37 protein-coding genes, 2 tRNA genes and 1 other annotated feature (1 of these 40 running past the window's edge) are annotated in these 57,671 nt (G+C 64.9%); of the genes, 17 read left to right on the top strand and 22 right to left on the bottom strand.

Features of this window, described 5'->3' with window-relative positions:
* Nucleotides 1-317, bottom strand: the start of a protein-coding gene (locus IP83_RS11270; protein ID WP_054122319.1) for an IlvD/Edd family dehydratase. Its footprint begins 1,489 nt before the window's first position; 317 of the gene's 1,806 nt are visible here — the first part of the coding sequence; the start codon lies at nucleotides 315-317; its stop codon lies off the left edge, out of view.
* Nucleotides 318-603: 286 nt separating this feature from the next.
* Here IP83_RS11270 and IP83_RS11265 point away from each other — a divergent pair, with 286 nt between their 5' ends.
* The gene (locus tag IP83_RS11265) at nucleotides 604-1,533 is read left to right on the top strand and encodes a Gfo/Idh/MocA family protein (protein ID WP_054122318.1); all 930 of its coding nucleotides are present in this window, start codon (nucleotides 604-606) and stop codon (nucleotides 1,531-1,533) included.
* A gap of 3 nt (nucleotides 1,534-1,536) precedes the next feature.
* Here the strand turns inward: IP83_RS11265 and IP83_RS11260 are convergent, their stop codons facing one another.
* Entirely contained in the window at nucleotides 1,537-3,489 is a 1,953-nt protein-coding gene (locus IP83_RS11260) for a beta-galactosidase (protein ID WP_054122317.1), read from the bottom strand.
* A gap of 120 nt (nucleotides 3,490-3,609) precedes the next feature.
* Between IP83_RS11260 and IP83_RS11255 the strand changes: the two genes are divergently transcribed.
* The gene (locus tag IP83_RS11255; RefSeq protein WP_054122316.1) at nucleotides 3,610-5,718 is read left to right on the top strand and encodes an alpha-galactosidase; all 2,109 of its coding nucleotides are present in this window, start codon (nucleotides 3,610-3,612) and stop codon (nucleotides 5,716-5,718) included.
* On the opposite strand, the gene IP83_RS11250 is transcribed toward IP83_RS11255, so the two are convergent.
* On the bottom strand, nucleotides 5,715-6,347 hold the full coding sequence (locus IP83_RS11250; RefSeq protein ID WP_054122315.1) for a 2-dehydro-3-deoxy-6-phosphogalactonate aldolase: 633 nt from the start codon (nucleotides 6,345-6,347) through the stop codon (nucleotides 5,715-5,717). The two genes, IP83_RS11255 and IP83_RS11250, sit on opposite strands and share 4 nt — an antisense overlap.
* On the bottom strand, nucleotides 6,344-7,234 hold the full coding sequence (locus IP83_RS11245; protein ID WP_054122314.1) for a 2-dehydro-3-deoxygalactonokinase: 891 nt from the start codon (nucleotides 7,232-7,234) through the stop codon (nucleotides 6,344-6,346). The genes IP83_RS11250 and IP83_RS11245 overlap by 4 nt, the downstream gene beginning before the upstream one ends.
* 152 nt (nucleotides 7,235-7,386) lie before the next feature.
* On the opposite strand from IP83_RS11245, the gene IP83_RS11240 reads away from it, so the two are divergent.
* Nucleotides 7,387-8,094, top strand: coding sequence for a FadR/GntR family transcriptional regulator (locus IP83_RS11240; protein ID WP_054122325.1), 708 nt, complete (start codon nucleotides 7,387-7,389; stop codon nucleotides 8,092-8,094).
* Here IP83_RS11240 and IP83_RS11235 read toward each other — a convergent pair.
* The 3 genes from IP83_RS11235 to IP83_RS11225 form a co-directional block, all read right to left on the bottom strand.
* A complete protein-coding gene (locus tag IP83_RS11235; RefSeq protein WP_054122313.1) occupies nucleotides 8,091-9,590 on the bottom strand; it encodes an SLC5 family protein in 1,500 nt (499 codons plus the stop codon). The genes IP83_RS11240 and IP83_RS11235 overlap by 4 nt on opposite strands.
* A 163-nt stretch (nucleotides 9,591-9,753) precedes the next feature.
* Nucleotides 9,754-10,500: a SapC family protein gene (locus IP83_RS11230; protein WP_054122312.1), complete on the bottom strand. Its 747-nt coding sequence runs from the start codon at nucleotides 10,498-10,500 to the stop codon at nucleotides 9,754-9,756.
* Nucleotides 10,497-12,047 (bottom strand): tryptophan halogenase family protein, encoded by a 1,551-nt coding sequence (locus IP83_RS11225; RefSeq protein WP_054122311.1) that lies wholly within the window; start codon nucleotides 12,045-12,047, stop codon nucleotides 10,497-10,499. The genes IP83_RS11230 and IP83_RS11225 overlap by 4 nt, the downstream gene beginning before the upstream one ends.
* Nucleotides 12,048-12,324: 277 nt before the next feature.
* Here IP83_RS11225 and IP83_RS11220 point away from each other — a divergent pair, with 277 nt between their 5' ends.
* Together IP83_RS11220 and IP83_RS11215 are read left to right on the top strand one after the other, a co-directional pair.
* Nucleotides 12,325-15,087: a TonB-dependent receptor gene (locus IP83_RS11220; RefSeq protein ID WP_197274343.1), complete on the top strand. Its 2,763-nt coding sequence runs from the start codon at nucleotides 12,325-12,327 to the stop codon at nucleotides 15,085-15,087.
* Between the two features lie 95 nt (nucleotides 15,088-15,182).
* Nucleotides 15,183-16,514: a dienelactone hydrolase family protein gene (locus IP83_RS11215; RefSeq protein ID WP_054122309.1), complete on the top strand. Its 1,332-nt coding sequence runs from the start codon at nucleotides 15,183-15,185 to the stop codon at nucleotides 16,512-16,514.
* Here the strand turns inward: IP83_RS11215 and IP83_RS11210 are convergent, their stop codons facing one another.
* Nucleotides 16,515-17,375 (bottom strand): PhzF family phenazine biosynthesis protein, encoded by an 861-nt coding sequence (locus IP83_RS11210; protein WP_054122308.1) that lies wholly within the window; start codon nucleotides 17,373-17,375, stop codon nucleotides 16,515-16,517. It abuts the gene before it with no gap.
* A 114-nt stretch (nucleotides 17,376-17,489) separates the two neighbouring features.
* On the bottom strand, nucleotides 17,490-18,740 hold the full coding sequence (locus IP83_RS11205; protein WP_054122307.1) for a carbohydrate porin: 1,251 nt from the start codon (nucleotides 18,738-18,740) through the stop codon (nucleotides 17,490-17,492).
* 401 nt (nucleotides 18,741-19,141) lie between these two features.
* On the opposite strand from IP83_RS11205, the gene katG reads away from it, so the two are divergent.
* A complete protein-coding gene (katG, locus tag IP83_RS11200) occupies nucleotides 19,142-21,373 on the top strand; it encodes a catalase/peroxidase HPI (protein ID WP_054122306.1) in 2,232 nt (743 codons plus the stop codon).
* A 54-nt stretch (nucleotides 21,374-21,427) separates the two neighbouring features.
* On the opposite strand, the gene acs is transcribed toward katG, so the two are convergent.
* The 4 genes from acs to IP83_RS11180 all read right to left on the bottom strand — a co-directional run bounded on the left by acs (nucleotide 21,428) and on the right by IP83_RS11180 (nucleotide 26,767).
* Nucleotides 21,428-23,368 carry an acetate--CoA ligase gene (gene acs / locus IP83_RS11195; protein ID WP_054122305.1) on the bottom strand — a complete coding sequence of 647 codons (1,941 nt, stop codon included), beginning with the start codon at nucleotides 23,366-23,368 and terminating at the stop codon, nucleotides 21,428-21,430.
* An 85-nt stretch (nucleotides 23,369-23,453) separates the two neighbouring features.
* Nucleotides 23,454-24,785, bottom strand: coding sequence for an FAD-binding oxidoreductase (locus tag IP83_RS11190; RefSeq protein WP_054122304.1), 1,332 nt, complete (start codon nucleotides 24,783-24,785; stop codon nucleotides 23,454-23,456).
* 1 nt (nucleotide 24,786) lies between these two features.
* The gene (locus IP83_RS11185; RefSeq protein ID WP_054122303.1) at nucleotides 24,787-26,070 is read right to left on the bottom strand and encodes an aminotransferase class III-fold pyridoxal phosphate-dependent enzyme; all 1,284 of its coding nucleotides are present in this window, start codon (nucleotides 26,068-26,070) and stop codon (nucleotides 24,787-24,789) included.
* Nucleotides 26,071-26,089: 19 nt separating this feature from the next.
* Nucleotides 26,090-26,767 carry a TetR/AcrR family transcriptional regulator gene (locus IP83_RS11180; RefSeq protein ID WP_054122302.1) on the bottom strand — a complete coding sequence of 226 codons (678 nt, stop codon included), beginning with the start codon at nucleotides 26,765-26,767 and terminating at the stop codon, nucleotides 26,090-26,092.
* Nucleotides 26,768-26,934: 167 nt separating this feature from the next.
* Between IP83_RS11180 and IP83_RS11175 the strand changes: the two genes are divergently transcribed.
* Nucleotides 26,935-29,205, top strand: a complete 2,271-nt coding sequence (locus IP83_RS11175; RefSeq protein ID WP_054122324.1) for a TonB-dependent receptor — start codon at nucleotides 26,935-26,937, stop codon at nucleotides 29,203-29,205.
* Nucleotides 29,206-29,241: 36 nt separating this feature from the next.
* A complete protein-coding gene (locus IP83_RS11170) occupies nucleotides 29,242-30,981 on the top strand; it encodes an NAD(P)/FAD-dependent oxidoreductase (protein ID WP_054122301.1) in 1,740 nt (579 codons plus the stop codon).
* On the opposite strand, the gene IP83_RS11165 is transcribed toward IP83_RS11170, so the two are convergent.
* The gene (locus IP83_RS11165; RefSeq protein ID WP_054122300.1) at nucleotides 30,966-32,138 is read right to left on the bottom strand and encodes a hypothetical protein; all 1,173 of its coding nucleotides are present in this window, start codon (nucleotides 32,136-32,138) and stop codon (nucleotides 30,966-30,968) included. The two genes, IP83_RS11170 and IP83_RS11165, sit on opposite strands and share 16 nt — an antisense overlap.
* 407 nt (nucleotides 32,139-32,545) lie before the next feature.
* Between IP83_RS11165 and IP83_RS11160 the strand changes: the two genes are divergently transcribed.
* Both IP83_RS11160 and IP83_RS11150 read left to right on the top strand, forming a co-directional pair.
* The gene (locus IP83_RS11160; RefSeq protein ID WP_156309679.1) at nucleotides 32,546-36,352 is read left to right on the top strand and encodes an ankyrin repeat domain-containing protein; all 3,807 of its coding nucleotides are present in this window, start codon (nucleotides 32,546-32,548) and stop codon (nucleotides 36,350-36,352) included.
* Between the two features lie 274 nt (nucleotides 36,353-36,626).
* Nucleotides 36,627-37,855 (top strand): IS3 family transposase gene (locus tag IP83_RS11150; RefSeq protein ID WP_156309678.1). Its coding sequence is split into 2 segments (ribosomal slippage): nucleotides 36,627-36,915 and nucleotides 36,915-37,855, totalling 1,230 coding nucleotides; the frame shifts between segments, so codons are not numbered across the junction.
* Nucleotides 36,908-37,024, top strand: a sequence feature (AL1L pseudoknot). (Overlaps the previous gene by 117 nt.)
* 520 nt (nucleotides 37,856-38,375) lie before the next feature.
* Here IP83_RS11150 and IP83_RS11145 read toward each other — a convergent pair.
* Nucleotides 38,376-38,452: transfer RNA gene (locus IP83_RS11145), tRNA-Pro, on the bottom strand.
* 166 nt (nucleotides 38,453-38,618) lie between these two features.
* On the opposite strand from IP83_RS11145, the gene IP83_RS20225 reads away from it, so the two are divergent.
* Complete coding sequence (locus IP83_RS20225; protein ID WP_072384765.1) at nucleotides 38,619-38,819, top strand: hypothetical protein; 201 nt, start codon at nucleotides 38,619-38,621, stop codon at nucleotides 38,817-38,819.
* An 81-nt stretch (nucleotides 38,820-38,900) separates the two neighbouring features.
* Nucleotides 38,901-40,304 (top strand): succinylglutamate-semialdehyde dehydrogenase, encoded by a 1,404-nt coding sequence (gene astD / locus IP83_RS11140; RefSeq protein ID WP_054122296.1) that lies wholly within the window; start codon nucleotides 38,901-38,903, stop codon nucleotides 40,302-40,304.
* Nucleotide 40,305: 1 nt separating this feature from the next.
* Here astD and IP83_RS11135 read toward each other — a convergent pair.
* The 3 genes from IP83_RS11135 to IP83_RS11125 all read right to left on the bottom strand — a co-directional run bounded on the left by IP83_RS11135 (nucleotide 40,306) and on the right by IP83_RS11125 (nucleotide 43,206).
* Nucleotides 40,306-40,381: transfer RNA gene (locus IP83_RS11135), tRNA-Ile, on the bottom strand.
* A 55-nt stretch (nucleotides 40,382-40,436) separates the two neighbouring features.
* The gene (locus tag IP83_RS11130; RefSeq protein ID WP_054122295.1) at nucleotides 40,437-41,438 is read right to left on the bottom strand and encodes a polysaccharide deacetylase family protein; all 1,002 of its coding nucleotides are present in this window, start codon (nucleotides 41,436-41,438) and stop codon (nucleotides 40,437-40,439) included.
* A gap of 16 nt (nucleotides 41,439-41,454) precedes the next feature.
* Entirely contained in the window at nucleotides 41,455-43,206 is a 1,752-nt protein-coding gene (locus IP83_RS11125; protein ID WP_054122294.1) for a histidine kinase dimerization/phospho-acceptor domain-containing protein, read from the bottom strand.
* 290 nt (nucleotides 43,207-43,496) lie between these two features.
* Here IP83_RS11125 and IP83_RS11120 point away from each other — a divergent pair, with 290 nt between their 5' ends.
* The 3 genes from IP83_RS11120 (at nucleotide 43,497) to IP83_RS20910 (ending at nucleotide 52,054) form a co-directional block, all read left to right on the top strand.
* Complete coding sequence (locus IP83_RS11120; protein ID WP_054122293.1) at nucleotides 43,497-43,964, top strand: Lrp/AsnC family transcriptional regulator; 468 nt, start codon at nucleotides 43,497-43,499, stop codon at nucleotides 43,962-43,964.
* A gap of 125 nt (nucleotides 43,965-44,089) precedes the next feature.
* Nucleotides 44,090-47,461: a S41 family peptidase gene (locus tag IP83_RS11115; protein ID WP_054122292.1), complete on the top strand. Its 3,372-nt coding sequence runs from the start codon at nucleotides 44,090-44,092 to the stop codon at nucleotides 47,459-47,461.
* A 243-nt stretch (nucleotides 47,462-47,704) separates the two neighbouring features.
* On the top strand, nucleotides 47,705-52,054 hold the full coding sequence (locus IP83_RS20910; protein ID WP_054122291.1) for an S-layer family protein: 4,350 nt from the start codon (nucleotides 47,705-47,707) through the stop codon (nucleotides 52,052-52,054).
* A gap of 2 nt (nucleotides 52,055-52,056) precedes the next feature.
* Here IP83_RS20910 and IP83_RS11105 read toward each other — a convergent pair whose 3' ends face one another.
* Both IP83_RS11105 and IP83_RS11100 read right to left on the bottom strand, forming a co-directional pair.
* Nucleotides 52,057-52,299: a transcriptional regulator gene (locus IP83_RS11105; RefSeq protein WP_054122290.1), complete on the bottom strand. Its 243-nt coding sequence runs from the start codon at nucleotides 52,297-52,299 to the stop codon at nucleotides 52,057-52,059.
* The gene (locus tag IP83_RS11100) at nucleotides 52,296-52,589 is read right to left on the bottom strand and encodes a chorismate mutase (RefSeq protein ID WP_054122289.1); all 294 of its coding nucleotides are present in this window, start codon (nucleotides 52,587-52,589) and stop codon (nucleotides 52,296-52,298) included. Before IP83_RS11100 ends, IP83_RS11105 begins: the two co-directional genes overlap by 4 nt.
* 102 nt (nucleotides 52,590-52,691) lie before the next feature.
* Here IP83_RS11100 and IP83_RS11095 point away from each other — a divergent pair, with 102 nt between their 5' ends.
* Entirely contained in the window at nucleotides 52,692-53,705 is a 1,014-nt protein-coding gene (locus IP83_RS11095; protein ID WP_054122288.1) for a polyprenyl synthetase family protein, read from the top strand.
* Nucleotides 53,706-53,747: 42 nt separating this feature from the next.
* Here IP83_RS11095 and IP83_RS11090 read toward each other — a convergent pair whose 3' ends face one another.
* Together IP83_RS11090 and IP83_RS20220 are read right to left on the bottom strand one after the other, a co-directional pair.
* Nucleotides 53,748-54,764 (bottom strand): aldo/keto reductase, encoded by a 1,017-nt coding sequence (locus IP83_RS11090; protein WP_054122287.1) that lies wholly within the window; start codon nucleotides 54,762-54,764, stop codon nucleotides 53,748-53,750.
* 123 nt (nucleotides 54,765-54,887) lie between these two features.
* Nucleotides 54,888-55,031 (bottom strand): hypothetical protein, encoded by a 144-nt coding sequence (locus tag IP83_RS20220; protein ID WP_156309677.1) that lies wholly within the window; start codon nucleotides 55,029-55,031, stop codon nucleotides 54,888-54,890.
* Nucleotides 55,032-55,087: 56 nt separating this feature from the next.
* Between IP83_RS20220 and hrpB the strand changes: the two genes are divergently transcribed.
* The gene (gene hrpB, locus IP83_RS11085) at nucleotides 55,088-57,598 is read left to right on the top strand and encodes an ATP-dependent helicase HrpB (RefSeq protein ID WP_054122286.1); all 2,511 of its coding nucleotides are present in this window, start codon (nucleotides 55,088-55,090) and stop codon (nucleotides 57,596-57,598) included.
* Nucleotides 57,599-57,671: the final 73 nt, after the last annotated feature.

The following is a 57,671-nucleotide window of genomic DNA, read 5'->3' as shown; positions in this document are numbered from 1 at the left end:
TCGAGGGCTGCGGTGGGGCGCTTGCCGGTCTCCTGGATGGGGTGGATCGGAAACTCGATGGGAATGCCGCCTGCGTCACGGATCCCGTCGCGGATGCGTTCGGCCAGCACGAGATGGTGGCGGTTGCAGGGCGCGAGATCGCTGCCGGTCTGGGCAATGCCGATGATCGGCCGATCGGATTGCAGCTCCGCCACGGAGAGCCCGAAGCTGAGATAGCGCTCGAGATAGAGCGCGGTCATATCGGGGTTGCTTGGATTGTCGAACCATGCGCGCGACCGCAGGCGGGGAGCGCTGGATCCGTTGTTCTGTTCTGTCATGCGAAATCTACCCCAACTCGGTTTTGTTCAGCCTGCGAGCTTGGCAAAGGCTCCACCAGCCTCGACCGAGCTCACCTCGGGAATGCCCGTGCCCGGCGATCATTCCCATTGTTCCACACCATGCGCCTGCCCAACGGTCCGGCAAAGGGCGGTCTCCTGCCGCCATGATCCGGAACCGAGTTTTCGCCGCTTCAGCAATGATGACGCAACATCATCCGCTGTGCGATAGCCAATTTCTTCATTATAGCATATATATCAGATAAAATATTCCCAACAGGAGATACCCATGGGTGAACGCATCAGGCTGGCGCTGGTCGGCATCGGCAAGATCGCTCGCGATCAGCATCTTCCGGCCATTGCCGCCGACGCGGGATTCGAGCTTGCCGCAGCAGTGAGCCGCAATGGACGCGTCGAGGGCGTGCCGAATTTCACCGATATTGCGGCGCTGATCGAGAGCGGTCTGCCGGTCGACGCGGTCTCGCTGTGCACGCCGCCGGTGGGGCGGCACCGGATTGCGGCGCAGGCGCTGGCGGCGGGCAAGCATGTCATGCTGGAAAAGCCGCCGGGTGCAACTCTGACGGAAGTGCATCAGTTGCAGGTGCAGGCGCGCGGGGCCGGTCGCAGCCTGTTTGCGACGTGGCATTCGCGCCATGGGGCGGGCGTTGCCGGAGCGGCGGCATGGCTGGCGGACAAGCAGATCCGGCGGGTGGACATTGTCTGGCACGAGGACATTCGCGTCTGGCACCCGGGGCAGGAATGGATTCTGGCCGCAGGCGGGCTTGGCGTGTTCGATCCCGGTATCAACATGCTGTCGATCCTGACGGCGATCCTTCCCGGTCCTCTGCGGCTGGCGGGCGCACGGCTCATCTTTCCAACCGGGCGAGATGCGCCGATTGCCGCCAGCCTTGAAATGATTCACGACGAGACCGCACCTGTTATCGCCGATCTCGATTTCCATGCGACCGGGACACCGCGCTGGGACATCGTGATCGAAGCAGACCGCGGCACGCTCCTGCTGAAGGATGGCGGCGCGCGGCTGTGGATCGACGGGGCGGAGCAGGTTGGCGACGCGATCGGCGAATATCCGGCGCTTTATCGGCGCTTTGCGCAGCTGGTTGCTGCTGGGGAAAGCGATTGCGACCTGCGCCCGATGACGCTGGTGGCTGATGCGTTCCTGCTGGGCGAACGGACCGAAACCGATCCGTTCGCCTTCTGAGGTTCAGGCCGAGCGCCAGATCGAGAGGTCTCGCGGGCCGACGGTGCGGGCGCCGAGCAGGAATTCCGCGCCTTCAGGGGCAGGTGCTTCGGTGGGTTCCGCGCCGTAATTGATCGCGAACGTGAGGTCGCCCCGGCGGCGGATGCGCAGCATGCCGGTGAGCGGCGTGGTTTGGAGCCCGGCTTCGGCGGCCATCGCGGCGACCACGGCATCGAGCGCGGCATCTTCGACGAGCGTCGCGAGGTAGTGGACCTTGCCGTGGCGGACCATCGCAGGGCTGCCGTCCTCATAGCGGCCGAGGACGGTGCAGTCGCCGGGATCAATTGATTCGCGCCAGATGCCGCTGACGTAGGACGCATTGCCGATGGCGATCGAGCCGGGGCAATCGGGGCGCAGAGTTTCGACCGCCAGCACGCGGATCGGCACCAGCGGACGCAGGCGGCCGGGAGCGAGGCCTTCCGGGATGGTGACGTCATGGGTCTTCGCACCCGAGCGCGGGCCGATCAGCACGAGGCCGTCTGCGGCCTGCAGGCGTGCAGCGGCTTCCGGGGTCGGCAGGGCGAGCGCGGGGACGAGAACCATGGCGTAACCGCTGAGGTCCGCGCCGGGGGCGACGAAATCGACATCGAGGCCGAGACGGCGGGTCGCGCCGTACCAGGCGGTGAGGATCTTCTGGTAATCGTAGCCGCGGCCCTGCTGCTCGATCTGGCCGAGCCAATCGGATTCGTGGTCGATCACAATGGCGACCGGCGCCTTGGTGGGAGCGGGCAGTTCGATCCGGCTCAGTTCGGCGTGGAGCTGCTCGACTTCGGGCCAAGCTTCCGCATGCGTGCAATCGGGGCGGAGCAGACCGGCGTGCATCTGCTCCTGCGCATAGGGCGCCTGCCGCCAGCGGAAGAAACTGACCACCGCCGCGCCATGGGCGAAGGCTTCCCACGACCACAGGCGGACCATGCCGGGGGCGGGGCGAGGGTTGTGGTTGGCCCAGTTCACCGGGCCGGGCTGCTGCTCCATGATCCAGAACGGACGGCCGGTGAGGCCGCGCGTCTGATCGAACAGGATACCCTGAAAGTCCGGGTGGCCGGTGCGCATGAGCGGGGCGAAATCGGCAGGCGAGGACTTGGCGAGCGCGAGATCGGCGCGGCCGAGCGGGTAGTTGTCGTAAGCCGCGAAATCGAGATCGGCGGCGAGCGCGTGGTTGTCGACGCCGGTTTCGGGCATCGGGATGAAGTTGTGGGTCACCCAGCGGCCCGGCGAATGGGCGCGGATGATCGCGATCATGTCGGCGTGGAAGCGCACGACCATGTCGGAGGAGTAGCGGCGCCAGGCCATGCGGTGCGCCGGGCTGGTTTCGGTGACGGCACCGACCGGCATCTCGATCTCTTCGAAGCTGCGGTATTCCATCGACCAGAATACGTTGCCCCACGCCGCATTCAGCGCGGCGATGTCGGCGTACTGCTCGCGGCACCACGTGCGGAAACCGGCGTGCGCGGCGGGGGAGGCGCTGATCGCGGTGTTGTGGCAGCACAGCTCGTTGTCGGTCTGCCAGCCGGCGACATAGGGGTTCTCACCATAGCGCTCGGCAACGGCGGTGCTGATGCGCATGGCTTCGCGGTGCCAGACGGGGCTGGAGAAATCGGTGTGGCGGCGCGAGCCGAAGCCGCGGGTGCGGCCGGTTTCGGGATCGACCGGGAGAATCTCGGGATACATGTCGATCAGCCACTTCGGCGGCGTGGCCGTGGGCGTGCACATCACGACCTTCAGCCCGGCATTGCCCAGCGTTTCGATCGCGCGGTCGAGCCAGTCCCATTCGAAGCGACCGGGATCGGGCTCGATCCGGCTCCAGGCGAACTCGGCGATGCGGACATAGGTGAGGCCGAGCGCGGCCATGCGCCGGGCGTCATCCTCCCACCATGCTTCGGGCCAGTGTTCGGGATAGTAGCAGACGCCAAGCATGCTGTTTCCTTCGGGATCGTCAGGGATTCGAATTAAGGGTTGCAGGGCGGCGCTGGTCGGCGGTAACCCGGCACGGCTCAATTATCATATAAATCCATCTTTGCCACCGAAAGGTCGTCCATGGCTGCCCCCCTTTCCGCCGCCTATCGCCTTGATGGCGCAAACGTCTCGCTGGTGGTGGAGATCATCGCCGAGGTTCCGGCGGTGCGCTATTGGGGGCCGCGGCTGCCGGATGACCTTGATCCGGCAGAGCTCTCCGCGCTGGCAGCGCGGGCGGAGGCAAATGCTTCGCCGGCTTATGAGGCGCCGCTCGCGCTGACGCCGCAGGCGGGGCAGGGCTTTCCGGGGAGGCCGGGGCTGACCGCGCATCGTGGCGGGCTGGACTGGGCGAGCTATGCATTGCTGGTGGACGTGGAGCAGGCGGCGGACCGCTTGGTCTTCACAAGCCGTGACGATGCGCATGGGCTGGAGTTGGTGCACGATCTTCAGCTTTCCGGCGATGTGCTCGCGGCAACGACGCGGTTGACGAACATCGGGGCAGAGGCGCTGCAAGTCGATCACCTCGCCGCGCCGGTCATTCCGCTGCCGGGCTTTGTCGGGCAGATCATCGGTTTCGAAGGCCGCTGGTCGGGTGAGTTTCAGCTGCGGCGTCAAGACCTTGGCATGGGCACATGGCTGCACGAGAATCGGCGCGGGCGGACGAGTCATGATGCGTTTCCCGGGCTGCTGGCGACCGAACGCGACGCAAATGAGACGCGCGGGCTGGCCTTTGGCTTCCACCTTGGTTGGAGCGGGAACCACCGGCTTTCGGTCGAAACGCTGGCTGATGGACGGCGTTCGGTGGCAATGGAAGCGCTTTTTATGCCGGGCGAGATTTCGCTGGCGCCGGGTGAGAGCCTGACTACGCCGGCGATCTTTGCGACGGTTTCGGATGCCGGTTTGGGCGCTGTTTCGCGGCATTATCATGCCTTCTTGCGCGCGCGGCCCGAGCACCAGCGTCTGCGCGCGAAGCCGCGGCCGGTGCACTACAACAGCTGGGAAGCGGTTTACTTCGATCACGATCCGCAGGTCTTGATGGCGCTGGCCGAGAAGGCGGCGGCGGTCGGTGTCGAGCGGTTCGTGCTCGATGATGGCTGGTTTGGCAGCCGCCGGAGCGACCGCGCGGGGCTGGGAGACTGGCAGGTGAGCCCTGATGTCTATCCGCAAGGGCTGGGGCCGCTGATCGACAAGGTGCGCGCGCTCGGTATGGAGTTCGGGCTGTGGGTCGAGCCGGAAATGGTCAATCCGGACAGCGACTTGTTTCGCGCGCATCCCGAATGGGTGCTGGGGACGCCGCCTGCGCCGCAGATCCCGTTCCGGCATCAGCTGGTGCTCGATTTCGGGCGGCCAGAGGTGCGCGAGCGGATGTACGCGGACGTGGCGACGCTGCTGGAGGAATATCCGATCGCCTACCTCAAGTGGGACATGAACCGCGATCTCAGCCAGCCCGGCGGAGCGGATGGGCGCGCGGGGGCAACGGCGCATGTGCTGGGGCTCTATGAAGTACTGGATCGGCTGCGCGCGAGTTATCCGGCTGTCGAGATCGAAAGCTGCGCATCGGGCGGTGGGCGTGCGGACTTCGGCATTCTGGCGCGGACGGACCGGGTGTGGACAAGCGACAGCAACGATGCGCTCGACCGGCTTTCGATCCAGCGCGGGTTTTCGCATTTCTTCCCGGCGGAACTGATGGGCGCGCATGTCGGGCCGACGCGCTGCCATATCACCGGGCGGGTGCTGTCGATGCCGCTGCGGGTGGCGACGGCGCTGTTCGGGCATATGGGGATTGAGGCTGATCTGCGCGCGCTGGATGCCGAGGAAACCGCCGACCTTGCTGCCGGGGTGGCGCTGCACAAGGCGCACCGCGATCTGATCCACACCGGTGCGCTGCACCGGATCGATGCGGCGGAGGGCGTGAATGCCTTTGCCGTGATGGCGGAGGACGGCGGCGAGGCGCTCGTTTCCTACACGATGCTGACCGAGCAGCGCGGCTATTTCGCTGAGCCGCTACGTTTGGCGGGGCTAAATCCCGCGGCGGAATATGACCTCAAGGCGGTCTGGCCGCTGCGCCTGAAAGCGGAATGGCCGCTCAAGCAGGGCGGGCGGTTTCGGGGCGCCGCGCTGATGCAGGCCGGGTTCCACCCGCCGCGCCTCCATCCGGGCACGGCGGTGATCCTGCACCTGAAGCGCTAGAGCGCCTTGTAGGCCGCGATAAAGGCCGCGGCGCGCTTGGCAAGGGCCTCGGGCGTGATTCCGGGGCTGTAGAGCGCCGAGCCGATGCCGAACCCGGCAGCACCGACGGCGTGCCAGGGCGCCATCGTTGTCGGCGAAATGCCGCCGACGGGGAGCACGGCGGTGCCTGTGGGCAGGACCGTGCGGATGGCCTTGAGCACGGCAGGGCTGGCGGCTTCGGCAGGGAACAGCTTGAGCGCGCGGGCGCCCGCTTCGAGCGCGGCAAAGGCCTCGCTGGGGGTCTGGAAGCCGGGGACGGCGATCAGACCGCGTGCGGCAGCGGCGGAAATGACCGCGGTGTTGGTGTTGGGCGAGACGATCAGGGTCCCGCCGACCTCCGCAACCGCTTCGACCGCAGCGACATCGAGCACGGTGCCCGCGCCGACCAGCGCGCGGCCTTCAAGGCGCTTCGCGAGGCGCGCGATGCTTTCGAGCGGACAGGGAGAGTTGAGCGGGACTTCGATCAGGGTGAACCCGGCTTCGACGAGCACATCGCCGATATCGTCCGCCGTTTCGGGCGTCAGGCCGCGCAGGATCGCGACAAGCGGCATCGCGGCAAAGGCGTCGTTGAAGGCATCGGCAGTGGTCATGCAAGCAAGCTCCAGATCTGGGTAATTCCGGCGAGGAAGGCGGCGTGGCTGTCGACCAGCCGGGCCTTGCAGCCGAGTTCATTGAGTGCGGCGAGGTAGAGCGCACCGAGCGCGGGGGAGGCGAGGACGTCGACGCCGTCAGCCGGGGCGCCTGCGAAATCGCTGTCCAGTCGGGCCGAGCAGTCGCTGCCGATGAGGAGACCGCTGACGTAGGAGGCCTGATCGGCCCGGTCGCGCTTGCCGAGCACGAGCGAAGCGCGGGCGCCGAACAGCTTGGCGAGGAGATCACCGCCGCGGGCGGCCGCGACGCCATTGCGGAATGACGCACCGGGTTCAACCGCGCCATCAAGTCCATCGGCGAGGAGGCCGCCATTGCCGAGCTGAGCGAAGATCTCGCCGGTCATGGCCGTGGTGAAATCGACGAGCTCTCCGCCTGCCAGCCGTGCCCACTTGGCGTGCGTGCCGGGCTGGCAGAGCCATGAATCGGGGTTTACGAGACCGGCGGCGGCAGCGCCCAGCAACTGCACTTCCTCGCCGCGCATGATGTCGGCGCGGCCGTCGCTAACGCGCGAGACGCCCGGAACGATGGCGGTGCGGCCGCGTTCCACCCAGTGAACTGCATGCGCGATAGCGGCGAGGCTGGCGGGTGCGGGGACGTAGCCGGCATCGACCCAGCCGCGGTTGGAGCCGACCATGCCGGCGCAAAGCATTGGCAGATCGCCCCAGCGCGCGCGCATCGCGGCGGCTTCGGCGGGAAAACTGCTGCCGCCCATGTTCAGGATTCCGCGGTCATCCTGCGCCGTATCCAGTATGGTTCCGTCTGCCGCGAGCACGAAGACGCGGCGGTTGGTCGAGCCCCAATCGACAGCGAGCAGGGTGGCTTGCAAGGGTATCTCCGATCAGGTGTTTACGTAATTATCATATCTATCTGACTTTGATGTCAGGAGGAATTGAATTATGCGCTCCAAATGCGTAATCGTTAGCAGGCTTGGTGAACAGGAAAGTCAGCGCCATCACGACCGACACCTTCCCTAACGAAATGCGTACCAGCCTCGGCCGGAATCTGACGTATGGTCTGCTCGATGTGATCGGGCGCGGCATCGTGATCGGCGAGTATGATAATGTAGCGTTTCCGACCGAAGCCGAACTGGCCCGCAAGCATGGTGTGAGCCGTGCGGTGACGCGCGAGGCGGTGAAGATGCTGACGGCCAAGGGCCTGCTGAGCGCGCGGCCCCGGCAGGGGACGATCATCCAGCCGCAATCCTCGTGGAACCTGTTCGACAGTGACGTGCTGCACTGGCTGCTCGAGCGCAAATTCTCGGTCGAGCTGCTGCGGCACTTCAACCAGCTGCGTGTAGCAATCGAGCCGGAGGCGGCGGCACTGGCGGCGATGCAGGCGACCGAGCAGGAATGCGCGGCGATGGGCGCCGGGCTGGCGCGCATGGTTGCCGCCGAAGCGGGGGCGGACAATACGCTGGCGGCGGACATTGCGTTCCATGTCGCGGTGCTCGAAGGCTCGGGCAATCCGTTCTACAAGCAGTTTCGCGACATGGTGGCGAGCGCGCTGGCGACGTCGATCCATTTCACCAACCGGATCAAGGGCCGCACCGCCAGCATCGAGGATCACCGCGCGGTCTATGACGCCATCCTGCGCCGTGACAGCGATGGCGCACGCTGCGCGATGCGACGGCTGATCGGCGATGTGCTCGAACTTATCGGCGAGGCCGAGGCGACGGCCAGCGCCTAGATGTAGGTGACGTCGGGCGCCGGGGGGGCCGTGCGCTGCCAGAAGCGGACGAGACTTGCCCGCTTGCCGAAGACCAGCCGGTTCACCGCCAGCGAGAACGCGATCGAGGACCACAGCGTCACGAACATCAGGTGGATGTAGTGCAGGCCGAACGGCGCGTGGACGAAGGTGAAGTAAGCATAAAGCGAGATGCCGAACAGCACCGCGCCGATGGCCGCGCGGGCATCGACATCGCGGAACAGCAGGCCGACGATGAAGGCCGAGAGGATCGGCATCGAGAACAGGCCGTTCAGCTGCTGCAGCAGATTGATGATGCTGACGGCGTTGGAATAGACCGGGATCAGCGCGACGGCGATCAGGATCAGCACGGCTGACGTCACGATGTTGAGCGTGCGGACGCTGGCCTTGGGGTTCACGTACTTCTGGTGAATGTCGCAGATGTAGAGCGCGGCCGAGGAGTTGAGGATCGCGACGAAGTGGGTCGCGACGCTGGTGACAAGGATCGCGGCAAAGGTACCCGCCAGCCAGCCGGGGAGGACATTGCCGACGAGCTTGCCGAACGCGGCATCGTGGACATTGCCGTAGAGCTTGTAGGCGACGATGCCGGGCAGGACGACAATGGCCGGGACGATCATCAGGCGGATCACGGCGGCGGCAAGCACGCCCTTCTGCGCTTCGCGTACCGAGGGTGAGGCCATCGCACGCTGGGTGATCGCCTGGTTGGTCGACCAGTAGAAGATCTGGATGAACAGCATGCCGGTCAGCAGCGTGTGCCAGGGGATCGGCGAGTCATTGCCGCCGATCAGCGTGAGGCGTTCGGCCGGGATGCCCGAGAAATCGAAGCCGATCGCCTGCAGCGAAAGGAACACCAGCAGCAGGCAGATGAACAGCAGGCTGGCGCCGCTGAAGGTTTCGGAAATCGCAACGGCGCGCAGGCCCCCGAGTACGCCATAGCCTGCGCCCAATGCGGCGATGCAGAAGCCGACCATGACTAGCGGCAGATCGATCCCGAACACGCTGCGTAGGAACAGCGCGCCGGTGTAAAGCGCGCTCGGCATCGAGATGAACAGGTTGCCGAACAGGAACAGCGTAGAGATCATCGTGCGGATGCGGTCGTCGTTGTAGCGCCGCTCGAGCAGCTCGGTCGTCGTGACGCACTGGTAGCGGTAGTAGATCGGCACGAAGACGAAGGCGAGGATAAGCAGGCCGAACACCGCGGCAAGCTCCCACCACGCGAGGAGCAGCATCTGGTTGCCGTTGGCGCCGACGAGCTGTTCGGTGCCGAGGTTGGTGATCGTGATCGAGCCGGCAACGTAGATCCAGGTGAGGCTGCCGCCGGCGAGGAAGAACTCGCGGTCCTCGTTCTGGCTGTGGGCATGGCTGGCGCGCGTGCGCCACCAGGTGAGACCACCGACCAGCAGGATGACAAGTGCGAAGGCGAGCAGCTGGGTGCTGCTGCCGATGGAGACGGCGGCGACCGGGGCGGCGGCGCTCATGCCCGGTGCGTCCGAGAGATCAGCGCGGACGCGGTGATAGGCTTTACCGGGATCTGTCCTGCCATGGCGTCTCTCGCTGAACGGGATAATATCGCATTTATCATATCACGGCTGCTACGCCTCCGGCGCGGCGAGGGCAAGCCCGTGTGTATCGCGGGGCGAATCACAAATGAAGCTGCACCGCGCTGCGGCTGATCGGGCGCTCGCCGTGGGCGTTGTGGAGCTGTTCGAGCCGGGTGAGCTGGCCGAGGCTGTGCATGACCGCGTGGATCGCACCGAGATGGCCATCGCGGTGAAGCCTTAGCAGTGCCGCATCATCGAGCGTTTCAAGCGCGAGCGGGTCGACGGTGTAGGCACCCTCGATATCCTGCTGGTGCTGGTCGGCATGGTGGAGCGTGATCGTCATCGGCGTGACGAGGCGCGCGGCGGTGATGGCGCTGATGAACGCGGCGGTCTTTTCGGCATCGGTGCGCATGGTCTGGAGGAGCGCGCGGCGGCCTGCAAGGAAAGGGGTTTCGGCGCCGCTTGCATCGAACAGTGCATGGCCGGAACCGGCGCCGATCAGGCTGCTGGTCTCGTCGATGCAGAGTTCCGGCTCGCCGCCTTCGGGCGCGCCGAGGTAGAACGGCAAGCGCATCACGTTGAGGGGGAGGTAGGTGGCGGCCCAGTTGCCGCCGAGCACGTAGAGGTTGCGGTTGGCGGCAAAGCCGAACAGCGCGACGAGGCGGAACTGGCCGGTGGCGCCGTCCTTGATGAGGACGATGGGATAGTCGCACAGGGCGAGCGGGATTTCGCTGAAGCCGAGGGGGACATGGCCGAGACCGGAAGCGGCGGCGAGATCGGTGCCTTGCCCGATGGTCAGGCTGGCATGGCGTTCGCGGCGAATCGCGGCGAGGGTGGCGCCGCTCATACCGCCTGGAACCCGTGCACGCGGACCGCATCGAGCAGCGCACGGTGCGAGGGGAGCGCGGCGAGCGCCTGCTCCTGCTGGCGCTGCGTGGCCATGAAGCAGCGCTGCGCGAGCGCGGCTTCGGCGGTGACCTGGCTGCCTTCGGCGAGATTGCATTCGAAACCCATGCCGTGGAGCACGTACTGGTAGCTGGGCCAGGAGAACACTTCGGGCTGATGCGGGAAATCCTGCGGGCCGGGCGGCAAGTGGCGCCAGAGTTCGAGTTGCTCCAGCAGGCGGTCCGGCACGGTCGCGGGATCGCGGTTGTCGCGCCAGAAGGCGGTGTCCTCGCGCTTGGTGAGGACATAGTGGAGCTTGAGGAAATCGATGATACGCGCCCAGTGGTGCTCGAACGCGGCGTTGAACTGGCGGGCGAGCGGGGCCATCACGGCGCGGCTTTGCGGCAGGCGCTCGGTGATGAAATCGACCGCGGTCTCGATCAGCATCAGCGCCGAGGCTTCGAGCGGTTCGAGGAAACCGTTGGCAAGGCCGACCGCGACGCAGTTCTTTTCCCAGAAGCGCTGGCGGTGGCCGGAGCGGATCGGGATGCGGCGGGTATCGAGCCCTTCGGCGACGGGGCCGAGGTAGGCGCGCAGGGTCGCCTCGGCCTCGTCATGGCTGGTGTGGCGGCTGGAATAGACATAGCCGGTGCCACGCCGAGTGGGGAGGCCGATGTCCCAGATCCAGCCCGCGCCTTGCGCGGTGGAGTTGGTCTGGCTGGCGACGGGATCGTCCTCGTGCTCGTAGGGCACCTGCAGCGCGACGGCGTGGTCTGCCAGCAGAACGTCACCGCAATCGATGAAGGGCACGCCGTAGGTCTGGCCGATCAGGAGGGCGGCGAATCCGGTGCAGTCGACGAAGAAATCGCCGGCGAGGAACCCGGTTTGCTTCGCTTCGACGCCGGTGACGAAGCCCGCGTCATCGACTTTCACACCGGTCACGTCGTCGGTGATGTGGCGCACGCCGAGCTTCTCGACACAGTGCTTCTTGAGCAGCGCAGCGAACTTCACAGCGTCGAGATGGTAAGCGTAGTTGGCGAGGCCGACATATTCGGCGGTGCTGATCGACTTGGGGGCAAGGCCCGCATCGCACAGCGCGGACTGGAAATCGACCGCGTGCGCGAAATCCGTACCCGCGCCGTCCTGCCGCCTGAGCCAGTGCGCGGAGAGGTTTATCTGAGTCGCGGCCTGCGGCGGGTTGAGCGGGTGATAATACGAATCGCCCGGCTCGCCCGTCACCCAGCCGGTGAAGCGCGCGCCCTGCTTGAAGGCGGCATCGCACGAGCGGAAGAATTCGGTCTCGGAAATCCCGATCTTGCGCAGCGTGTTGCGCATCGTGGGCCAGGTGCCCTCGCCGACGCCGATGGTGCCGATGGTCTCGGATTCGATGAGGGTGACCGAAACCCCGTTCTCGCCTCCCGGGCGGTGTGCTGCGGCGATGCGGGCAGCGGCAATCCAGCCGGCCGAGCCGCCGCCGACGATCACCACCTGCCGAACCCTGTCGTTCATGTCCTGCTCCCTAGACCCTTGTTTCTGCTGCCTTGCACGTCTTGGCAAGGCAGCGGTTCGTCGAAATCAGGTGCAGCAAATAAGCACCACTGCCTAGGCAATCCAGCTGCCCGAAAAACTTTCATTTGATTTATCTGATAAAACATATCAGTCAAATCTGTAACGGCGCGGGCATCCGCGTCGAAGCACTTGGCACGTCTCGACCGGCCACGGCGGGCGTCAACAAGGGGAGAGCCAGATTATGTCTCGTTTCAAGAGTTTAAACGCTATGGCGCGGATGCGCAGCCAAGCTCTGGCGTGCTGCAGCGCGCTGGCCATCGTGGGTGGTGCAGCCCCCGCATTCGCGCAGGACACGCTTGCCGGTGCCTCTTCGGAGCCCGAAGCGATCGTGGTGACCGGTATCCGCAGCTCGCTGCGCAGCGCGGCAGGCATCAAGAAGAACTCGCTCGCCATCGTCGACGCGATCAGCTCGGAAGACCTCGGCAAGTTCCCGGATACCAACGTTGCCGAATCGCTGCAGCGCATCCCGGGCGTCGCGATCGACCGCAGCAACGGTGAAGGCCGCTTCGTAACGGTGCGCGGTTTCGGTCCGGCGTTCAACACCGTCCTGGTCAACGGCCGTACCTTCGCGAGCGACAACCAGGGCCGCGAATTCTCGTTCGACCTTCTGGCGGCTGAACTGATCAGCGGCGCCGAAGTCTACAAGAGCTCGCAGGCCCGCCTGCAGGACGGTGGCATCGGCGCGACGCTCAACGTGAAGACGCCGCGTCCGCTCGACCTTGGCGGCTTCAAGGCGGTCGTTTCGGCCAAGGGCCAGTACGAGCGCAACAGCAAGAGCGCGACGCCGCAGGCCTTTGGCCTGATCAGCGACACTTTCGCTGACGACACGTTTGGCGTGCTGGCCTCGATTTCGTACCAGAAGCGCGATGCGCAGACCCGCTTCATTCAGAACCGCGGGTACATTCCGCGGACGACAGTCGGCCCGGCTGCCAACCCGCTGTTCACCAATGTCTTCGCGCCGCGCAACCAGGACGTCGGCCAGGATGACCAGCAGCGCGAACGCATCGGCGTGACCGGCACCGCGCAGTACCGCCCGAACGATCAGCTGACCTTCACGGTCGACGGCCTCTACAACCAGTTCAATGTGAACTCGCGCGTGCAGGCACTCGGCAGCTGGTTCGAGCCTTCGAGCTACACGGCGGCAGCGATCGATTCGAACCGTACGATCACTTCGCTGACCACGAACGGCAACGCCGACCTGATCCAGACCTCGAACAACCGTTTCGTGAAGACCTACGCGTTCGGCGGCAATGTCGAATGGAAACCCAATAGCAACCTGACGGTAAAGGCCGACGTTTCGTGGTCGCGCGCGAAGGATTCGGCCGGTGGCCGCAACTACTTCACCGTGATCGGCATTCCGAGCGTCTACAGCTTCCAGCAGGCGACGGGCAACGGGTTCCCCTCGACCACCGGGTACTCGGCGAACCTCACCAATGCCAGCGCCGGCCGTTCGCACATCGCGCTGCGCCAGGGCAACAGCGAGGCCGAACGCGTGCTCGAGTACAAGCTCGACACCGAGTGGAAGTCTGACGGCGGCGTGATCGATGCGGTCCGGTTCGGTTTCATCAACACCAACCGCAGCAAGAACAGCCAGAGCATCACGACCGATCCCAACGCGACCTGCCTCTACTGCGGTTACAACGAGGCCGCGAGCGCCGCGCTGCTCAGCCCGCTCACGCTCAATGCGCCTGGCGGTTCGGGCAGTGTGCCGACGCGCATTCTGACTTATGATCCGAACGCGTACTTCGCGTTCCTCGAAAGCGCCGGTCAGGCCGCTGCCCGCGACGCGGCGCGCAATCTGGCACCGGGGACCACGGCGGCCCTGTTGCGCTCGACAAACGGCTACGCCGCCTCGCCGCAGCCGAGCTCGTTCGCGGTCTCGGAAAAGGTCTTCGCCGGCTACATCGAAACTGATCTCAAGGGGAACCTCGGCTCGCTGCCGTGGACGGTCAACCTCGGTGCGCGCTACGTGCACACCGAGATCATCGCGAGCGGCCGCCAACTGGCGCTGACCGACCTGCTTCCGGTGCTGGGCGATCGGACGATCTACCAGGCGGTCTTTGCCAACGGCGGTGTTCCGGTGGCGACGGCGCAGCGCTCAAGCTACGACTACTTCTTGCCCAACATCAACGTAAGGGTGAACCTGACGGATAAGATCATCGCGCGCGTTTCCGCCTCGCGCACGCTGACCCGTCCGCAGATCCGCGACCTCGCGCCGCGCACCAACTTCGACGTGATCCGGCCCGCGAGCTTCGACGCGAGCGGCGGCAACCCGAGCCTGAAGCCCTACAAGGCAAACAACTTCGATATCTCGCTCGAGTGGTATCCGACCTCGACCACGACGCTGTCGGTTGCGGGCTATTACAAGAGCATCGAGGACTTCATCATTCAGACCCGTTCGCCGGAGCCGTTCACGATTGTCAATGCCGGCAATCTGCCGGTCGGCGGCGTGATCACTGGCCCGACCACCGCTACCGCAAGCGTGCGCCGTCCGCGCAACTCGGAGAACGTCTCGGTCCGCGGTGTCGAACTGAACGTGACGCATACCTTCGACTACCTGCCTGCGCCGCTTGACGGTCTGGGCATCTCGGCCAACGCCACGTTCGTGGACAGCAGCGCGGCGTTCGACGTGACGCGGTTCGACCAGTCGGTCGCGCTGGAAGGTCTCGGCAACAGCTACAACGTGACGGGCTTCTACGAAAAGAACGGCTTCGCCGCCCGTATTGCCTACAACCGCCGCGGCCGGTTCCTTGAATACCTTGTCACCCCCGGTCAGGGCGGTGATCCGGTGTTCCGCCGTCCGTTCGACCAGATCGACGTGCGCGTGAGCTACGACATCAAGAAGTTTGCGCAGGTCTTCGCGGAAGGCACCAACGTGACCAACTCGCGGAACATCACCACGGGCCGCTTCGACAACCAGGTGCTCGACTATATCGACACCGGTGCGCGCTGGGCTGCTGGCGTTCGCCTGAACTTCTGATCGTCCACCCCCCTCCGGACGAGAAGGCGCGCCCATGCGGATACTCTGCATGGGCGCGTTTTCGTCTTTGCACTGAACTTGCAGGATGAATTGCGATGAAAGCACTCGCGCGCCTCTTTCTCCCGGCCCTGCTGCTGGCGGGCACGGCTGAGGCCGAACCGATGCGGCAACCTTATGCTGTGCCGCCGATGGATGCGCCGGAACTCGCGGCGCTGGGGGCCTATGCCATCGGCACGCAGGCGATCACGGTGGATGCGCCGGACAGCGTGGTCCTTTCCGCCACCGGCCTTGCCCGCACCACGCGGACGATCAAGGCGCGGGTGTGGTATCCCGCCGATGCCGCGCCCACGGCGGCGCGGGCCAGTTTTGCGCATGTCCTGCCCAAGCCTGATGGCACAGGCGGGCAGTTTGTCATCCCGAGCCTTGCCGTGGACGGAGCCGCGCCGATCAAGGGGAAGCGCTTCCCGCTGGTGGTCGTCTCGCACGGCTACAACGGCTGGGACACGTTCATGACCTGGTTGACCGAGAACCTCGCGACCAAGGGCTATGTCGTCGTGGCGATCGATCATGCCGATCAGCGCGTGGTAAACCCGGCGGAATTTCCGGTCTCGTTCGGCAACGTGCTGGTCCACCGCGCGCGCGATGTGCGCGTGGTAATCGATGACATGACGCGCCGCGCCGGCAAGGCCGGCGATGCGCTGGGCCAGGAAATCGACGCGGGGCAGATCGGTCTTGTCGGCTATTCGATGGGCGGCTTCGGCGTGCTCGGCGCGGCGGGGCTGGACTATGCGCCGACGAGCCCGGTGTTTGCGCAAATGCCCGCTCCGGCGCGGGACCAGCTGCTGGAGAGCCAGGCGGCGGGCAAGTCGATCGCCGCGCGGATCAAGGCTGTCGTCGCGCTGGCACCATTCGGCGGAAGCCCGCCGGTGCGGGTCTGGTCAGAAGCCTCGCTCGCCGCCTTTGCCAAGCCGGTGCTTATGATCGACGGCGACCATGACGACATCGTCGATGCGCCGAACGGAGTCAGCTGGATATTCGACCACATGGCCGCGAACAAGCGGCACTTCCTGCTCTATCAGAATGCGCGCCACAATGTCGGCGGCAATCCGCCCCCGCCCGAGGCGGACGCTGATTTCTCGACGCGCGAATACTTTGCCGAGCCGGTGTGGCGGGCGGAGCGGATCAACGCAATCAACCAGCATTTCATCACCGCATTCCTTGATCTGCATCTCAAGGGCGAGGAGGCCAAGCGGGCTTATCTGGATGTGACGCCGCCCAATGCAGGCGACGGGCAGTGGCCGCTGGCGCCGTTCCAGAACGTGGGCGGGAAGCCTGCCTCGGCAGAGCAGCCCGGGTTCTGGCGCGGCTTCCAGCGGCGCTGGGCGCTGGGGCTTGAAATGAAGGCCGGAAAGCCGGCCGCGCGCTGATCAGGCGGGGAAGGCGGCCGCGCCGGTCGTGCCGGAAAACAGCGTCGCGGTTGCTCCACCGACCCAGATCGGTCCCCCCGCTTCGTGTTCAATGCAGATGCGGCCCGAGCGACCGAGGCGGGTGCCCTGCGTGGCCGTGTAGGGCGCGGTGACGTGGCCGAGGCGCAGCATCCATTCGGCGGCGGAAGCATTGAGGCTGCCGGTGACGGGGTCCTCGATGAGGCCGCCATAGGGGTCGCTGAAGATTGCGCGCACTTCATAGGCAAACGGGCTCCCTGCGGGATGCAGGCCGACGAGGCCGATGTCGATGCGGTTGGCATGCGAGCGGGCGGACTCGGCCGCGATGACCGAGGCCGCGTCCTTGAGCTGGATACCTAGCCAGCCGGGGCCGTTGTCGATCCATTCGGCCGCAACCACATCGCCGGCGGCGATCCCAAGCACGCCGCATGCCTCGGCCAGCTTGTCCGCGTCGACCGGGCCGGACCGCAGCAGCGGCGGGGCAGCAAAGGCGAGGCCGTTTGCGCCGCGGCGGACGTCGATGAGGCCCGCGCCGCATTCCTGCACGACTTTGCCGTCATGGCGCGGCGTGCCGCCGAGCGCGAGCCAGGCGTGGGCGGACCCCAGCGTGGGGTGGCCGGCAAAGGGCAGTTCGCGGTCGAGCGTGAAGATGCGCACGCGGTAGTCGGCAGTGTCGGTCGTCGGCGGCAGCAGGAAGGCGGTTTCCGAGAGATTGAGCCAGCGGGTGATGGCCTGAAGTTCTGACGTATCCCGGTCGGCATCGAGGGCGATCACGGCAAGCGGATTGCCCGAGAACGGGGTTTCACCGAACACGTCGACAAGCTGGAAAGGGTACTGCGGCATGTGTCCTGAACCTTGCGCGCCGGGGTTGGCGCGTGGGAATCAAGATCACGGCTTGGCGGGCATTGGCAACAATGAAAAGCCATCGCCTTCGAGAGCAGGTCTATCCCGCAGGGCTCAGTCCGGGATGGCGAAGCTGAGGCGCAGGCCGGTGATGAACGCGCTGCTGGCACGGCGATCCCAGCCGGGGTTGATCACGTATTGGAGATCGGGCTGGATGTTCAACCAGCTTGCGAGCTTGCGCTGCGCCGTCAGTTCGAACACGGTTTCCCCACGAGCCGCACGATCAGGAGCAAGCAGGGTTCGCTGCGCGGCTGCGCCCAGCCGGGCATGCGCAGCGGCCACACCCAGGCGCCAGTTGCCTACCGTCGCAACAATGCCGCCACCCAGATAGGCGGCCACGGGATTGGCGCGGGAATCGGCAATCCCGAAGCGGATCCAGGCATTGAGCCGGCGAGTGACTGCGCCTTCGAGCAGACCATACGCGCCCCGCGAAAGGGCGGGAGTCTCGGCTGGATCGAGCGCCGCGAATCGCGTCGTATGATGCCAGCCGCCTAACTGCAAAAGCCATGTCCCCACGGGCAGGCGCGCTTCGGCGATCAGCAGAGCGCCGGTCGTCCCGGGAAAACGCACCGCGAGCTTGCGCGGATCATGCCGCGCACCGGCCAGTGAATCGAACAGGCCCAAGGTCAGCGCCTTGCGGCCACGCTGCATCCGCATGACAATCGCGGACGAGGTCATCGGGAAGATGGAGGGGCCGGCGAGTCCGCTCTGCGAGATTTCCGGACCGATCCCGAAGGCGCTGTTCACGAAGAGCGAGCCGGTGTTCTGGATATCGAATTCGGCGTTGAGGTCGATAAGCCCGGCCTTGGCGGAGAGGAAGTCGTTTGGCTTCCACTGCGCCCATGCTTCGTAGACATGGGGCAGTGTATCAGCCTCGAGGCTGCTCACTGTCTGGAAGGCCCCCACGCGGCGACCCGAAAAGTCGGGCCCGTGAACCGCCATCACATCGAGGTGTGCAGACCATGCATCGAGACCGATGACCGGGCCCTTGAAATCGAGCCAGACATCGGCGCGTGCGACGACTTCGGTGCCATGATCGAGATCGCCGCTGACCGCCGAGAGAACGTCCGCCGTATAGGACCCGCCCAATTTCACGGCCGATTGCGCCGCCGCCGAGGCGGGCAGCGCCAGAGCGGCGAGGGTAAGGGCAAGGTGACCGGTCCGTATCATCACCATCGTGATAGGACCGAGGCGGATAAGATCGTCCTTTGCCGCGATCAGGTAAATGGCGCAGCATGCCTGCAGCAAACCGGCAGGAATTTGCCGGGTGATGCTGTGGCTGCGCCGCATCACGTTCGGCATCATTCTTTTATGTGCAACGGGGTGTGCGCAATTTCATGATGACTCGGCCTCGCCAATGCGGTAAAACCACACACACAAAACAAGTCGTTCACCCGGCGCGGCCTTGGGAGAGGATGCGTAAAATTGCACCGCGCCGGGTGTCCTGAACTGGTTTATCCTTCACAGCCCTGATTTTTCGTCGCTTGGTGGGCGCGGTGGATCGTGCCCGAGCGTTGCCTGGTGATCGAAATGTCCGATCATAGTAAGCGGACAAATCAACTGGTCGCATCGTGGCCCTCTGCGCCACAACGGACCCGTCCGCTGGTTTCGATCAGAAACCCGGGCTAGATTATCCCAACCCAAGCGGTGTCGGGCAGTACGGCACACACGTGCGTCCGGTCGCCGCGAGCAGAGAGGAAACCCCCATGCGCGCTTCGCTCGCGACCCTATCCCTTGCGCTTTTAACTGCCGCGCCTGTGGCCGCCCGTGCCGCCGATGCGGCTCCGATGGCGCCTGCCGCCACTGCCGAAAAGCCGACGACCAACAAGGACTGGTGGCCCGATCAGCTTGACCTGACGCCGCTGCGACAGAACGAGAACACGCTGGCGAGCCCCTATGGCGCCGATTTCGACTACAGCAAGGCCTTCCTCAGCCTCGATCTCAAGGCAGTCAAAGCGGACATCGCCAAAGTGCTGACCACCTCGCAAGCCTGGTGGCCCGCGGACTATGGCAATTATGGCCCGTTCTTCATCCGCATGGCCTGGCACAGCACCGGCACCTACCGCACGATCGACGGTCGCGGCGGCGGTGCGGGCGGCGAGCAGCGCTTCGAGCCGCTGAACTCGTGGCCGGACAATGCCAACCTCGACAAGGCGCGCCGGCTGCTCTGGCCGATCAAGCAGAAGTATGGCCGCAAGCTTTCGTGGGGCGATCTCATGGTGCTGACAGGCAACGTCGCGCTCGAGCAGATGGGCTTCAAGACGCTGGGCTTCGGCGGCGGCCGCGCGGATACGTGGCAGCCCGATGCGGTCTATTGGGGTACCGAGAAGAAGTGGCTGGAGGCCAACGGCGACCGCTGGAACGAGAAGCGGCAGCTCAAGGGCCCGCTCGCGGCGGTGCAGATGGGGCTGATCTATGTGAACCCCGAAGGGCCCAACGCGAACGGCGATCCGATCTCCGCGGCGCACGATATCCGGCAGTCGTTCGGCCGCATGGCGATGAACGACGAGGAAATCGTCGCGCTGATCGCGGGCGGCCACACCTTCGGCAAGGCACACGGCGCGCATGCGGCCACCTGCGTCGGCGCAGCGCCGGCGGGCGCGGGGATCGAGGCGCAGGGCACCGGCTGGAAGAACAGCTGCGGCACCGGCATGGGCAAGGACACGGTGACGAGCGGCCTCGAAGGCGCATGGTCGGCCAACCCCATCGCGTGGACCACGCAGTACCTCGACAACCTCTTCGCATTCGACTGGGTCAAGGTGAAGAGCCCGGCAGGCGCAACGCAGTGGCAGCCGGTGAACGCGGCGGATGTGCAGATCGTGCCGGACGCGCACGAGGTGGGCAAGACCCACGCGCCGATCATGTTCACCACCGACATGGCGATCAAGCAGGACCCGGCGTTCCGCGCGATCGCGCTGCGCTTCAAGGATAAGCCCGAGCTCTATGCCGATGCCTTCGCCCGCGCGTGGTTCAAGCTGACCCACCGCGATATGGGGCCGAAGGCGCACTACATCGGTGCGGACGTGCCGTCGCAGACCTTCACCTGGCAGGATCCGCTGCCGGTGGACAATCACCCGCTGATTGGCGCGGCGGAGATCGCCACGCTCAAGGGCAAGGTTCTCAGCGCGGGGCTGACCCCGGCGCAGCTGGTGCGCACGGCCTGGGCTTCGGCCTCGACCTACCGCAATTCGGACTTGCGCGGCGGTGCCAATGGCGCGCGCATTCGCCTTGCGCCGCAGAAGGACTGGGCCGTCAACGATCCGGCAGAGCTTGCCAAGGTTCTGGCGGCGCTTGAAAAGGTGCGAGCGGACTACAACCGCACTGCGCCGGGCGGCCGCACGGTGAGCATGGCCGATCTGATCGTGCTGGCTGGCAACGCGGCGGTCGAGCAGGCGGCGGCGAAGGGCGGCGTGTCGCTCGAGCTGCCGTTCACGCCGGGCCGGGTTGATGCGAGCGCCGAGCAGACCGATCCTGCGGCCTTCGCGCCGATGGAGCCCAAGTCTGACGGCTTCCGCAACTGGCACGCGGCAGACGCCTGGCAGGGTCCTGCCGAGGCGCTGGTCGACAAGGCGAGCCTGCTGGGGCTGACCGTGTCGGAAATGACCGTGCTGGTTGGGGGGCTTCGCGTCCTTGATGCCAATGCGGCTGGATCGAACGCGGGCGAGTTCACCAGCCGCCTTGGTACGCTGTCGAACGACTTCTTCGTCAACCTGCTTGGCATGGACACGGTGTGGAGCAAGTCGGGCGCAGCCTATGAAGGGCGCGACCGGACAAGCGGCGCGGTAAAGTGGACGGCGACGCCCGCAGACCTGATCTTCGGCTCGAACTCGGAGCTTCGCGCGGTGGCCGAAGCCTATGCTAGCGACGATGCGCGCGAGCATTTCGTGCGCGATTTCGCCAAGGCCTGGACCAAGGTGATGAACGCCGACCGTTCGTAAGGCGTTGAAGCAGAAGAGGGCCGGGGCGCTGGTGCGCTCCGGCCCTTTTTCGTGTCAGGCGTTCGGGCGATTGGCCAGCAGGTTGTCCACCACGGAGGGATCGGCAAGCGTCGACGTATCGCCCAGATTGCCGACGTCATTCTCGCCGATCTTGCGCAGGATGCGGCGCATGATCTTGCCCGAGCGGGTCTTGGGCAGGCCTGGGGCGAACTGGATGACGTCGGGTGTGGCGATGGGGCCGATTTCATGGCGGACCCACTGGACGAGCTCCTTGCGCAAGGCCTCGTCTGGCTCGACGTCGGCGTTGGTGGTCACGAAGGCATAGATGCCCTGGCCCTTGATCTCGTGCGGCATGCCCACGACCGCCGCTTCGGCGACCTTGGCGTGGGCGACGAGCGCGCTCTCGATTTCGGCGGTGCCCATGCGGTGGCCGCTGACGTTGATCACGTCGTCGATGCGGCCGGTGATCCAGTAGTAGCCGTCCTCGTCGCGGCGGCAGCCGTCGCCGGTGAAGTAGTGGCCGGGGAAGGTGGTGAAGTAGGTCTGGAAGAAGCGCTCGTGATCGCCCCAGACGGTGCGCATCTGGCCGGGCCAGCTCTGCGTGATGACGAGGCAGCCATCGGCCGCGCCTTCGAGGAACTGGCCCTCGCCGGTGAGGAGCGCGGGCTTCACGCCGAACATGGGCCGCGTGGCCGAGCCGGGCTTGAGCGCCGTGGCGCCGGGGAGCGGGGTGATCATCGCGCCGCCGGTCTCGGTCTGCCACCAGGTGTCGACGATCGGGCAGCGGCCTTCGCCGACGACCTTGTGGTACCACTCCCAGGCCTCGGGATTGATCGGCTCACCCACCGAGCCGAGGAGGCGCAGCGACTGGCGGCTGGTCTTCTTCACCCACTCGTCACCTTCGCGCATCAGCGCGCGCAGCGCGGTCGGGGCGCCGTAGAAGATCTCGACGCCGAACTTGTCGACGACCTGCCAGAAGCGGCTGGGATCGGGGAAGTTGGGCACGCCTTCGAACATCACGGTGGTCGCGCCGTTGACGAGCGGCCCGTAGACGACATAGCTGTGGCCCGTCACCCAGCCCACGTCCGCGGCGCACCAGTAAATCTGTGCGGGACGATAATCGAAGACGTACTCGTGCGTCATCGAGGCCCAGACCGAGTAGCCGCCGGTGGTGTGGAGCACGCCCTTGGGCTTGCCGGTGGAGCCCGAGGTGTAGAGGATGAACAGCGGGTCTTCGGCGCCGATCTCTTCGGGCGGGCAATCGGCGGACTGCGTAGCAACCGCGCTGGCCCAATCGACGTCGCGGCGTTCCACCATCGGCACGGCGGCACCGGTGTGCTGGAGGACGATCACCGTATCGACGCCCGGGCACTGGGTGAGCGCCTCATCGACATTGGCCTTCAGCGGCACTTTCTTGCCCCCGCGAAGGCCTTCGTCGGCGGTGATGACGAGGCGGCTGTCGCAATCGGTGATCCGGCCGGCGAGCGCATCGGGCGAGAAGCCCGCGAAGACGATCGAGTGGATCGCGCCGATGCGCGCGCAGGCGAGCATGGCGACGGCGGCTTCGGGGACCATCGGCAGATAGATCGTGACGCGCGAGCCGCGCTGGACGCCGCGCGCTTTGAGCAGATTGGCGAAGCGGCACACCATGTCATGCAACTCGCGGTAGGTGATGCGGCGGTCGGGGGTGTCCGGGCTGTCCGGCTCCCACAGGATGGCGATCTGCTCGCCGCGTGTCGCAAGGTGGCGGTCGAGGCAATTGGCGGCGAGGTTGAGGGTGCCGTCCTCGAACCACTTGATGCCGAAATCCGCCTCGTGGAAGCTCGCCGTGCTGACCTTGGTGAAGGGCTTGATCCAGTCGATCCGCTGCGCCTCCCCGCGCCAGAACGTCTCCGGATCAGCGAGCGACTGCGCATACATCGCCTGATAGCGCGCGTCGTCGATCAGGGCGCCTTCGGACCAGTTCTGGGGGACCGGATAGATGGTCTGGCTCATGGCGGCGTCCTCTCGGCAAGCGTTGGATTTTGGCCGCTATAAGACGCAATGGACCCGGTTTGCCAAGCCTTGAATCGACGGCGCTCTACACTGTCCCGCGCGCGAGATCGGCATCGACGCGGTTGTCAATGCGGTCGAGCATAGAAGTGATGCCCTTCAGCACCAGCCAGCGCAGTGGTTCGGGCGGGAGGGGGAACAGGCGGCGGCGGAACAGGTCGACTTCGGCGTTGGGCCGGCCGAGCACCTGATCGGCGAGCATCGGTCCAGCGTAGGTCGCCTGCGCGATGCCGTGGCCGTTGTAGCCGAGGCCGTGGAATACGGTGCCGCGCGCGTTGGCGCCGTGGAGCGGGAGAAAATCGAGCGTCAGGCCGATCCAGCCGCCCCAGAACGATTCGATGGGCACATCGGGCAGTTCGGGGAAGCGCCGCGCGAACAGCCTGCGCCAATCCGCGAAGACTTCGGGAAGATGGCCGGTGGTGAGCGTGCTGCCATAGCCGTACTGCACCCATTTCGACCCGCCGGAAATGCGGCCATCGGCTTGCGAGCGGTAGTTCTCCATCGCCTCGTGCGCGGTGTAGAGCGGTTCGCGGCCCTGCCAGCCCACGCGGTTCCATTGCGCCTCGGTGAGCGGCGCGGTGCGGAACAGGGTGACACGGACGGGGAAGACCTTGCTGCGCATTCGCCCGAGTGTTGTCGGGGTGTAGGCATTGGTGGCGAGGACGAGCTTCTCGGCCGTAACGCTGCCCTTGTCGGTGTGCACCACGATGGGGGAGGCGGCGTCTTCGATCCGGGTGACGGCGCTGTCCTCGTAGATCCGCACCCCGGCATCGAGCGCGGCCTGGCGCAGGGCGAGGACATATTTGCCGGGATGGAGGTGGCCGCCCGCCAGTTCGTGCACGCCGAAGCGGACATGCGAGGGGAGGCCACGGCGGCGGACTTCGGCTTCATCGAGGAAGGCGACTTTGACGCCGAGTTTCGCGGCAAGCTCTGCCCCGTCGGCCAGCGGCTTGCGGTGGCGGGGGTGGAGACCGGTGATGATATTGCCGGTCGGCACATATTCGCAATCGACGCCGAGCTTCGCGATCATCGCTTCGGTGTAGTGGACGGCCCGGTCGGCAAAGCGGGCGTATTCCACCGCGCGGTCCTTGCCGACGTATTTGACCAGCGTGGGGAAATCCTTGCCGATGGTCGGGGTGAGATGCCCGGCATTGCGACCGCTGGCGCCGAAGCCGCAGTGATCGCGCTCGAGGATCGCCACGTCGACGCCTTCTTCGCGCAGCTTGAGCGCGGTGCTGAGCCCGGTGAAGCCGCCGCCGATAATGACGACGTCAGCATTCTTCGCACCCGCGAGCGCCGGCTGGCGCTCCACACCTCCCGCGATCCATGGGCTGCTCTCGAAGAATTCCGGCGCGGCCATTTCAGTGCGCTTCGGCCATCGCGCCGAGGAACATCATCACGACGGGGTGTGGTTCGATGCTGGCCTGCTGCGCCTTGACCGACGCGAAGGCATCGTCGGCGGCGGCGAGGGCGAACTGGATGTCGGCCTCGGTCATCGCGGCGCAGAAGAACATGTTGTGCCAGGGGTGGACGTAGACGCCGCGCTTCAGCATCGCTTCGCCCCAGGCGAAGCCGGTGCGGTAGTCGGGATCGTTGTCGAACAGGATCTGCGGCATCTGCATCGGGCCGGTCTGGCGCAGGGCGAAGCCGTGCTTGGCGGCAAGCGCATCAAGGCCTTCGCGCCACAGGGTGCCAAGGCGGATCGAGTTTTCGAGGTAGTCGGTTTCGCGGAGGATCCTGAGCGTCTCGACCCCGGCGGCCATGGGCACGGCGGCGAACCAGAACGAGCCGGTGACGTAGATGTGGCTGGCGCCTTCGCGGCAGCGGTCGTTGCCGAGGAGCGCGGAGATGGGATGGCCGTTGGCGAAGGACTTGCCCCAGCAGCTCATGTCCGGCCGTACGCCGACGAGTTCCCAGCTACAGTCGCGGATCAGGCGGAAGCCGGCGCGGACATCGTCGACGATGAGCATGGCGCCGGTTTCATCGCAGAGCTCGCGGGCGCGCCTGGCATAGGCGGGATCGGGGAGCGCCTGATCGACAAAGGCATCATGCTTGAACGGAGAGGCGAAGATGGCGGCGAGATCATCGCCCGCTTCAGCGACGGCGGCTTCGAGGCTCGCGACGTCGTTGTACTGGTACTTGGAAATGAACGCGCGTTCTTCGGGGACGATCCCGGCGGGCATCGGCGTGCACCACGGCGCGGCGCCGTGATAGGCCCCGTCCGCGACGAGAATGCGGCGCTTGCCGGTCTGCGCGCGGGCGGTGGTCATCGCCATGGTCGTGGCGTCGGTGCCGTTCTTGCAGAACATCGCCCAATCGGCGTGGCTGACCATGGAGGTGAGCGCCTCGGCGAGTTCGACGAAGTGGGCACTGGGGCCGGTCAGCGTATCGCCCTTGGCGAGCTGCGCGACAGCGACGTCGTTCACGCGCCGGTCGTTGTAGCCGAGCAAATTGGGGCCATAGGCGCACATGAAATCGAGGTAGCGGTTGCCGTCGACGTCCCAGATGTAGGCGCCTTCGCCGCGCTCGAAGAACTGCGGATAACTGGCGGGGAGCAGGGTGGTTGCCTCGTGGCCGTACATGCCGCCGGGGACGACTTTGAGGGCACGCTGGCGCAGGGCTTGGTCGGTGGCATTTGTGGTCATGGTGCTCTCCCCTCGGTGTTCAGGCGGCTTGTTCGGCGGCCGCACGCAGCGGCAGATATTCGGGCAGGAACGTGCGGGCATAGGCCTCGCGTGCGCGGCGGGCCTGTTCCTCGTAGGCATCGGTGATCACACCGTGGCGGTGGACCGACAGCGTCCAGATCGCATCGTTGATCACGAGCAGTTCGGTGAAGCGCTCGACCAGATCGGCGCTGGGCGCGATGTCGAACAGGCGAGTGAGTTCGGCCATGCTGCGTTCTGCGATGACGCGGTCGTTCTCGAGATCGCGCGCGCGGATCGTGGCGGAAAGGCCGGAGCCCAGAAGCAGGCGGCGCGCGGCAGTGTGCGCGTTGTAATGCTCGCGGCCATGAGCGTAGCGCGCGGCGAGGTAGCCCTGCCAGGTGTTGATGCCTGCCGGCACCGGCTTGTCGAGCAGCTCTATGAATTCCTGCGTATAGCGCTCCGCAAGCGCAACGAAGACCTGCCCCGCATCGGGAAAGAAATGGTAGATCGACGGGGCCGAAAGCCCGGCTTCCTCGGCAAGCGTATATATGCTGATCTGTGCCGGCTCGAGCGTTTCGAGCAGGCGATCTGCAGAATCGAGGATCGCCTCGAAACGCTGCTGGCTGCGCTTCTGGCGCGGGCGGCGGATCGCTTCGGCAGCGCCGGACGCTGCGGGTCGGGGTAGGATCGTGACCATGGCGCCGAGACTAGCGCGGATTTTGCGTGGTTCAACCGTTTTCAGATAAAAATCCGAATTTATGTCAGATTCAGCTTGACGCCCCCTGCCATCACGCGGCAGCTTCCCTTTTCAGGGGGAAGCTCAGCCGCAGGCAAAGGCCGCGGCGCCGAAGCGGGGAGATGATCATGCAGCAGGCCAATCGGAAGCGGTGCCTTGGAATGATGCTGGCGGGGAGCGCACTCGCGCTATCCGCGCCCGCGCTGGCGCAGGAGGCCGCACCGCCGGCCAAGGATAGCGGCGGCATCGCCGAGATCGTCGTGACCGCCCAGCGCCGCGCGCAGAACGTGCAGGACGTGCCGATCGCAATCGCGGCGATCAGCGGCGACGCGCTTACTGAGACCGGCGTGCGCGATCCGCGCGACCTGACGCTGCTGGTGCCGAGCCTTTCGATGCAGGCAGGCACGGCGGCTTCGACCACTTCGCTGTTCATCCGCGGCGTCGGCATCGGCGATTTCAACTCGAACACGACCGGCGCGGTGGGCGTCTATGTCGACGATGTGTTCATCGGCGCGAACGCGGGCAAGCTCTTCAATGTGTTTGATTCCGATGGGATTGAAGTGCTGAAGGGGCCGCAGGGGACGCTCTATGGCCGCAACACGACGGCGGGCGCGATCCGCTTTTCGAGCCGCAAGCCGACCGACGAACTGAGCGGCGATTTCTCCGCGCTCTATGGCCGGTTCAACGAAGTGCAGCTCGAAGGCGGTATCGGCGGGCCGATTGCCAAGGACCTGCTCAAGGTCCGCATTGCGGGCTTCTACAACCGGCGCGACGGGACGACCTACAACCGGCTGACCGGCAACCGCGTCAACAACATCAACCTCTGGGCGCTGCGCGGGATCGCGGACTTCACGCCCGCGCCGAACGTGCTGCTGCGGCTTTCGGTGCACGGGGGCAACAACACCGGCGGGGCGCGGCAATTCCAGCACCGCGGGCAGGGAGTGGGGTTCGGCGGCGAGACGCTGCCGTTGCTCAATGGCTTTCCGACAGACGCCTTCGGCTACGCCGATACCGACAACAACGTCTATGCCGGCGACTACAACGTCGAGGGCAAGGAGCGCATCGGCGTGTTCGGCGCCTCGCTGCTCGGCCAGATCGACTTTGGCGGCGTGCAGCTGACGTCGATCACTGCCTACGAGCAGGTCAACCGCGCAACGCTCGAAGATACCGACGCCAGCCCGAATGACTTCGTGGTGGCCTATTATCAGGACCGACCGCGCCAGTGGAGCCAGGAACTGCGGTTGCAATCGACCGGCGATCGCAAGCTGAACTGGATCATCGGCGGGTACTATTTCCACGACACGCTGGCGACCGACAGCAGCTTCGACCTGCTGCGCAGCTTGCGCGATCCCAATGACTTGCTCGGGACCTTTGATCCGGTCAATTCGCTCGGCCTGCTGCGCTATCCCTATACCCAGCGCACCCGCAGCGTCGCGGTGTTCGGGCAGGCGGATTACAAGCTGACCGACAAGCTGACAGCGACGGTGGGGCTGCGCTGGTCGAACGACCGGATCAGCATGGACTACCACAGCCTGTTCGATGCCGTCGGCGGCGTGGTTCCGGTGAAGGCCTATTCCGACATCACCCTGCCGCTGCTCGATTTCAACGGGCGCAAGACCTTCCGCGATCTCTCGTGGCGCGCGGCGCTCAATTACAAGACGGGCGACACGCTGGTCTATGCCTCGTTCTCGAAGGGTTACAATAGCGGCGGTTTCGCGGGCGGGGCATCGACCGATCCGCTCCAGCTTGTGCCGTTCAATTCGGAAAAGCTCTATGCCTATGAAGTGGGCCTGAAGACCGAGTTCCTTGATCGCAAGGTGCGTTTCAACACCTCGGCGTTCTACTATGACTACCGCGACCTGCAGGTCTTCGTGTTCGATCTGACCGGTCCGATCCCGGTGCAGCGCAAGCTGAACGCGGGCAATGCCGAGATCTACGGCCTCGAGGCGGAGCTGACAGTGCGCCCCACCCGCAATCTCGACCTGTTCGGCGCGGCGACCTTCATGCACAGCGAATACAAGAAGTTCGCCGCGCTCGGCGGGGTGAGCTATTCGGGCAACCGGCTGGTGAATGCACCGAAGTTTGCCTTCTCGGGCGGGATCAACTGGACGATCCCGCTGCGCACCGGCGCGGCGATCAAGGCGCGGGTGGACGGCACCTATGTCTCCTCGATCGCGTTGTTCCCCGACAATGCGCCGAGCACCGAGGTGAAGGGCAACGGGCGGATCAACGCGCGGCTTGCCTATCAGGCGCCGTCGAAAGTGTGGGAAGCCGCGCTGTGGGTGAAGAACCTCAATTCTTCGCGCTACATATCCTCAATTGCGCCAGTCATCACGCAGGACCAGATCAACTACAACGATCCGCGTACCTTCGGGGTCCAGTTGGTCGCGCATTTCTGAGCGGCGTGGTCATTAAAGAAAAGGCAGAAATTTCGGATGCTTGACGTACATGGCTGGCTCGAGAAGTTCGGTGCGGCGCTGAAGACAGGGGACGGCGCGGCGGTGGCGGCGCTGTTCGTGCCGGATGGTCTGTGGCGCGACTATCTGGCGCTGGGCTGGACCTTGGCGACGCATGAGGGGACGGAGGCGATCGCTGCCTTTGCGGGTGCGCGCGCGGCAGAGTCGGGCATCGGTGGCTTCGCCAGCGACGTGCCGGAAGGCGCGACCGAGGGCTTCATCACCTTCGAGACCGCGCTTGGCCGTGGCGAAGGCTATGTGCGGTTGATGGGCGAACAGTGCTTTACGCTGCTCACCGCGCTCAAGGAACTCAAGGGGTTCGAGGAACCGCTGCGCGGCCGCCGGAACTCCGGAGTGGTCGACGAGACCGGCAAGCGCACCTGGGAAGACGTGCGGCATGATGATGTCGAGCAGTGGAGCGAGAGCAATCCGCCCTACGTGCTGGTCATCGGCGCGGGGCAGGGCGGCCTCGCGCTTGGCGCGCGGCTCAAGATGCTGGGCGTGCCGTGCCTGCTCATCGACAAGTACCCGCGCGTAGGTGACCAGTGGCGCTCGCGCTATAAGTCGCTGCTGCTGCACGATCCGGTGTGGTACGACCACATGCCCTATGTGCCGTTCCCAGATCACTGGCCGGTCTACACCCCCAAGCAGAAGATGGGCGATTGGCTGGAATACTATGCCGCGATCATGGAACTGGGGATCTGGACCAGCACCGAATGCAAAGGCATCTCGCGCGATCCCGCCACCGGAAGATGGCAGGTTTCGCTTGTGCGCGATGGCAAGCCGTTAACGCTTTCGCCCGAACACGTAGTGATGGCGGTCGGCAATGCCGGCTTCCCGATCACGCCGACGTTCCCGGGGCAGGAGACCTTCAAGGGCCACCAGTGCCATTCGAGCGCGCATCCGGGCGGCGAGGGGCTGGCAGGCCAGCGCGTGATCGTGGTCGGCGCGAACAATTCGGCGCATGACATCTGCGCCGATCTCGTCAGCCATGGGGCCGAGCCGGTGATGATCCAGCGCTCCTCGACGCTGATCGTGCGGCAATCGAACATGGAGACGCTGCTGGCGGGAGCCTACTCGCAGCAGGCGTACGATTCCGGGCTCACGACGGACAAGGCCGACCTGCTCAGCGCCTCGGTGCCGATGCGGTTGGCCGAGAAGGTCAACAAGGCGACGTGGGATGCGCTGCGGGTTTCGGAAGCGCCGTTCTACCAGCGGCTGACGGATGCGGGGTTCCAGGTCGATTTCGGGCCGGACGGCACCGGCATCGCGATGAAGTTCCAGCGCACTTCCTCGGGCTATTACGTCGATGTCGGCGCTTCGGAAATGGTCGCGGACGGGCGGATCAAGGTGCGCTCGGGCGTGACGATCGAGCGGATCGACGAGGATGGGCTGGTGCTTTCCGACGGCAGCCACGAGCGGGCAGACCGAATCATCTACGCAACCGGCTTTGGCGACATGAAGCAGTGGGTGGCGCGGCTGATCAACCCGGACGTGGCGGAGCGTATCGGCAAGACCTGGGGCTATGGCTCGGGCTTCGCCGGCGATCCCGGTCCGTGGGAAGGCGAAATGAAGAACCTGTGGAAGCCGACCGCCGAGCCGGGGCTGTGGTTCATGGCCGGAAATCTCGCGATGGCACGCAGTTACTCGCAGTACCTCGGGCTTCAGCTCAAGGCGCGGTACGAGGGCCTGCCGGTCGAGCCTTACGTCCCCGCGTAAGCGCGCGGCCTGAGCGCGAGTGCCGCGCCGATCATGGCGAGGCCAAGGATGCCCGCGGCGGCGCAGGCGAGCAGCACGGTGTCGAGGCCCCCATATTCCTTGGGCAACTCGATCAGCATCCCGGCGGCGGTGGGCAGGATCGCTGCTCCGAGGAGCTGCGCTGTCGCCGCGTAGGGCAGGCTCCGGCGTGTCGGGTCCGCTTCCAGCAGGAAGCCGGTGAGCGCGGGGGTGACGACCATCCAGACGAAGCCGTAGCCGACGACGAGGCCCCAGCCTACGAGGCCTTCCGCGCCGCGCAGGAACAGCAGCGCGACGATGAACATGAGCCCCAAGCCGGTCACGATCGCGCGCAACCCGGCATTCCCGCGCTCGCCAATCGAGATGGCGACCAGCGCGCCCGCCATCTGGCCGACCATCGAGGCGGTCAGCATCGGCGCCACGCGTTCAGGCGCGATGCCGCGCGCTTCGAGCCAGAGGCCCATGTAGGCCCAGATTCCGACGATCGCGCCGACGAGCAAGGCAGAGGCGGCGAGGCCGGTCCAGCCCGACAGGGGAATGGTACCCTTGCTTGCCGGGTCTTCAGGGTGGGCGCCTGAAGCGAGGCTTTTCGGCACGAGCGGCAAGGTCAGCGCGGTGAGCGCGGCAACCACGGCAAGGGCATGCTGGACATCGGCCGCGGCGCCCGGCGCGGCCGCGCTCGCGAACCACTGCAGGATGGCATACTGGCTGGCGGCTTGCAGGAAGAGGAACGCGGCTGCAGCGGCATTGAGGCCCTTCGACCGCGCAATGGCACCAGCCGCGACCCCGACCAGCAGGCCGCCGCCTGCACCGGAGACCGCACGGGCGAGGAGCAGCGGAACCGCCGCCGGAAAGAGGTTCGCCGCGATGGTGACAGCGATCCCGACGAATGCCACCAGCCGCGCTGGCACGCGGCTGAGCAGCGCGATCCCGCCTGCACTCCCGAGCGCGATGGCGGCAATCTCGATGGCGGCGAGGAGTCCAAGGCTGGCCTCGCCGATCCGGCCTTCGTGGACGTAGCTGCCGTAGAGCAGCGGTTGTACCCCCAATACAAGCAGGCCAGCGGCACCGATCAGCAGGCACGCGCCGAGCGCGAGGCGCGTGGGCGAGGGGCCGGTTGGTTCCTGCTGCGCCGCCATGCCAACCCCTCGTTGTTTCCGATAATTATCGGGTTTATTGGGCAGGCCGGGAGTCAAGTCAAGCGCGCGCCGATGCACGGCGCGACCGGCTGGGACTTGTGCTGGCGATGTGCAGAAAGTTGGTCGTGTATGGTTGGTCGATCGCGAATCTTCTCCACCAAATAGGGTGCAAACGGTTCAATCTCGCCTTCAAACAACGTTTCGGGCCTCATTTGATCCCCACGATTATCCAGTCTGCATAGGCACAAGGGCTGACTGGTCGGTCGGCACTCCCAGCGGAAAACTCTGACAATCGGTCAAACGGAACATTCCGAGCACAACTTTTTTGATTCGCGACAGCGGTTGGTCCCTTGCACTAAGCTCAAAGCCGAATCGGTTGATTGCCGAGATGCTCAGGGGAGGGCTTCGTGTCGATTGGAGTGATCATAATCCTCGCAGGATTAGGTTTCCTGCTTATCAAGATGGTCATCAAATCCGGATCGTCCGATTTAGCCGCGAGTGAATCCTCGCATTCAAAATCGACTTTCGTTCCGCCGCGAGAGAAGACAGACGAAGAGCTTCTTGCGGATTACCAAGCGCTCATTCGCGAGTTGCCTGCCGCATTTCTCGGTGACGGCTCCAATCCGTCAAAATCAGATATGTCAAAATTGCAGAGGTTGAGCCGCCTCATTTCGCTGCCTATCATTCAGCCAAGAATCGACCAATCTGCTATGCTCGAACTCCTCGATGCTGGCTTATCTGCTGTCGAACCGGTTTACGGCCCCGGCGATAGGACTGGTAAGTCACGGCAGCAGGCCTACACGAAGGCGATCCGAAAATTACGCCCGAGTGGGGCGCAATCGTCTCCATTGGAGACCCAAAAGACCCCGTCTGCCAAAGCACCCAAAGGTGGGGAGGGGCAGACGAAGAAAGGTAGGGTAGCCGCTCCCCGTATCGGCCGCTTTGGCTTTCCTTTCGACGTAGTTGCGTTCGCAGCATCGATGCCCAGAGGATGGCGTCTCGTTGATGAAATCGGCGAAGACAATGTCTTCATGCATGGCCCGAATGGGGCAATCATCGAAGGCGGGCCACATCAAATGACCCCATCATCCAACCTTTTTGATGCATTTGAAAACATGGTGTATCATTTTGACTACTCTCAAGAAATTGAAGAGTTTACGACTTCTATTGGTTCAAAGGGGTGGAGCGTTCGTGGTGAATGGAATGAGGCGAGCGTTTTTGCAATTGAGTTTTATGGACCGGCTTTGATGTCGTTGAGGTTCGTGTATCATGATGATGCGCTGGACGCCGATGTCGTAAATGGAATTAAAACGGCAGTTTCCAAAATTACATGGCTTCATGTGCCTGCTGAGATTGGACTGGATATTCAGCCCAAAAATATAAAGGAGTTGCGTCGCTATATATCGCAAGCTTTGAGGATGAAAAAAGATCTTTGTGATGAAATACTTGCGTCATACGAAGATGAAGAAAATCTGTACTTCAGTTTGCGGGAGCTTGAAGAGATCGCTATTCTCGGTCCGGAGGTTTATCCTACGGTGCGCGCAATGATACGCTATGCTATTTCGCGCACCGAGATCGATGTGGATGACCTGGCTACGTTGCGCACATGGTGTGATCCTCACTTTCTTAATGATCCCAGCCTTAAGGAGGAAATTGCATCAAAGGCAGTTTCCGCTGCAAGTACCACTCGCGACTTTCTATCTCTCGCAGCGGCAGCAGCCGAGGCTGGCAATGCCGACCAGGCGGCTGAATGCGTCCAGTCAGCTTTCAATGCTCTGTCCTCAACTGACGACTATCTCCATTTTGTCGCTCACGAGATGATCTCGTTAAGTGATAAGAGTGCAAAGCGACTTTTCGATAAGGCCATTACGGCAGCGCGTGATATAGGTGATATGCGGGCCATTATCGACGCCGAGAGCGCAACAGCGCAGTTGGTCGCGCCTATCCTGAAACGCATGCGCAAGTGCGCAAAGGACAGTGACTTCTTTGACGGCGGTTATAACGCCTTTGATGTGATCAAATTAGCCGTCGATAAAGAATTCATTAGTAAGGAAAATGCTGAAGCAGAGTTGTTTGCACTCATTGATGTCTCTCCTATACTCAGTGATAGATTTGCTGGAAAGGCGGCGCAGCCTCAGGATGAGAATGCTTCATTCGGATCTGGCGCCGCACGTATGCACCTCCTGTCAATGGCCGAGTCGGCATATGATGATGAGTGGAATGAAGTCCGTGAAAGGCTTCTCTCTCAAGCCGAGCAGGCAGCCTCGTCTCCAGCGCAAAAATATGCCGTTTATGAATTTTTTGTCGACCACTTTGGCAACAATAAACGCGCTAAGGCTTATCAAAAGGCTAACAAGAAGGCCCTTCAGCCATTCCTTGAACAGAAGGCGGCTGCAGAGCAGAAAGAGAAACTTATCGACTCCATATGCCATTGTGCCCTTCTGGTCGCAGTCGGAGACGGAACTATTTCTGAAGAGGAAGCAGAAGAAGTAAATAAGGTTCGCGGTATAGTTGAAATGATGTATCGTAATCGTGAGGCGATTAGCATTCTCGAAATTACTCACGACATCGAACGGGCCAGGCAGGCGCGGGTGTCAACAGCTTTGCATTACAATTTGGCGTTCACGATGTTTGGACGGCCGTCATACACGCATGAAGTCTACGACGCATTGTCCGAAGTATCTTCGAAGAGGGATCTCGATGGGATTTTTCGCACATACGCAGAGCGCATCAAGGATCCCTTCGCACGGCGCCTTGCTGCTTGGGCTGGCCTTGAGGTCGCATCCATAGACGGTCTCGACAATGGCGAAAAGCATGCTTTGGCCGTTATGGCCAGTGTTTGGGGCCTCAACCTTGACGAGAACCAGCGGTATTTCCGCGACTTCGTTTATCCTGCAACGAGTGATGAAATTGAATTCACAGGGCCAACGGAGGGCAGTGGACTGGACCGCGCTCGCAAGCTGGACGCAGAGCTGGCCGAAATCGGCGATGACGCAGCAAGCACTCTAGTCCAAACTTTGGGTGTAGACAGCATCGAGGCTCTGATGCGTCTCTTGGGTGAGAAGGAGGACGAAGAGGTCGTTGTAGATACGGAAGAGCTGCCTCCCATCTTTGAGGCGGTTTTGCCATATGGTGATTGGGAAAAGGTAGTTCAGCTCATCAAGACTGGCGTTGACGTGAACGAAACAATCAACCTCAACGGCCTCAAGGGTGTCAGCATTCTGATGCTCGCATGTGAGCATGCGACCGTCGATGTCGTCAAAACCTTGGTAGAAGGTGGAGCAAACGTTAATCTTTCGATTGGAAACCCGAAGAGAGCTTCTGGCTATAACACGCCGCTTACCGCATCCCTCAAGAACGGCGGAAGGATGGATATCTTCGAATATCTTCTCGAATCTGGAGCAAATCCTGACCCGTTTGGTGACAGGGAATCTGGCTGGACGCCGCTCACCATTGCAGCGCAAAACGAGAATCACAAAGCTGTCAAAATCCTCATTAATCGAGGTGCTGATGTTAACATCGCGACTTCGAATGGAGCCAATGCCTTTAAGCTTATAGCGTCCGCTGAGACAAGTAACGCTCGCAAATGCCTCGATCTCTTGATTAAGGCTGGAATTGATACGACCAAGACAGACGACGAGGGCTTTGCCGGCATCCACAATGCCGTTTGTGAATGCTCCGTCAAGCACATCAAGTTTCTGATTGAGAAGGCAAAAGTACCAGTCAATTTACCTATGAAGGTCATTCCTGGAACCCAGTTTTTCACACCTCTCCTGCAGGCTCTTTGCTTCGGCAATGGTCCTGTCGTCGAGTACCTGCTGAATGTGGGTGCAGATCCGTCTTTGAGGCTCGCTGGCCGGAGTGTTTTCTCCGCCATTGCTAGGGGCGCACAGGATGGGGATATCGCTGATCCGCTTCGCGAACTCGATCGCTTCCTTGGACTGGGTGTAATGCCAGATCTTGAAGACATTATTCTCATCCTCGCTTTTATGTCAGAGGCTTACGACGACGATGCTGATCGGATTGGGCCTTTCCTCGAAAAAATGGTCAGTTTTGCAGATGTGGATCTGGCCTCTTGGAGTGAGATTGATCCGGCCGAGATGAGCGAAAAGCTAGACGATGCAATGGCCGCTGCCCCAGATTTGACAACTATTTACCTGGCGGCCTTGAAAAAGCAGGGAATGGATCTCGAGACACTCGGCATAGACAGTTAGGTTCAATGCTGAGCGGTGGGATGAAGGCTCGCCAGTTAAGCGATCGCTTGGCTGGAATGCTGTAGCCTTTAGTCTGGCAATAGGTTCTCAGGTGGCTTGCACTCATGTCATTGAATGTCACGTATAACCGGCCGCCGCTCTGGGCCAGAAACAACGCCCGGAAAGCCATTGAGCTAATGGACGGAACGCCCGCATATGTCTCCCTTCTCAAGGTTAAGGTTTGAACCGCCCCGGGATTGCCGGAGGCCCTAACTCCTGAGAGGAAGGGTCTAAGATGAGCAAGACGATGAACAAATTTGCGGCGGAGGTTCGTGAACGGGCAGTCCGCATGGTGCTGGACCATGAGAGCGATCATCCATCTCGCTGGGCGGCGATCACATCCATAGCTGCCAAGATTGGCTGCTCGGGGCACACGCTGCTGGAGTGGGTGAAGAAGGCTGAGGTCAACAGCGGCAAGCGTGCTGGCGTTCCTGCCGAGCTGGCAGACCGCCTCAAGGCACTGGAGCGCGAGAACCGCGAACTGCGGCAGGCCAACGAGATCCTGCGCAAGGCTTCCGCATATTTTGCCCAGGCGGAGCTCGACCGCCCGTTCAAGCGATGACTGCCTTCATTGACGAGCATCGCGATGAGTATGGGGTCGAGCCGATCTGCCGGGTTCTGCCGATCGCCCCATCCACCTACCATGAGCGAGTGGCACAGCGCCGCGATCCGTCGCGCCTGTCGGCACGTGCCCAGCGCGACGAGGCGATGAAGCCCGAGGTTCGGCGCGTGTTCGATGCCAACTTCAAGGTCTATGGCGTGCGCAAGGTGTGGCGGCAGATGCAGCGGGAGGGTTTCGATATTGCCCGCTGCACGGTGGAACGGCTGATGCGTGATCTGGGCCTGCAGGGCGTGATCCGGGGCAAGCCGGTGAAGACGACGATCAGCGATAAGACGGCACCGTGCCCGCTCGATCAGGTCAACCGTCAGTTCCATGCCCCGGCACCGAACATGCTGTGGGTGTCGGATTTCACTTACGTCGCGACGTGGTCGGGGTTCGTCTACGTGGCCTTCGTGATCGACGTTTACGCCCGCTATATCGTGGGCTGGCGGGTAAGCAGGACGGCGCATGCCAGCTTCGTGCTGGATGCCCTGGAGCAGGCGATCCACGATCGGAGACCCGTTCCTCGTGGTGGCCTGATCCACCACAGCGACCGCGGCAGCCAATACGTGTCGATCAAGTATACCGAGCGCCTTGCCGAGGCCGGGATCGAGCCATCGGTGGGCAGCGTCGGCGACAGCTATGACAACGCCTTGGCCGAGACGATCAACGGTCTTTACAAGGCTGAGGTGATCCACCGGCGAGGACCGTGGCGATCCTTTGAAGATGTTGAATACGCCACGCTCGAATGGGTGGACTGGTTTAACAACCGCCGCCTGCTCGCGCCCATCGGCAATATCCCGCCGGCCGAAGCTGAGGAACGCTACTACGCCATGCTGGACGACACCCCAATGGCCGCATAATTTAAGCCGACTGGCCTCCGGCAATCCCGGGGCGGTTCAGTTCACGGTGACCGTCGGCCTCGTAGGGCCATGGATGGTGCCCCTGAATGACACCCCTGAGAAGATGGGCGCCTTCATTAACCTACGACTGATGATCGCACGGGCACGGAAGACGTGAACATCGCTGAGTCAGAACGAGAATGAATCGGAATCAATTCGCTCCTGGCAGTGTCGGCAATTGCCGAGCGGGAGGTTAATGGAGATGCCCAAATGGTTCGTTTGTAGCCATTAATGAATGGCCTGACCTGCAATTGAGGTTCTAAAAATCAGGCAGAAAGTCTGAATTAAGGCATTGATGTATAACAAAACTATTCTGTGACCAACAGGGCTGGGTCCAGAGGTTTTGGAGAGAGTGAACCCGATGGAGAGAGGGCAGGGACTAACCCACGCCGCTAAATTATCTGGGTGAGCGGAAAGTACCGCAGAACCGCGCCATTTCAGCGCCCCGTAAGGGGGTGAGATAATTTCGATGTGAAGAAAATGGTCGGGGAGACAGGATTCGAACCTGCGACCCTCTGCTCCCAAAGCAGATGCGCTACCAGGCTGCGCTACTCCCCGACTGGGTTCGCCCTAGAGCATGCGGTGCCGGTGCGGCAAGGCGCAATCGTGACACGACGGGTCGTCCCGTGCGGTCATGCGCCCTATTGGTATTGTTACGGGGAGATGGCATGAAAGCCGGGCGATCCGTCCGGGCAGGGGCGGCGGGGTGGGAGCACTGCAAAGGATGTCGCAATTCTTCAAGCGACTGCGCTGTCTGCTGGGGCGGCATTCGCCCGCCCGGCGGCTGGTGCGCTATGACGGACATCTCAAGATCGGACCCTGCAAGTATTGTGGTGTGCAGCTCGAGAAGCGCGCTGACGGCCGGTGGGTGATCCGTCCGCAGCAGGGTGCGGGCAAACGGGACACGGTGGTTCAGGAGGACTGAACCCGGGTGGTTGACCTTCGAGTGGCGCGCGCCCAATTGGCTAGCGGGTAATACCGACCCGCAAAGCCAAGAGGAGCGAGCATGACCACCTGGACTTCCACCGACCCCATGACCGGCGACGTGCTGTGGCAGGGCGAGGACGCGGATGTCGATGCGGCAGTCATGGCGGCCCGTGCGGCGCAAAGGGATTGGGCGCCGCGTCCGCTGGCGGAGCGCATTGCCATTGCCGAGCGCTATGCCGAGGTGGTGAAAGCCCATGCCGAAGAGTTCGCCTGCACGATCGCGCGCGAGACGGGGAAGCCCTTGTGGGAAGCGCGCACCGAAGTCGGCACCGTTGCCGCCAAGGTCGCAATATCGATTACCGCGCAGGCCGAGCGCGCCGGGGAGCGCCATGGCGAGGCGGCGGGCGTGCCCCAGGCGCTGCGCCATAAGCCGCATGGCGTGCTGGCCGTGCTGGGCCCGTACAATTTTCCGGCGCACCTGCCCAACGGCCACATCGTGCCGGCGCTGCTGGCGGGTAATGCGGTGGTGTTCAAGCCGTCCGAACTGACCCCGGCCTCGGGCGCCTTCATGGCCGGTCTATGGGCCGAAGCCGGGCTGCCCGAAGGCGTTCTGGTGGTGACGCAGGGCCGCGCCGATACGGGCCGCGCGCTGGCGGCGCATCCGGAGCTGGACGGGTTGCTGTTCACCGGCTCCTCCAACACCGGCCTTGCGCTGCATCAGGCGTTCGCTGCGCGGCCTGACCGAATTCTGGCGATCGAGACGGGTGGCAACAACCCGCTGGTTGCATGGGATATTGCCGAGACCGACATCGCGGCGGCGGCTTCGCTGGTGCTGCAATCGGCGTTCCTATCGGCAGGCCAGCGCTGCACTTGCGCGCGGCGGCTGATCGTGGGGCCGGACGGCGATGCGCTGATCGATGCCGTCGCGGCGATGGCGGACCGGATCATCGCCGGCGGGCCGTTCGACGAGCCTGCGCCGTTCATGGGGCCGGTGGTCGACATGAACGCGGCGGCGCGGGTCGAGAAGGCCTGGGACGCGCTGGTGGCAATGGGAGGCAAGGTGATCCGCCCGCTGCGGCGCCTGCGCGAAGGGACGCCGCTTCTCTCGCCCGCGATCATCGACGTGACGGGCCTTGCCGTGCCGGACGAGGAAATCTTCGGACCCGTGCTGCAGGTGATGCGCGTCGCCGATTTCGATGCGGCGATGTCCGCGGCGAACGCCACGCGCTACGGTCTGGCGGCGAGCCTGATCGGCGGAGACGAGGCGCTCTATCGCCGCTTCTGGGCAGCCAGCCGCGCGGGCGTGGTCAACTGGAACCGGCCGACCAACGGCGCGGCGTCCTCCGCGCCCTTCGGCGGCGTGGGGATTTCGGGCAACCACCGCCCGAGCGCCTACTACGCGGCGGATTATTGCGCCTGGCCGGTGGCCAGCCTTGAAAGCCCGGCTATTGCCGCCGCTGCGCTGACCGGGTTGCGAGACTAGTTGGTGGGCCCGGCAGGATTCGAACCCGCGACCTAGCCGTTATGAGCGGCCAGCTCTAACCGCTGAGCTACAGGCCCACCTTGGTCGCGACGGTTAGTGCGGCGCCGGCCGAATGGCAAGCAGGGCGAGGGCTCAGAGCACCACGGCGGCCATGATCTCGGCGACGCTGGCCGGACGGATGTCGCGCCGTTTGAGGTAGGAGAAGACGGCGCGCCACCAGTCGTAAAGCCGATCCAGCTCGTCCGCGTCGCGCACATAGGGCGTGAGGCCGGGGCGCAGCGAGGGGCTGTGGAACGAGAAGACGAGGATCGGCAGCCCGTCGTCGAGCGCGATGTCGATGCCTTTGACCGCCTCGTCGATGCTCACGCCTTCCGGGGTCAGCGGAATGCGTTCGAGCATGGCCATGCGGGCGAGCAGGCCGCGCAGCTTGGGCGTGCGCCAGAGTGCGGGATAGAGCAGCGGACCCTGCTGGCGCAGCATGCCCCAGAACACGGTGGTGAGCGGCAGTTCCATCAGGCCGCCGGGCTGGTCTACCCACCATGGCACGACCGGATGTTCGCGGAAATTGGGGCCGCCGGTGGAACTGTAGTCGAAGCGGGCGCGGACCGAAGTGTCGATGGCGATGCCAGCTGCGGAAAGAATGCCCGCGCTGGCCGGTCCGATGCCATAGCGACCGGCGCGGTAGATCAGCGGGGCCTTGCCGAACGCGTTCTCGATGGCGTCCTTCAGCGTGTTGAACTTGGCTGCTTCGAGCTCCGGCGGTAGATTGCCGGCGAAACTGTTGTAGACATTGACTTCCTCGTCATGTGGCGGGCTGACCCAGGGGTGCAGCTGAATGCCGATTTCGGCGCGTCCGGCGGCGACCGCCTCACCCAGCGCTTCGACCGCTGCGGGATCGGTCGCGATCGGATAGTCGAGCAGATAGACCGGCGCGACGCCCATGCCTTCGCAGAACTGCTGGAACCGCGCGAGCCATGGAACGTGGCTGAGACCGTGCCCGGTGCGGCCAAGCGGCTGGGTCCAATCGAATTCTTCTTCGGTATCGACAGTAACGACGAAGCGCTGGCCGAAGCCCGCCGCGAAGCGCACGTGCTGCCTCGCACCCGGTACTTCGAGAATGTTGGGCTGCGACACGCCTTGGATTGTCCCCTCAGCCGGTATGACTGCCGACTATGCCCCTTTGGCTAGGTGCATCACGCGCACTGGTCAAGAGAGGGAGGTTGACGACTACCCGGCCGTCTTCGCGCAGCATGAGCCCGCCCGCAGCACGCACCTCTGCGGTACACAGGCGCAGTGCGAAGCCGCTGCCGAGCATGCCGCCCGGGCTGGCGAGACTGTCGGTAACCAGTAGCGACGCGCTGTCATCACGCGCTGCAAGTGTGGTGGGCAGCGGCAGGATAAGGCGGACGGCATAACCGCTGGGGCCAGCCCCGACACTGAGCGAAAGGGCAAGGCGCTCTCCCGGAGCGGCGGCACTGGCGACGAGCGAGAGCAGGCGCCACAGGGTGCGCTCAAGCTCTTCGTACGGGACGGCGACGGGCAGCGGACCATCAGGCAAGTCATGCGTGAACGCCACTTCGCGCGGGGCGAGGAGCGGATCGAGCTGGTCGATCAGCCGGGTCAGCAGCGCGGTGAGATCGGTCTCGCCACCTGCACGGACGTCGGCGTCGGGGGCGGCGGTTTCGAGCATGGCGAGCCGCTCGACATCCTCGAAGCCCGCCAGCATGCGCGCGGCGTCGGAAGCGATCCCGGCGGCAAGGCTGCGATACTGGTGCGGCGTGGGGCCGAGCAGCTGCTGCTGGATCAACTCGGCAAAGCCCTGGATCGCGTTGATCGGCGTGCGCAGCTCGTGCAGCATTTGCCGCAGGCGGTCGGTGCTGCGCCGTGCCGCATCCTCGGAAGCGGCTGCGAGGTCGGCTGCAGGCGGGACGGGCGGACGGCGCAGGCGTGCATGCCAGCCGAGGAAGTGGCCGGTGTCGGGCACGAAATCGGGTACTGCATCGATACGCCAGGCGCCTTCGAGCGGGCCGGGGCCTTCCAGTTCCAGCTTTCCGCCGATGACCGGCAGGCGCGCGCGCGCGGCGCCGAGCGTGGCCGGATCGCACGTCACCGGTGCATCGGGATCGGTGGCGAAGGGGCGCAGGCCGACGAGCGCGGCAGCATGGCCGGTACCGGCGGCGATGACCGTACCTTCGGCATCGAGCGCAATATCGACCGCTGTCATGGCGGGCTGGGCCGCGGCCACTTCATCGGCGAAGGGCAGGCGGGTCTGGCCGGAAGGGAGTGCGGCGCCGGTGCCGGCAGCGGCGGGTTCCCGCGCCCGGCGGAAGGCTTCGATGCGGGCAATGATCGCGCCGATGCCTTCGCCCGCAGGAATGGCAGTGCCATCGCTGGTGGGTGCCGCCGTGCCGATCTGCGGCAGCGGTACGATCCGGCTCTCCGGCTCTACCTGCTGTTCGAATCCGGGGGGAAGCGGCAGCGCGAAATCGGTGATGCCGAGCCGGGCCAGTAACCCTTCCACGTCTGGTCCCAGATCGCGGCGGTGGCGCAGGAAACCACGCGCCTGCACCGGCAGGTCCGGAATGAGCTGGAGCCATTCGCGGTCCTGCAACCGGGCCGCAGTCATCGCTGCCAGTGCCACTTTGGGACCGGCTTCGGCAAAATGCTCGACAAGTATTGGTGAACGCAGCGCCGAAGCGGCGATAAGGGATGCACTCGATTGCTCGCCCAGCATCTGGATAAGCGAATCAAGCCGGGTCAGCGCGGCCATGTGCCGCTCCGTCCAGCGCTTGGCTGGCGTGCGGCCGAGCAGGTCCAGCAACTGGCGCATTTGCGTGGCGAGCGCACCCGGTCCGGCCGCGACGGTGCGCAGCACGGTTTCGAGGCGATCGTCGACAATCATGCGTTCTCCAAGTGGCACGAGGCGCGCGCAAAGGCGCCCGTGTTGGTTACCGGGACCCTAACAAAATGCGGGTGGGCGGGAAGGGGCCTGTTGATTGCGTTGCATTGTGGGACGATTGCGATATTAAACAACAAAATTATCGATGGCAGCCGCACAAGGTGTGGAAAGTTACCAAGATTGGCCGGACAGCCCCCTCCATGCCGCCTATTCCATGGGCATGACAAGGGGCGGCGTTAACCAATCGATCCGACCACGAGCCATCCCAGCGCGCGCAGGATAGACGAAAGCACATGGCAACTCTCGACGGGATCGATCGGCGTCTACTCGCCGAACTGCAGGATGAAGGGCGGGTCACCAATGTCGAGCTGGCGCAGCGCGTCGGCCTGACCGCGCCGCCCTGCCTGCGCCGGGTCCGCGCGCTCGAGGAAGCGGGCGTGATCCGCGGCTATCACGCCGAGCTTGACCCTTCGAAGCTGGGCTTCGCGATCACCGTGTTCGCGCTGGTCAGCCTGAAGAGCCAGGCGGAGGAGTCGCTGCGTCAGTTCGAGGAGCACATGCGCACCCTGCCCGAAGTGCGCGAGTGCCACATGCTAAACGGCGAGATCGATTTCATCCTAAAGATCGTCAGCCGTGATCTGCAGAGCTTCCAGGAATTCCTCACCAGCAAGCTGACGCCTGCGCCCAACGTGGCGAGCGTCAAGACCTCGCTCACCATTCGCACGGCCAAGCAATTGCCGGGCGTGCCGCTGGACGATTGAGCCGGCGCCGGAGCAGCGGCGGTCGCGCCGGATCGGTTCAGATTTGGCGCGCGGAGGATTAGGCAAAGTCCTGCGGCGGCGTTAAACTCGTGGGCGCGCGACATCATGACCGGAGGACTTTGCCTATGCGCCGTGCCCTGCTTGCAACAACGGCGCTCATCGCCGCCATCACCGGCATATCAGGTGGCGCCGCAGCGGCCGAAGGACGCGAGCCGCCGCGTCTGCTGCAGCATCCCAGCCTTTCCGCTACCGAGATCGCCTTCGACTACGCCGGCGCGATCTGGACTGTTCCGCGCGGCGGCGGCGCGGCGCGGGTCATCGCCACCGGGCAAGGAGACAACAGCGGGCCGGTATTTTCGCCCGACGGCACGATGATCGCCTTCACCGGCCGCTATGATGGCAACCGGGATGTCTATGTCGTGCCGGCCAGCGGCGGCGTGCCGCGACGGCTGACCTGGCACCCCGGACCCGACGTCGTGCTCGGCTGGTCGCCGGACGGCAAGAGCGTGCTTTTCCGCTCCTCGCGTGAGACGGTGCGCGATTTGATGCGCTTCTATCTCGTGCCGGTGGAAGGCGGTGATCCCCGCCCGGTGCCGCTGCCCTCGGGCGATACCGGTGCACTGAGCGGGGACGGCAGCCATATCGCCTATACCCCGTTCGAGCAGTGGCAGCCGGCGTGGAAGCAGTATCGCGGCGGGCAGACGGACCGGATCTGGATCGCTGATCTCAAGGACAGTTCGGTCGTCAAGATCCCGCGCGGGAATTCGAACGATCGCAATCCGATGTTCGTGGGCAGCGATGTCTACTTCCTCTCGGATCGTGACGGGCCGCGCACGCTCTATCGCTACAGCGCGAAGGAGGCGACGGTCAGCCAGGTCATCCGCAACGATCGCGGGTTTGACATGGCTTCCGCATCGGCCGGGCCGGGCGGGATCGTGATCGACCATTTCGGCAAGATCGAGGTCTATGACCTTGCGAGCGGCACGGTTTCGCGCCCCGCCATCACCATCGGTGCCGAGGCGCCTTCGGTGCGGCCGCATATCAAGGACCTCGAAGCGGGCGATATCGCGGCCGCCGTGCTCACGCCGTCGGGCAAGCGCATGCTGGTGGAGGCACACGGGGAGATCCTCTCCGTCCCGGCCGAGAAGGGCGATACGCGCAACCTGACGCAGACGACCGGTGTGGCCGAGCGCGATCCCGCCGCCTCGCCCGATGGCATGTCGGTGGCCTACTTCAGCGACGAGAGCGGTGAGTATGCGCTGCATATCCGTGCGGCGGACGGAACGGGGGCCGTGCGCAAGATCGATCTCGGCACGCCGGGTTCCTACTTCTATACGCCGCTGTGGTCGCCGGATTCAAAGCGCATCGTGTTCCATGACAAGCGGCTCAATCTGTGGCTGGTGGATGTGACGGCGGCGGCGCCCAAGCCGGTGAAGATCGCCACTGATCGCTATGACAGCCCGGACTTCAATTTCGATCCGGCCTGGTCGCCCGACAGCCGCTATCTTGCCTATGCGGTGCAGGGGGCCAATCACCTTCACACGATCATGATCCACACGGTCGCGACCGGAATGTCGCAAGCGCTCACCGACGGAATGAGCGATGCCGTCTCGCCCCGCTTCGATGCGGGCGGCGAGGTGCTCTATTTCATCGCAAACACGAGCCGGGGTCTGGGTGCAGGCTGGCTGGACATGTCGAGCCTCGGCCGGGCCACCGAAGGCGCGGTCTACGCCGCCGTGCTGCGCAAGGACGGCGCTGCGCCGACCGCACCGCAGAGCGACGAGGAGGGCGCGGGCGATTCCAAGGATGGGGCCAAGGACAGCGCCAAGGCCGACGCCGGCATGGGCAAGGGCAAGAGCAAGGACGATGCGAAGGCTGCCAAGGCGCCGAAGCCGGTTCAGATCGATTTTGCCGGGCTCGACCAGCGCATCGTCGCGCTTGGCTTGCCGGTGGCGCCTTATGTCGGGCTCCTTGCGGGCGAGGCGGGAGCCGTGCTCGCAGTTACCGCACCGGTCGTGTTCACCGATCGCGATCTGACGGACGAAAGCGGTGCGCCGGTGCCGGTGTCAGTGGTGCGCTACGACGCCAAGGCGCGCAAGCCCGCCACACTGATTGAGGGAGCTGACGCCGGCTCGGTGTCGGTTTCGGCGGACGGCAAGAAGATCCTCTTCGCGAAACGGGGCGAGCGGTTCCTCGTCTCGTCCGAAGCCCCGGCGGAGGCCTCGGCCAAACCCGCGCCAGCCGCGGTGAAGTTCGCTGCGGCCATCCCGGTCGATCCGATGGCCGAATGGCGGCAGATGTACCGAGAGGTCTGGCGTGTCCAGCGGGACTTCCTCTACGATCCCAAGGCGCACGGGCTTGATCTTGCCAAGGCGGCGAAGCTCTATGAGCCGTTCCTCGCCGGCCTTGGCAGCCGGGGCGAGCTTAACGCGCTGTTCGAGGAAATGACCGGGCATATCGGGCTTGGCCACACCTTCGTGAACGGCGGCGAGGGACCGAAGCAGAGCACGGTGAGCACGGGCTTGCTCGGCGCCGATTTCGAGCTGGCCAACGGGCATTACCGCTTCCGCAATGTGCTCAAGGGCGAGAGCTGGAACCCGCAGCTGCAGGCTCCGCTGGCCCAGCCCGGCGCCGAGGTGAAGGCCGGCGAGTATCTGCTTGCGATCAATGGCCGCCCGGTCGACACCGGTTTCGAGGTCTACAAGGGCTTTGAAGGGCTCGCCGGCAAGCAGACCGTGCTGACCGTGGGGCCCACGCCCGATGGCAAGGGCTCGCGCGACGTCAAGGTCGTGCCGATTGCGCGCGACATTCCGCTGCGGCTGCACAGCTGGATGGAGGCCAACCGGCGGCAGGTCGATCAGCTTTCGGGTGGCAAGCTGGGTTATGTCTATCTGCCTGACACCGCCGGCGGCGGCTTTGCCAACTTCAACCGCTATTACTTCGCGCAGGTCGGCAAGCAGGGGATGATCATCGACGAGCGGTTCAACCATGGCGGCGATATTGCCGACTTCATCGTCGACCAGCTCAAACGCACGCCGCAAATGGTCAATTCCACCCGCGAAGGCGAACCGATGGTGGAGCCGGCGCAGGCGATCTTCGGCCCCAAGGTCATGCTGATCAACCAGATGTCAGGCTCCGGCGGTGATGCGTTGCCCTGGCTTTTCCGGAAAGCCGGTGTGGGGACGCTGGTCGGCACGCGCACCTGGGGCGGTCTGGTCGGCATCGGCCTTTACCCTACGCTGATGGATGGCGGCGTGGTCACCGCGCCGCGCTGGGCGATCTACGGCACCGCAGGGCAGTGGGAGGTCGAGAACATCGGCATTCCGCCCGATGTGGAAGTCGAGCAGGATCCGGCGCAGGTCAGGCTGGGGCATGACCCGCAGCTCGAAGCGGGCGTACGCATCGCGCTTGATGCCCTCGCCAAATCGCCGCCGCCGACTTTCGTCCAGCCGCCCGCGCCGGACAAGAAGCCGGTCCTGCCTGACACAATCGACTAGGTAAAACTTCGCAGGCGATGCGAAAGCATACCGCCGAGGCTGCGATGCTGCCTCAGCGAGGCCGGAATGGCGCAATTCTGCGCACCGAACCCGGTCTCGCTGGCCGCGCATCGGTAATCCGGCTGGGGAGAAAATTAACCCTTATCGGTTAACCCGTCCCGCAACGGATTGGACTGCATCCGCCGGGCCCGAGCGCAGCGCTGCCGCTGCGCCTGGCCCGGCGCGGTGCATGCGGGGACCAGAATGGTTGAAATCGTCAAGACGGGCGGCGAGTTTCTCGTCAACACGCAGACCGCCGGCTTTCAGGAACTACCCTCGATCGCAGGGCTGACGGGCGGCGGCTTTGTTGCGACCTGGACGGACTATTCGGCCGCCAGCGGCATCGGTATCGCCAAAGCGCAGCTTTACAGTGCGGCGGGTGCCAAGGTGGGCGGCGAGTTCGCGGTGGCAAGCGGCGCGGCGACCGACCAGTCGTTCCCGACCGTCACCAATCTCGCGAACGGCGGGTTCGTGGTGACGTGGACCGAGGCGGGCGTCCAATCGGACTACAAGATCCGGGCGCAGGTCTACAACGCGAGCGGCGCGGTGGTGACTCCGGCGTTCCTCGTCAACACCACGACCTGGACGCAGCAGGGCGGCAACAACCTGCCGGGCAACCATAACCCGACGATAACCGGTCTTTCCGGCGGCGGTTTCGTGGTGACATGGCAGGACTATGCCGGGACGGCGGGCGACGCGAGCGGGGCAGGGATCCTCTCGCAGCTCTACAGCGCGGCGGGGGCGCCGCTTGGCGGGATCGTGCGGGTCAACACCCAGACGACCGGCGACCAGACCCAGCCGACCGTGACCAGCCTTGCGAACGGCGGCTATGTCGTGACGTGGATGGACACGGCTTCGACCGACACGGTGATGAAGGCGCAGATATTCAGCGCGGCCGGCGTGCGGGTCGGCGGCGAGATTGCGGTCGATGCCAAGGTTCTCAACGATCAGGCGCTGCCGGTGGTGACGGGGCTCGCGACCGGCGGGTTCGTGGTGGCGTGGCAGGATTCCAATCCGGCCGTCGGCGATCCCGATACGCTGATCCGCGCGCAAGTGTTCAGCGCTGCGGGCGTCAAGGTGGGCGCATCGCTGGTGGTGAGCGATACCGGCGCGGGCGAGCGGGACTTCCCCTCGATCGCCGGGCTGCCCAATGGCGGATTCGTGGTGACGTGGCAGCACTTCGTCAGCCCGACGGACAGCGACATCAAGGCGCAGGTCTTCGATGGCGACGGTACCAAGCTGGGCAGCGAAATGCTGATCAACACAGTGACCACCGGCTATCAGGAGCGCCCGGTGATCGCGAGTGTGAGCGGCGACGGCTTCGTCATCGCGTGGGGCGATGGCAGCGGCCTTGGCGGTGATGCGGACGGGACGAGCATCAAGGCGCAGCTCTTCAACTACGGCGCCTACAACGTTATCACCGGCACCGACGGGATCGATGCGCTGACCGGCACGAGCCGCGATGACCACCTGATCGGCCTCGCAAGCAACGACACGCTGACCGGGCTTGGCGGCAATGACCTGCTAGATGGCGGCACTGGCAACGACACGATGATCGGCGGGCTGGGCAACGACACGTATGTGGTCGATGCGGCGGGCGATGTGGTGACCGAGCTTGCCGGCGAAGGCACCGACACGGTTCAGACGACGCTGGCCAGCTATACGCTGGGCAACAACGTCGAGAACCTGACGTTCACCAACAATGCCGCGCATACCGGCATCGGCAATGCGCTGAACAACGTGCTCACCGGCGGCGGCGGGGCAGATATCCTCAATGGCAATGCCGGTGCGGACCGCATGGTCGGCGGGCTGGGCAACGACACGTATTACGTCGACAACGCAGGCGACACGACGGTCGAGGCGGCGGGCGAGGGGACCGATACGGTGCTCGCCTCGATCAGCTGGACACTGGCAGCGAATGTCGAGAACCTGACGTTGGGTGGCACAGCGGCGATCAACGGCACCGGCAACGGCGATGCGAACGTGATCACCGGCAACGGCGCGAACAATGTGCTGACGGGGGGCGGCGGCAACGACACGCTGAACGGCGCTGCCGGGGCCGACACGATGATCGGGGGCCTTGGCAATGACAGCTATGCTGTCGACAACCTGGGCGACGTGACGACCGAAGCCGCAGGCGAGGGGACGGACACGGTCGCGGCCGCGATCACGTGGACTCTGGCGGCCAATCTCGAGAACCTGACGCTGTCCGGTTCGGCGGCGATCAATGGCACCGGCAATGACGATGCCAACGTGATCCTCGGCAATACAGCGGGCAACGTGCTGACCGGCAATGGCGGCAACGACACGCTGAACGGCGGCGCGGGCGCGGACACGATGGCCGGCGGACTGGGAGACGACAGCTACGTCGTCGACAACGTTGGCGATGTGGTGACCGAGCTGGCCGGGCAGGGCACCGACCTGGTGACCTCGTCGATTGCATGGACGCTGGGCGCGAACTTCGAGAACCTGACGCTGACCGGCAGCGCGACGATAAACGGCACCGGCAACAGCGCGGACAATGTGATCATCGGCAACTCGGCCAACAACGTGCTCACGGGCTTCGGCGGCAATGACACGCTGAACGGCGGTTCGGGCAGCGACGCCATGATCGGCGGGGAGGGCGACGATACCTATGTCGTCGATTCGACCGGCGATGTCGTCACGGAACTGGCGGGCGCGGGCACTGATGTCGTTCAGACGACGCTTTCAAGCTACACGCTGGCGGCGAATGTCGAAACCCTGATCTTCACCAACTCTTCGGCGCACACCGGCATCGGGAATGCGCTGAACAACGTGATCAGCGGCAATGCCGGGAACGATACGCTGAACGGCGGCGCGGGTGCGGACACGATGCTCGGCGGCTTCGGCAACGACAGCTATGTGGTGGATGACGCCGGCGACCTGGTGACCGAGTTTGCCGGGCAGGGCACCGATCTGGTGACGGCGTCGGTAAGCTATGCGCTTTCCGCCAATGTCGAGAACCTGACGCTTTCGGGCACCGCGGCGATCAGCGGCACCGGCAACAACGATGCCAACGTGATCACCGGCAATTCGGGCGCAAACGTCCTGACTGGCCTTGGCGGCAACGATACGCTGAATGGCGGGTCGGGCAATGACACGCTGATCGGCGGGCTGGGCGATGACATCTATGTCGTCGATGCGGCGGGCGATGTGGTGACCGAACTTGCGGGCGAGGGCACGGATACCGTGCAGACGACGCTCGCGAGCTATACACTGGCGGCCAATGTCGAGCGGCTGACCTTCACCAACAGCGCGACGCACAGCGGCATCGGCAATGCGCTGAACAATGTGCTGACGGGCAACACCGGCAGTGACACGCTCGATGGTGGCGCAGGGGCCGACACGCTCATCGGCGGCGCGGGCAACGACAGCTATGTGGTCGACAACGTCGGCGACGTGACTACCGAACTGGCGGCGCAGGGCACCGACCTTGTGACGGCCTCGATCAGCTGGACGCTGGCGGCCAATATCGAGAACCTGACGCTTTCGGGCACGGCGGCGATCAATGGCACCGGCACGAACGATGCCAATGTGATCACCGGCAACAGCGCGAGCAATGTGCTGACCGGCCTCGGCGGCAATGACACGCTCAACGGGGGCGGCGGGAACGACACCCTGATCGGCGGCATGGGCGATGACATCTACGTCGTCGACGCGGCCGGCGACGTGGTGACCGAGCTCGCCGGCGAGGGCACCGACACCGTGCAGACGACCCTTGCCAGCTACACGCTTGGCGCCAATGTCGAGCGGCTGACTTTCACCAACAACGTCACCCACAGCGGTATCGGCAATGCGCTCGACAACGTGCTGACGGGCAACTCCGGCAGCGACACGCTGGACGGCGGCCTCGGGGCGGATACGCTGATCGGCGGCAGCGGCAACGACAGCTATCTGGTCGACAATGTGGGTGACGTCACGACAGAGGCCGCGGGCGGCGGGACTGATCTCGTTACCGCCTCGCTCAGCTGGACGCTGGCGCTCAATGTCGAGAACCTGACGCTTGCGGGCAGTTCGGCGATCGACGGGACGGGCAATACGCTCGACAACGTGCTGACGGGCAACAGCGCCAACAACCTGCTCTCGGGCCTTGATGGCAACGATACGCTGACCGGCGGGTTGGGCAACGACAGCTTGCAGGGCGGTATCGGCAACGACCGGCTTGTCGGCGGGGCGGGGAATGACCTGCTGAACGGCGGCGCGGGGACGGATACCTTCGTTTTCGATACCGCGCCGAATGCGGCGACCAACCTTGATACCGTGCAGGACTTCACTTCCGGCACGGACAAGCTCTCGTTCAGCCGTGCGGTCTTCACAGCCTTCTCGTCGACGGGCGCTATCAGCACCGATGCGTTCTGGTCCGGTGCGGGGGTGAACGCGGCGCACGATGCGACCGACCGGTTCATCTACAACACCACGACCGGGGCGCTATGGTATGACGCGGACGGGACAGGTGCGACTGCGGCGGTGCAGGTGGCTGTGCTGACGGGCGCGCCGGCGTTGGCGTTCACGGATTTCCTGATTGCGGTCTGAGGCTACCCGGCGATCAGCTCCTGCAATCCTGCTTCGGCCGCTTCGGCTTCGGCGATCAGGCGGTGGAGCGCTGCGGCCACATCGGTCAGCAAGCCCGGGCTGAGCGGTCGTTCGCCATTGATGAACCGGCGGATGGCGCGCTCGTCGATATGCAGCCGGCGCGAGGCAGCGGTGACCCCGCCGAGCACCTGGATACAGTGCGCGAAGTGGTCGCGCACAGCGGCATCCGGGGCGGGGCCGCTCATGGCGCTACACCGCCGGCCGCCTGCTCGTGGTGGCGGATCACTTCCTGGATGATGAAGCGCAGGAACTTCTCGCTGAATTCGGGATCGAGCTTGGCATCGACCGCGAGCGCGCGCAGGCGGGCGATCTGGCGCTCCTCGCGGCCGGGGTCGCTGGCGGGGAGCTGGTGCGCGGCCTTGTAGGCCCCGACCGCCTGAGTGATGCGGAATCGCTCGGCCAGAATGTGGATCATCGCCGCGTCGATATTGTCGATGGACTGGCGGTAACCTGCCAGCACCGGGTCTTCGCTCATCCCAAATCTCCGTCCATCCGCCCCACCGCGTGGCGCCCCAAGCCCACTCTGGCACAACTTGCATCTTGCCAAGCGGCGGTGGGCAGGCCAAGCGAGCGGCAAATGACAGCAACCATCCACTCGATCCCCCGCCGCGCCGAGCCGTCGCTGCAGCCGCTCATGGCGCTCGTGGCCGATGGCATGAACAGTGTCAACGAAGTGATCCTCGGCCGGATGCAATCGCGCATCCCGCTGATCCCGGCACTCGCTGGCCATCTCATCGCTGGCGGCGGCAAGCGCATGCGCCCGATGCTCACGCTCGCGAGCGCTTCACTGCTGGGATACGGCGGCAGCCGGCACTACAAGCTGGCAGCGACGGTGGAGTTCATCCACACGGCGACCTTGCTGCATGACGACGTGGTCGATGGCTCGGGCATGCGCCGCGGCAAGCAGGCGGCCAATATCATCTATGGCAACCCGGCGACCGTGCTTGTCGGCGATTTCCTGTTCAGCCGCAGCTTCGAACTGATGGTGGAAGACGGCAGCCTCAAGGTGCTCAAGATCCTTTCCGGCGCTTCGGCGGTCATTGCCGAGGGTGAGGTCGACCAGCTCGTCGCGCAGCGGCAGGTGGAAACGACCGAGGAGCGCTATCTCGCGATCATCAACGCCAAGACCGCCGCGCTGTTTGCCGCCGCGTGCCGCATCGCCGCCGTGGTGGCGGAGCGCAGCGAGGCGGATGAACTGGCGCTCGACAGCTATGGCCGCAACCTCGGCATCGCGTTCCAGCTTGCGGACGATGCGATCGACTACGATTCGGACGCCTCTGAAATGGGCAAGGATCAGGGCGACGACTTCCGCGAGGGCAAGATGACCCTGCCGGTGATCCTCGCCTATGCGCGCGGCACGGCCGAAGAGCGCACGTTCTGGCAGGAAGCGATTGCGGGGGACCGCAACAGCGATGCCGACTTGGCACACGCGGTTGCGCTGATCCGCAAGCATGAGGCGGTCAACGCCACGCGGGAGCGTGCGCGCTACTATGCCCAGCGGGCGATCGATGCGATTGCCGCCTTCCCGGCAAGCGCGGCCAAGTCGGCGATGACCGAGGCGGCGGAATTCGCGGTGGCGCGGCGCTATTGATCGGTTTTCGGCGGGCGGGGGCCACTGCCCGCCGGTGCCGGATCACCCCATCGGATACATGATTTCCCGGCTCACGGCGTTGACTGCCTTTATCGCCTGGTCCGGCAGAACCAGATCGGCGGCGGCGAAGATCGGGGCGCATTGTTCTTCGGTGGTCACGCCGACGATGGTCGAGGCGACGAAATCGTGTTGCTTCGACCACGCGACCGCGAAAGTCACCGGATCGAGGCCATGTTCCCGCGCGATGGCAGCAAAGCGTTCGGCTGAGGCGATCGACTTCTCGTTGACGAAGCGGCGGGCCATGCTCGCCTGACGGCCGCCCATATCGAGGTACTTCGAGAAGCGCGCGCCTTCGGGTTTGGCGCCGCCGCTGTACTTGCAGGCCAGCACGCCGCCGCCGATGGGCGAGTAGGGAATGAGGCTCACGCCTTCCTTGCGGCAGACTTCCGCCAGTTCGTCCTCGAAGCGGCGGTTGTTGAGGCTGAAGTTGTTCTGGATCGTCTGGTAGCGCGCGGCGCCGACCGCCTTGGATGCCTCGATGGATTTCATCAGGCCCCATGAAGTCTCGTTCGAGCAGCCCAGAATACGCACCTTGCCGGCGCGGACCAGTTCATCGAGCGTTTCCATCGTCTCTTCGTAGGCGGTGTCGTGATCGGGCCAGTGGGTCTGGTAGAGATCGATGTAGTCGGTGCCGAGCTTCTTGAGGCTGTCTTCCACCGCGCGGGTAATGTTGTGCCGGTCAAGCGCGGTCATGCCGTTGCGCTTGGGGCTCTTGAACCAGATGTGGCTGGGGCCGGAGACCTTGGTGGCAAGGATGATCGCATCGCGCGGCTTGGTTTTCAGCCACTTGCCGACGATTTCTTCGGTGCGGCCGACCCACTTTACGTCGGGCGGCACGGGGTAGCCCTCGGCAGTGTCGTAGAAATTGATGCCGGCGTCATAGCTCATGTCGAGGATGCGCAGCGAGGTCGCTTCATCGGCCTGGCTGCCGAAGGTCATCGTCCCCATGCAGATATCGGAGACGACGATGGGGGACGTGCCGAGGCGGCGGTGTTGCATGTGCGATGGGCTCCCAGAGGTTTTCGGGAAGGTGGCGCGGGCACGTGGGCCGGTCAAGCGGCGGCTGGGCTAGCGAAAGTGGGAAGACACCTCTCCCAACCCTCTCCCTTGAAGGTGAGAGGGCTATCGGTGCGGGCGCTTGCCGATCAGCCACCACAGCGCAGTTGCAGCGAGCAGGGCGGCTGTCGCGATCAGCGCGGCGATCACGGCGCCGCCGGTGAGCAGGCTGGTGAGGAGCGCGATGAGGATTTCGAGGCTGGTCCTCATGGTGGTGGCCCTAGCATGGATTGCAGCAGGCTTAGAGGGTGCTTAGGGCAACGCGTGTGAGTGACCTTCCGATCCATGCTATTTTGCCACAGTTGCTGGAGGCGCTGCGTGCCGGCCCCGCTGCGGTGCTGATCGCGCCACCCGGGGCGGGCAAGACGACCGCAGTGGCACCAGCGCTGATCCGTGAGCCCTGGTGCACGGGGCAGGTGATCGTGCTCTCGCCCCGGCGCGTGGCGGCGCGGGCGGCTGCGGAGCGGATGGCGGAATTGCTGGGCGAAGCGGCCGGCGAGACGGTGGGCTATGTCACCCGGCTCGATGCCAAGCGCGGCCCTCGTACGCGGATCGTGGTGATGACAGAGGCGATTTTCGTCTCCCAGCTGCTCGCCGATCCGGGCCTCGACGGCGTTTCGGCGGTGCTGTTCGACGAGGCGCACGAGCGCGGGCTAGGGAGCGATCTGGCGCTGGCCTTGGCGATCGAGGCGCAGGGCGTGCTGCGCGATGATCTGCGGCTGCTGGTGATGTCCGCAACGCTCGATGGCGCACGGTTTGCGCGGCTCTTGGTTGATTGCCCGGTGGTGGAGAGCGAGGGGAAGGCGCATCCCTTGGCGATCCGGTGGCTTGGTTCGCGGCCCGATTGGAAGCCCGAGCAGGCGGTTGCGAGCGCGGTTGTCCAGGCGTGGGGCGAGGAGCAGGGCGATATTCTCGCGTTCCTGCCGGGCGTCGCGCAGATCGAGCGGTGTGCGGACCTGCTGGCGGAGCGCCTGCCAAAAGCTCTGGTGCTGCCGCTGCACGGGCAAGTGGAACCCGCCGGGCAGCGCGCGGCGATCCGGCGTGACCCGCAAGGGCGACGGCGGGTGGTGCTGGCGACGAGTATTGCCGAAACCTCGCTGACATTGGACGGCGTGCGGATCGTGATCGATGCGGGGCTTTCGCGGCGGTCGGAGTTCGACAAGGCGGCGGGTGTCTCTCGGCTGGTGACGGTGCGGGCAAGCCAGGCCTCGGCGGCGCAGCGGGCGGGGCGTGCGGCGCGGCAGGGGCCGGGCGTGGCCTACCGGCTGTGGGAAGAGGCGGCCCACGCGGGGCGCGAGGCGTTCGATCCGCCGGAAATCCTGACGAGTGACCTCACTCCGCTGGCGCTGACTTTGGCGCAGTGGGGGGCTGGCGATCCGGCGGCGATGGCGTGGATCGATCCGCCGCCTGCGGCTGCAATGGCGGCGGCGCGGGGAGCTTTGGCGGCGCTTGGTGCGCTCGATGCTGGCGGGCAGATTACGCCGCATGGGCGGGCGATGGCAGCACTACCGATGGAACCGGCCCTGGCGCATATGTTGCTTTTTGCCGCCACGCGGGGGCAAGCGGAGGATGCGGCGCGGCTGGCTCTGCTGCTGCAGGAGCGCGGGCTGGGCGGGCGCGGCGAGGACCTCGCGTTGCGGCTGGAGCGCTGGAGCCGCGAGCGCGGCGGACGGGCGGACGCATCGCGCAAGCTGGCGGAGCGCTGGGCGGCAAGTGCGGCGAAGGTGCTTCGACAGGCTCAGCACGAGCGGTCTCAGTCCAGTAAGAGCACCAAGCCCGCTCATGCTGAGCTTGTCGAAGCATCAGGCGCGGCCTTGCCGCTCGGCGTGCTACTCGCTGAGGCTTTTCCGGACCGGATTGCGCGAGCGCGGGGGGGAAGCGGCGAGGAATGGCTGGCCTCGGGCGGGCGGGGCTACCGGCTCGATCCGGCGAGCTCGCTGGTGCGCGCGCCGTGGCTGGTGATCGGCGATGCGCAGGGCGAGGCCAAGGGTGCGCGGATCACGGCGGCGCTGGCGCTGGATGAGGCCGAGGTCACGCGGCACCTCGCGCACCGGATCGAGGCGCGCCATGCGTTGACGTGGAATGCGTCCGAGGGACGCATCGAGGCGCGGCTGGAGCGGCGGCTGGGCGCGATCGTGTTGGCGCGGGTGCCTGATCCGGCGCCGCCTGCGGAGGCGGTCGAGGCGCTGCTGCTGGAGCGGCTCAGGGCCGACGGGCTGGGGCTGCTGCCGCTGAGCGACAAGGCCTTGGCGCTGATCGAACGCGCGCGGTACGCGGGGCTTGCGGCGCTGTCCAAGGAGGCTTTGCTCGCCGAAGCGGACGAGTGGCTGGGGCCACTCCTCACCGGTCGGCGCGATTTCCAGATCGGCGCGGGAAAACTGCATGACGCGCTGCTGGGGCGGCTCGACTGGAATGCGCGGAGCACGCTCGACCGGCTGGCACCGGCGGAGTTCACGTCTCCTGCTGGAACCAGCCATGCGATCGACTACGCGCATGAAGGCGGGCCCGCGGTGGAGCTCAGGGTGCAGGCGCTGTTCGGGCTGGACCGTCATCCGATGGTGGGCGATCCGCCAAGGCCGCTGCTGCTATCGCTGACTTCGCCGGGGCAGAAGCCGATCCAGACGACGGCTGACTTGCCGGGCTTCTGGCGTGGATCGTGGCGCGATGTGGTGAAGGACATGAAGGGCCGCTACCCCAAGCACCGCTGGCCCGAGGCGCCATGGGAGGAAGAGGCGAGCCTCAGGACCAAGAACGCGTTCGCGGCGGGGAAGCGCTAGCTCTCCCCTCCTCCCGTTCGTGTCGAGCGAAGTCGAGACACCAGGCGCCGGGTATGGTGTCTCGACTTCGCTC

It is taken from the genome of Novosphingobium sp. AAP93, assembly GCF_001296055.1.
In the GTDB taxonomy this organism is placed as follows: Bacteria; Pseudomonadota; Alphaproteobacteria; order Sphingomonadales; family Sphingomonadaceae; genus Novosphingobium.
The sequence above is the reverse complement of the archived record's forward strand: the minus strand, read 5'-3'. Positions and strand labels throughout refer to the sequence as shown.

What these genes read in the sequence shown, in the direction of transcription:
- acs (WP_054122305.1), bottom strand. Translation starts at nt 23,368, where the DNA reads ATGAGCCAGACCATCTATCCGGTCCCCCAGAACTGGTCCGAAGGCGCC.
- IP83_RS11165 (WP_054122300.1), bottom strand. Translation starts at nt 32,138, where the DNA reads ATGGCGGCGCAGCAGGAACCAACCGGCCCCTCGCCCACGCGCCTCGCG.
- IP83_RS11215 (WP_054122309.1), top strand. Translation starts at nt 15,183, where the DNA reads ATGAAAGCACTCGCGCGCCTCTTTCTCCCGGCCCTGCTGCTGGCGGGC.
- IP83_RS11105 (WP_054122290.1), bottom strand. Translation starts at nt 52,299, where the DNA reads ATGAGCGGCCCCGCCCCGGATGCCGCTGTGCGCGACCACTTCGCGCAC.
- IP83_RS11235 (WP_054122313.1), bottom strand. Translation starts at nt 9,590, where the DNA reads ATGAGCGCCGCCGCCCCGGTCGCCGCCGTCTCCATCGGCAGCAGCACC.
- IP83_RS11225 (WP_054122311.1), bottom strand. Translation starts at nt 12,047, where the DNA reads ATGAACGACAGGGTTCGGCAGGTGGTGATCGTCGGCGGCGGCTCGGCC.
- IP83_RS11230 (WP_054122312.1), bottom strand. Translation starts at nt 10,500, where the DNA reads ATGAGCGGCGCCACCCTCGCCGCGATTCGCCGCGAACGCCATGCCAGC.
- IP83_RS20220 (WP_156309677.1), bottom strand. Translation starts at nt 55,031, where the DNA reads ATGAGGACCAGCCTCGAAATCCTCATCGCGCTCCTCACCAGCCTGCTC.
- IP83_RS11255 (WP_054122316.1), top strand. Translation starts at nt 3,610, where the DNA reads ATGGCTGCCCCCCTTTCCGCCGCCTATCGCCTTGATGGCGCAAACGTC.
- IP83_RS11265 (WP_054122318.1), top strand. Translation starts at nt 604, where the DNA reads ATGGGTGAACGCATCAGGCTGGCGCTGGTCGGCATCGGCAAGATCGCT.
- IP83_RS11190 (WP_054122304.1), bottom strand. Translation starts at nt 24,785, where the DNA reads ATGGCCGCGCCGGAATTCTTCGAGAGCAGCCCATGGATCGCGGGAGGT.
- IP83_RS11240 (WP_054122325.1), top strand. Translation starts at nt 7,387, where the DNA reads ATGCGTACCAGCCTCGGCCGGAATCTGACGTATGGTCTGCTCGATGTG.
- IP83_RS11220 (WP_197274343.1), top strand. Translation starts at nt 12,325, where the DNA reads ATGCGCAGCCAAGCTCTGGCGTGCTGCAGCGCGCTGGCCATCGTGGGT.
- IP83_RS11170 (WP_054122301.1), top strand. Translation starts at nt 29,242, where the DNA reads ATGCTTGACGTACATGGCTGGCTCGAGAAGTTCGGTGCGGCGCTGAAG.
- IP83_RS11180 (WP_054122302.1), bottom strand. Translation starts at nt 26,767, where the DNA reads ATGGTCACGATCCTACCCCGACCCGCAGCGTCCGGCGCTGCCGAAGCG.
- IP83_RS11090 (WP_054122287.1), bottom strand. Translation starts at nt 54,764, where the DNA reads ATGCAACACCGCCGCCTCGGCACGTCCCCCATCGTCGTCTCCGATATC.
- IP83_RS20225 (WP_072384765.1), top strand. Translation starts at nt 38,619, where the DNA reads ATGTCGCAATTCTTCAAGCGACTGCGCTGTCTGCTGGGGCGGCATTCG.
- IP83_RS11100 (WP_054122289.1), bottom strand. Translation starts at nt 52,589, where the DNA reads ATGAGCGAAGACCCGGTGCTGGCAGGTTACCGCCAGTCCATCGACAAT.
- IP83_RS11210 (WP_054122308.1), bottom strand. Translation starts at nt 17,375, where the DNA reads ATGCCGCAGTACCCTTTCCAGCTTGTCGACGTGTTCGGTGAAACCCCG.
- IP83_RS11250 (WP_054122315.1), bottom strand. Translation starts at nt 6,347, where the DNA reads ATGACCACTGCCGATGCCTTCAACGACGCCTTTGCCGCGATGCCGCTT.
- IP83_RS20910 (WP_054122291.1), top strand. Translation starts at nt 47,705, where the DNA reads ATGGTTGAAATCGTCAAGACGGGCGGCGAGTTTCTCGTCAACACGCAG.
- astD (WP_054122296.1), top strand. Translation starts at nt 38,901, where the DNA reads ATGACCACCTGGACTTCCACCGACCCCATGACCGGCGACGTGCTGTGG.
- IP83_RS11095 (WP_054122288.1), top strand. Translation starts at nt 52,692, where the DNA reads ATGACAGCAACCATCCACTCGATCCCCCGCCGCGCCGAGCCGTCGCTG.
- IP83_RS11175 (WP_054122324.1), top strand. Translation starts at nt 26,935, where the DNA reads ATGCAGCAGGCCAATCGGAAGCGGTGCCTTGGAATGATGCTGGCGGGG.
- IP83_RS11125 (WP_054122294.1), bottom strand. Translation starts at nt 43,206, where the DNA reads ATGATTGTCGACGATCGCCTCGAAACCGTGCTGCGCACCGTCGCGGCC.
- IP83_RS11185 (WP_054122303.1), bottom strand. Translation starts at nt 26,070, where the DNA reads ATGACCACAAATGCCACCGACCAAGCCCTGCGCCAGCGTGCCCTCAAA.
- IP83_RS11115 (WP_054122292.1), top strand. Translation starts at nt 44,090, where the DNA reads ATGCGCCGTGCCCTGCTTGCAACAACGGCGCTCATCGCCGCCATCACC.
- IP83_RS11205 (WP_054122307.1), bottom strand. Translation starts at nt 18,740, where the DNA reads ATGATGCCGAACGTGATGCGGCGCAGCCACAGCATCACCCGGCAAATT.
- IP83_RS11260 (WP_054122317.1), bottom strand. Translation starts at nt 3,489, where the DNA reads ATGCTTGGCGTCTGCTACTATCCCGAACACTGGCCCGAAGCATGGTGG.
- katG (WP_054122306.1), top strand. Translation starts at nt 19,142, where the DNA reads ATGCGCGCTTCGCTCGCGACCCTATCCCTTGCGCTTTTAACTGCCGCG.
- IP83_RS11120 (WP_054122293.1), top strand. Translation starts at nt 43,497, where the DNA reads ATGGCAACTCTCGACGGGATCGATCGGCGTCTACTCGCCGAACTGCAG.